Origin of the sequence: Shinella kummerowiae, from assembly GCF_009827055.1 — a bacterium.
In the GTDB taxonomy this organism is placed as follows: domain Bacteria; phylum Pseudomonadota; class Alphaproteobacteria; order Rhizobiales; family Rhizobiaceae; genus Shinella; species Shinella kummerowiae.
In genome coordinates this window covers 1-57,671 of the sequence record NZ_WUMK01000012.1, presented here as the reverse complement: position 1 = coordinate 57,671, position 57,671 = coordinate 1, and the positions used below count along the sequence as shown (strand labels likewise).

Here is a 57,671-nt window from a genome sequence, read left to right as displayed (position 1 = left end):
GGCTTGGTCTTGATCGACGGCACGACCGATGGTTTGGCGACGACCTTCGGGGTGGGCGCCTTCATGCCGAGCATGCTGCGGATGCGGTCGCTGACCAGCGGGCGGAAACGGGTGGCGCGGAAGGGCATGTCCGTGGCGCCGTAGCCTTCCGGACCGTCATCGTTGCCGCGATAGAGTTCCATCAGCTTGATGCCGTAGAAATCGCCGTCGACATAGTGGCGGTATTGACCGGTCCAGCGGACGGTGTAGATCTGTCCCTTGCGGATGCCCTGATCGATCGAGACGTTCTTGAAGCGATCGTTGATGCAAACCACTTTCTGTCCGACCTTGAAGGTGGGCATACGACTTCCCCCGATGCCGCCGGCTCAGCCGGTCTTCTTGCAGTTGACGCCCGGCGCGTTCTCGCCCTTGGTCAGGTCGTAGAGCGTCGCTTCGTCACCCTTGGTCCACCATTCGTAGCGGCCGCCGGTATATTTGGCGCCGGAGGCGGCCATCACGTTCGACGCAATGATCGTCTCTTCCGCGATGCGCAGGACGGCGAGCGAATTGGCGCCGACATTGATGTATTCGACGCTGATGCGCTGATCGGCGTCACACTGATAGTTCAGCGTCTCGCGCGCCACGCTTTGTTCCGGTCCCGGCAGGCGTATGACGATGTCCGTGTTGTTCTTCAGCGCGGCAAGACGGATCGCCGGGGCGCCTTCCTTGCCGGTCAGGTGCAGGATGCCGTTTTCGAGCCGCCAGGAGGTGACGGTTCCGAGCGTATCGAAGAACTTCTGCTCCTGGTCCATGATCGCCGGCGCGCACATCTTGCGCGTCGCGGCGGCCGGGGCAAAGGCGATATTGCCGTTCTGCACCTTCAGCTTGCCGCGATAGGTGTTGCAGCCGCCATTGCCGCCATAGGAGCCGTCCGGCTTGATTTCCAGCGTCGTCTGCAGATCGTCGATCACGCCGTTGCCGCCGATATCCTCGGCAAGCCATGTGCCGCCGAGACCACCCGGAACCGGCTCGTCGGCATAGGCCGGAGCCGCCGCCCAAAGGGCGAGGCAGGCGAGGGTCCATAGTCTCAGGCGTCGGTGCACAGATTTCTCCAATCGCGTCAGGCGGAAGACCGCTTTGCCGGGACGTTATGGCCGACCGGGCGAAAAGGTCAAGTCGCGGGTTCCAGAACACCGGACCTGCCTTCGCTTTACAGCATTTCGATGACTTGTTGCAGGCGTCTTTCGCCTGTAGAGCCATTTGTTGAAAACAAGAAAATCGCGGAAAACATCATGGCTCCGGACGCGCGGCAGAGACGCCGCATCACCATTCTCGGCTCGACAGGTTCCATCGGCACCAGCACGCTCGACGTGGTGCGCCAGCTCGGCGGGCGCGAGCGCTACGAGGTGGTGGCGCTGACGGGAAACGGCAATGTGGAACTGCTCGCTGCACAGGCGCGCGACTGCGGTGCGCGCCTGGTGGTGACGGCGGACGAGAGCCGCTACGCGGATCTGAAGGACGCGCTTTCCGGGAGCGGCATCGCGGCGGCTGCCGGGCGGTCGGCGCTGCTGGACGCGGCGTCCGGCGATGCGGACTGGGTGATGGCGGCGATCGTCGGCACGGCAGGGCTTGCGCCGACGCTTGCCGCAGCCAAGCGTGGAGCGGATATCGCGCTTGCCAACAAGGAATGCCTGGTCTCTGCTGGCGATCTCTTCGTGCAGGCTGTCGCGCAAGGCGGCGGGCGGCTCATTCCGGTCGACAGCGAACACAGCGCGATCTTCCAGGCGTTGGAAGACGACCAGCGGCATGCCGTCGAGCGCATCGTGCTGACAGCCTCCGGTGGCCCGTTCCGCACCTGGAGCCGCGAACAGATGGCAGGCGTCACGGCGGACATCGCACGCGCCCATCCCAACTGGTCGATGGGCCTGAAGATCTCGATCGGCAGCGCCTCGATGTTCAATAAGGCGCTGGAGATGATCGAGGCGAAGCACCTGTTCGATGTGCGTCCGGACCAGATCGAGGTGGTGGTGCATCCGCAGTCGATCATCCATTCGATGGTCGGCTATGTCGACGGCTCGGTGCTCGCGCAGCTCGGTGCGCCCGACATGCGCACGGCGATCGGTTATGCGCTGACCTATCCGACGCGCTCGGCACTCAATGTCGACCGGCTGGATTTCGCCAAACTGTCGCGGCTCGATTTCGAGGCGCCGGACGAGGATCGGTTCCCCGCCCTGCGTCTTGCCCGCACGGCGCTGGAACGTGGCGGGTTGCAGGGCGCGATCATGAATGCGGCGGAGGAAGTTGCCTTCCACGCCTTCGTCGGCGGGCGCCTCGGTTTCCTGTCGATGGCCGATATCGCCGAACAGGTGATGGACAAGCTCACCCACCTGCCGCCAGCGTCCTCGATGGACGATGTCTTCGCCGCAGACGAAGAAGCCCGACGGGTGGCCGCCGGGCTTATCGGATAATCCTCGCTTCGCTTCGCTTAGGCGACGGCACGAGCCAGAGCGCAGCGCGACCAGAGCGAATGCAGCGCGCCGACCAGATGGTCGATATCGGCGTCGGTGTGCAGCGGCGTCGGCGTGATGCGCAGGCGCTCGGTCTTCTTCGGCACGGTCGGATAGTTGATCGGCTGGACGTAGATGCCGAAATTGTCGAGCAGCAGGTCCGAGATCCATTTGCACTTGGCGGCATCGCCCACCATCACCGGCACGATGTGGCTCGGGTTCGGCATGTGCGGGATACCGTTGCGGTCGAGCAGTGAGCGCAGGCGGCGGACACGCTCCTGATGGGCGAAGCGTTCGACCTGGCTTTCCTTGAGGTGGCGGATGGCAGCACACGCACCGGCGGCGATCGCCGGCGGCAGCGAGGTCGTGAAGATGAAGCCGGAGGCAAAGGAGCGGACGAAATCGCAGAGTGCTGCCGAGCCCGCGATATACCCACCCATCACGCCGAAGGCCTTGCCAAGCGTGCCCTCGATGAGGGTGAGGCGGTGCATCAGGCCTTCGCGTTCGGCAATGCCGCCGCCGCGTGGGCCATACATGCCGACGGCATGCACTTCGTCGAGATAGGTCATCGCGCCGTACTTGTCGGCGAGGTCGCAGATCTCCTTGATGGGGGCGATGTCACCATCCATCGAATAGACCGATTCGAAGGCGATCATTTTCGGCGCCTTGGGATCGGCGGCGGCCAACTTGGCTTCGAGGTCCTTCAGGTCATTGTGTTTCCAGATCACCCGCTCGCATTTCGAGTGGCGGATGCCCTCGATCATCGATGCGTGGTTGCCGGCATCGGAGAAACAGATGATGCCGGGGATCTTCGAACAGAGCGTGCCGAGGGCGGCCCAGTTGGAAACATAGCCCGAGGTGAAGAGCAGCGCCGATTCCTTGCCGTGCAGGTCGGCGAGTTCGCGCTCGAGCAGCACATGGTGGTGATTGGTGCCGGAGATGTTGCGGGTGCCGCCGGCACCGGCTCCACACTGGTCGATGGCGAGTTTCATCGCCTCGGTGACCTTCGGGTGCTGGCCCATGCCGAGATAGTCGTTCGAGCACCAGACCGTGACGTCCTTCGGACCGTCCGCCGTGTAGCGGGTCGCCTTCGGGAAGCTGCCCTTCTGGCGTTCCAGGTCGGCGAAAACGCGGTAGCGGCCTTCCTGATGCAGGCCATCCAGCTCGTTCTTGAAGTAGGTCTCGAAGTCCATCCGGAGTCTCCTGTCCGGCGAAAACCCGGACATCATCGTCGTTGGCGGTCGTTCAATCGGCTACACCCGACGCCCTTTCGCTGCAACGGTATCCGCTGCGGCAAATCGGCGCCACCTTTGAACCATTCCAAAGTGTCTTAAGCCCCCAAAGGCCATTTCCTGTTGATGCATGTCAAGTCTGCATGAAAAAAGGACGGCCTCAACCGCCCTTTTAATCGAACCAGTTTCAGCTTTTTCGTGGAAGTCAGGCGGCTGCGACCGCCCGCTTGGCCATGACCTTCACGAGGTTCGCCCGATAGTCCGCGCTGCCGTGGATATCGGAGAGCAGGTTGGAGGCATCGACGTCCACGCCTGCGGTGGCATCGGCCGACCAGTTGGCGGAAAGCGCCTGCTCCAGTCCGGCATGGCGGAACACGCCGTCGGAGCCGGCACCGGTCACCGCCACCCGCGCGCTGCCATCGCTTGCCTTCGCCACGAAGACGCCGGTCATCGCATAGCGCGAGGCCGGGTTCGGGAACTTGGCGTAACCGGCTTTGGCGGGCGCGTCGAAGGTGACCGCCACGACGATCTCGCCATCCTCCAGCGCCGTCTCGAAGAGGCCGGTGAAGAAGTCGTCTGCGAGGATTTCCCGCGCGTTGGTGACGATCGTCGCGCCCAGCGCCAGCATGGCGGAGGGGTAGTCGGCGGCCGGGTCGTTGTTGGCGATCGAGCCGCCGATCGTACCCATATGGCGCACATGCGGGTCGCCGATATGCGAGGCGAGGTGGCAGATCGCCGGGCAGGCGGCTTTCAGCTCGGCCGAGGTGGCGACCTCGGCATGTGTCGTGCCGGCACCGATGCGCACCCGGCTGCCATTGACGGAGATGCCCTTCAATTCGCCGACATGGCGCAGATCGACGAGGTCGGAAGGCGCGGCGAGCCGCTGCTTCATGGTCGGGATCAGCGTCATGCCGCCGGAGACGTATTTTGCTTCGTCCGACGAGGACTGCAGCGTGACGGCGTCGGCGATCGAGGACGCGCGATGGTAATTCGTTGCGTACATGGCTTCCTCCGTCAGTTGGCCGCAGCACGCGCCGCCGCCCAGACCTTCTGGGGCGTTGCGGGCATGGAGAGGTCGTTGTTGCCGATGGCATCGGTGATGGCGTTGATCAGCGCCGGTGGAGAGCCGATGGCGCCGGCCTCGCCGCAGCCCTTGATGCCGAGCGGATTGTTCGGGCAGGGCGTGTTCTGGTGCGAGACATTGAAGGAGGGCAGGTCGTCGGCGCGCGGCATGGTGTAGTCCATGTAGCTTGCCGTCAGGAGCTGGCCCGTTTCCGGATCGTAGTGCACGCCTTCCAGCATCGCCTGGCCGATGCCCTGCGCGATGCCGCCATGCACCTGGCCCTCGACGATCATCGGGTTGATGATGTTGCCGAAGTCGTCGGCGGCGACGAACTGGATGATCTTCGTCTTGCCGGTCTCCGGATCGACCTCGACCTCCGCAATGTAGCAGCCGGCCGGGAAGGTGAAGTTGGCCGGATCGTAGAAGGCTCCTTCTTTGAGGCCCGGCTCCATGCCGGCGGGCAGGTTGTGTGCGGTATAGGCGGCAAGTGCCATCTGGAACCACGGCACGGTCTTGTCTGTGCCGGCAACCTTCAGGGCGCCGTTTTCGATGACGATGTCGCTCTCGTCGGCCTCCATCAGGTGGGCTGCGATCTTCTTCGCCTTGGCCTCCACCTTGTCGAGCGCCTTGACGATGGCCGACATGCCGACGGCGCCGGAGCGCGAGCCGTAGGTGCCCATGCCCATCTGCACCTTGTCGGTGTCACCATGCACGATAGAGACGCTGTCGATCGGCACGCCGAAACGTTCGGCGACGAGCTGGGCAAAGGTCGTCTCATGGCCCTGGCCGTGGCTGTGCGAGCCGGTCAGGACTTCGATCGTGCCGACGGCATTGACGCGCACCTCCGCCGATTCCCAGAGACCGACGCCGGCGCCGAGCGAACCGACCGCCGCCGACGGCGCAATGCCGCAGGCTTCGATGTAGCAGCTCATGCCGATGCCGCGCTTCATGCCGCGGTTTGCGGCTTCCGCCTTGCGGGCCGGGAAACCGTTCCAGTCGGCAGCCTTCATCGCCGCCTCCAGCGAGGCTTCGTAGTCGCCGGCGTCATAGTTCATGATCACCGGTGTCTGATGCGGGAAGGAGCGGATGAAGTTGGAGCGGCGGAGTTCTGCCGGAGAGACGCCGAGTTCGCGTGCTGCCGTCTCCACCGTGCGCTCCACCAGATAGGTCGCTTCCGGTCGCCCGGCGCCGCGATAGGCGTCCACCGTGGCGGTATTGGTATAGACCGCGCGCACATTGGCGTGGATCGCCGGGATGTTGTACTGGCCGGACAGCAGCGTGGCATAGAGATAGGTCGGCACCGAGGAGGAGAAGAGCGACATGTAGGCGCCGAAATTGGCGATCGTGTCGACCTTCAGGGCGGTGATACGGTTGTTGGCGTCGAAGGCCATCTTGACCGTCGAAACGTGATCGCGACCGTGCGCATCGGTCAAAAACGCTTCGGTCCGGTCGCTGGTCCATTTCACCGGAACGCCTGAACGTTTCGAGGCCCAGAGACAGACGATTTCCTCTGGATAGATGAAGATTTTCGAGCCGAAGCCGCCGCCGACATCCGGGGCGATGACGCGCAGCTTGTTTTCCGGCGCCACATTGTAGAATGCGCTCATGACGAGGCGGGCGACATGCGGGTTCTGGCTCGTCGTGTAGCAGGTATAGTGGTCTTCGGCGGAATCGTAGATGCCGAGCGCCGCGCGCGGCTCCATCGGGTTGGGCGCCAGTCGGTTGTTGACGATCGTCATCTCGGTGACATGGGCGGCTGCGGCAATCGCCGCATCGGTCGCGTCGGCATCGCCGATCTGCCAGTCGTAGATCAGGTTGCCGGGTGCCTCGGGATGCAGTTGCGGCTGGCCGGCTTCGAGCGCTTTCACCGCGCTGGTGACGGCGGGCAGCACGTCGTAGTCGACGACGACGGCTTCGGCGGCGTCGCGCGCCTCGCCCAGCGTGTCGGCCACCACCACGGCGACGGCGTCACCGACATAACGCACGGTCTCGTGTGCGATCGGCCGCCAGGCGCCCATCTTCATCGGCGAACCGTCCTTGGAGTGGATCATCCAGCCGCAGATCAGGTTGCCGATGCCGTCGTCCAGCATCTGCTTGCCATTGAGCACGGCGACCACGCCGGGCATATCCTCCGCCGCGGACGTATCGATGCTCTTGATCTTCGCATGGGCGTGCGGCGAGCGCACGAATGCGGCATAGCGCATGCCCGGCACGGACATGTCGTCCGTATACCGGCCCTGGCCCATGAGAAACCGTTTGTCTTCCTTTCGCGCGACGCGCGCGCCGATGCCTTCGACACCCATCTTGATCTCCTCCAGAGAATGGAGGCAGTAGGCGTTCGCCAATAGGAATTAGGGTCATGGCCGCCCTATTGGCTCCTGCCTATTGCCCAATGCCTTATTCTGCAGCCTGCCGGCCCGCCGCACCCATTTCCTGGGCGGCGGCAAGAATGGCTTTCACGATGTTATGGTAGCCGGTGCATCGACAGATATTGCCCTCGAGGTTGTCGCGCACTGTCTTCTCGTCGAGCTCCGCACCATGGCGGTTGATCATATCGATCGCGGTCATCACCATGCCGGGCGTACAGAAGCCGCATTGCAGGCCGTGATGGGCCTTGAAGGCGGCCTGGACGGGGTGAAGCTCGCCGTTCGCAGCCAAGCCTTCTATGGTGAGGATCTCGGACCCCGCGGCCTGGGCCGCGAGGATGGAACAGCTTTTCACGGCTTTGCCATCCATATGCACGACACAGGCCCCGCATTGGGAGGTATCGCAGCCGATATGGGTTCCGGTAAGGCTTAGATTGTCGCGGATGAAGTGGACAAGCAGCGTGCGGTCCTCGCACTCCTTGCTCACCTTCCGGCCATTGACGGTCATTGCCACTTTCGCCATTCGTTCCTCCCTGGCGGTTCATTGCCCGCTGGGGTCGATCGATCCGAAGGTCGTATGCAGCGGGCGCCTTCACGACGCGGGCTGGGGATCAGGCGACACCAGCATTCTCAATTCGCGTGCATTGCATTCCGGCAACGAGTGTTGCGGCGACAGTTCCTCCACCGCCGGCGCAACCTCAACAGTCATATCATTTGACGTTTTGCCACGCCGATCAACCGGTACTTTCAGGCTGGCGCGAAATTTCTCGTGACCGGTATCGGCGGGGTTAAGCAAACGAAACGGAAACGATATTTATTCGGCCAATAAAAAAATAGTTGTATGCCATGGACTTCCCCATTTCCGGCTATATTTTCGATGTCGGACAGACCTGACCGTCGACGACGGCCGCGGTATGTTATCGGAGTAGAAGGGGATAGTGCGGACCCCGGAAAACGCGGCCGCCGCTCAACTTTGGAGAACATCTTCATGAAAAAAGTCATTGCGCTCGTTCTGGTCGGCCTGGCCGTGGCCAGCTGCACGCAGACGGAAAAGGGTGCGGGTATCGGCGCCGTCTCCGGTGCGATCATCGGTGGCGCGGTCACCGGTAACGTTCGTGGCGCGGCTGTGGGTGCTGCCATCGGCGGCGTCTCCGGCGCTGTCATCGGCAGCGTCTCCGAGCAGCCCGGCCAGTGCTACTACCGTGACCGCTACGGCCGTCGCTATATCGACCGTTGCCCGTCGGGTTACTGATACCCGATCCATGCAACCTATGCGAAGCCCCGGATATGATCCGGGGCTTTTGCTTTTGAATGCGGGCAGAAAATCCCGATCAGCGCTTCAAATCTCGTTCCCGGCCGTGTAAAACCGCCGTTAACATTACGGAAAACCTAACACGTTAGGGTCTTTTCCTGCCTGAAAGCTCTGGATGAACCAGGGCGCCTGAAGTCTGTGACGGAAGCTGTTCGGTCCGCCGTGAGCACCGCACCTTACGGAGAAAGGCGACGGATAGCTGCGGATGCGGGATAAAGTGAACCGGCCGGAAAAGAGTTTTGCGTTTCTGAGAGCTGGCACCGCCCTCGCGGTCGCTGCAGCGCTTGCGCTCGGCCCGGTATCCGTGACGTCGGCATCCGCTTTCGAGATCTTCGGCATGAAGTTCTTCGAGAAAGAGGAAGAGACGACCGCTGTCATCGATCCGGTCAATTACACGCTGACGCTCAATCCGGGCACCGATGACGACGACCTCAAGGAGGCGATCGAGAACACCGCGCGACTCAAGCAGGACGAGGGCACACCGGTGTCCGGCGATCTCGGCCTTGTCATCAAGGCGCGCGACGACCGCGACCGCATCCTGGCGGCGCTCTACGAAAACGCGCGTTATGGCGGCGTGGTGAATGTCACCATCGACGGACAGGATCTCGATTCCCTGCCGCCGAGCCCGGAATTCGGGCGGCGCGGTTCGATCCCCGTGTCGATCAGCGTTGAGCCTGGTCCGGTCTTCACCTTTGGCGACGTGGCGTTTTCCGGCGATGCCGAAGGGCGCAACCCGGCGGATTACGGCCTGGTGCCGGGTGCGCGTGCGGATTCCACCCTTATCCTGAAAGCCGGCGAACAGGTCGTCGTGGACCTCAAGGCCGAGGGACGGCCGCTTGCCAAGCTTATCGAACGCAATGCCACGGCGGATCACAAGACGCAGACCGTGGATGTCGTCATTGCCGCCGAAGGCGGGCCGATCGCGCCTGTCGGCGAGGTTGGTGTCACCGGCACCAAGACCGTCGATGCGAATTTCGTGCAACGCTATTCGCGTATCAATGCCGGGCAGCCCTATTCGCCGGAAGCGCTCAACAAGGCGGCGGAGCGGCTGCGTACGCTCGGCGTCTTCTCCAGCGTGACTATCCGCGAGGCCGACAAGCTCGCGCCGGACGGTTCGCTGCCGATGACCATCGAGGTTTCGGAAGGCAAACACCGCTATTTCGGTGTCGGTGCGCAATATTCGAACACGGACGGGATCGGCCTGCAGGGCTATTGGGGCCACCGCAACCTGTTTGGCGAAGCCGAGTCGCTGCGCCTCGAAGGATCGGTCAACCGGATCGGCGAGTCCGATCTGGGCAACCTCGATTATTCGACGGCCATTCTGTTTTCCAAGCCCGGCGCTTTCGGCCCCGCCTCGACGTTCAATGCGAGCCTCAAGGCGTCCATCGTCGATCCCGATGCCTACAAGGCATTCACGACCACGGCTGCCGCGGGCGTCGCCGTCGAACTGTCCGACAGGGATACCGTGAGTGCCGGCGGTGAACTGATGTGGAGCGACGTCGAAGACGCCTTCGGCAAGAACAAGTACCTGACAGCCAGCATCCCGATCGAGTATGTGCGCGATACGCGTGACGACAAGCTCAATCCGACCGAGGGCTACCGCCTGCTGATCAATGCGAAGCCAAGCTACGAGACCTATCGCGGCACCTTCTTCTCCAGCTTCGAAGGGGCCATTACCGGCTATCAAGCGCTGGGTGCGGAAGATCGCGTCGTGCTGGCCGGCAAAGTTGCCGGGGGCACGATCATTGGCGGCGACAAGCTTTCCGACATCCCGGCGACGCGGCGCTTCTTCCTCGGCGGCGGCGGCACGGTCCGCGGCTATGGCTATCAGGAAATTTCGCCGCGCAACGGCAAGGACGAGCTGCTCGGCGGGCGCTCCTATGTGGCGGCCTCGGCCGAAGTGCGCATCGGAGTGACCGAGACGATCGGCGTCGTGCCTTTCATCGACGTCGGTACGGTTTCGACGGACGAAGTGCCTGACTTCAACGACATTCGGGCGGGCGCTGGCGTCGGCCTGCGTTACGCGACGCCGTTCGGCCCGCTCAGGCTCGACGTGGCGGTGCCGCTGAACAAATATCCCGGCGGAACCTCCTTCGGGATCTATGCCGGTATTGGCCAGTCCTTCTGACTGCGGCCGCAATTTTCGTCTAGACTCTTGATCGGCTGCACGATTCGGATTCAAGACGTTGAGGAGCGACTCCCAGCGCTCCCCACACGCGAAATGGATGAAGCATGAACAGGCTGTCCCGAATTCTCCGCGCCACGCTCCGCTATATCGGCTATGGCCTGGCCCTTCTTCTGGTTGTTCTTGTCGCGCTCATCGGTTTTGTCGGTTTTACCGATGCCGGCGCGCGATTTGCCGTGTCCTATGCGGAGAAGATCGCGGCGGCGAGCGGGCAGGTCATTTCGATCAGCGAACCATCCGGGCTGCTGACAGGCAAGCTGCGGGCCGGCACGATTACCGTCGGCGACGACAAGGGCACCTATGCAGAGATCCGCGACCTCGCCGTCGATTGGTCGCCGCTCCAGCTTTTGTTCTTCAGCTTCGACGCCAGCCGTGTTTCTGCCTCGTCCATTTCCCTGTTGCGCCTGCCGGAGCCGAAGGCCGGCGCTGAAAAATCCGATGCGCCCTTCACCCTTCCGGTCGAAGTGCATATCGGCAGGCTGGAAGTGCCCGAACTGTTCGTTTCCGCCGCGGTCGCCAAAAAGGACCAGCGCCTCGTCGTTACAGGCAGCGGGAATGCGACGGCCGACAGCGTCGCGGTCAAACTCTCCGCATCGGAAACGGCGCGGCCGGATGCGCGGGTCGCTGCGGACATCGTGTTCAACCCGGCGGACAATGTGCTGCGGCTCGAAGCCGACGTCGCCGAGCCGAAGGGCGGCCTACTGGCCGCGCTGCTCAAGCTGCCGAACGACCCGGCCGTGGGCATCCGCCTGACGGGGGACGGTCCGCTGTCGCAGTGGACCGGGCGTCTTTCCGCATCGCTCGACGGCACGGAAATGCTGCGGGTCGATGGTCGCCACGATCTTTCGGCCGAGGGCCTGCACACGGTCGCGCTGAACGGCGGCGGGACGTTTGACGCCCTGATGCCGCCGCAGCTGCGCCCGCTGTTTGCCGGCAACACCGGTATCGACGTCGTCGCGGCCTTCGACGGGTCGGACATGCTGCGGATCGAAAAGGGGTCGATTGCGACAGGGGCTCTGACGCTCGGCGCTTCGGGTACGGTCAGCGCCAAGGGCGCGAACGATCTCGACGTCAAGCTTGCCGGCAAGGATGGCCCGATCGATTTTCGCTGGCCGCTTGCCGAGGGCGATGCCCGGGTGCTGATCGAGGGCGCCGATATTTCGCTGAAGGGCGAGGCGACAGCCGCGGCGCTGGAGGCGAACGCGACCGTGGTTTCGGCGGAACTGCCGGCCGGCCGGATTGATAACATCCGGCTTTCGGCAACGAGCGACGCCTTCAATGTGGCAAGCCAGTCAGGCCGCATCGATGCGACGCTGGAAACCGGCACGACGACCTTTGCCAATGCCGATGTCGATCGCATGGTGAAGGGTCCCGTGAAGCTCGTGACCACGCTGAACGTCTCGCCTGGCGAGATCGCCTTCGATCCCGCGACGCTTGAAAGCGCCAGCATCGGCGGCACGCTGTCCGGCCGTTACGGCATCGAGAGCCGCGAGGCGGACGTCAACTTCCGCCTCTTTGCGATGCCCGCCGTGTTGCCGCCGGCGCTGTCCGGCAAGTTCGACACGACGATCGCGATGGAAGGGCGGGTTCAACTGGCGGGCGATGGCGCGGTTGAGGTCTCCGGTCTTCAGGTCAAGTCCGGCACGCTGGAAACGGCAGGCTCCGTGTCGCTCGGCAACGGCAATCTCGACGCGGCCTTGACCGGCAAGGTGCTGAACCTCGGCAAGCTGCTTGCCGATGCCGCAGGCGAAGCGGCCTTCGAACTTTCCGCCACCGGCCCCGTGCAGGGGCTCGACGTTTCGGCCAAGGTCACGTCGAGCGGTGCCACGCTGTCCGGCCGCACCCTGAGTGACCTCGTGGTGACGCTGACCGGCAAGGCTGTCGCGGACAGTCCCTCCGGGGAGTTGACGGCGACGGGCGCGCTCGACGGCCAGCCGATCAATGTGCGTTCCAGCATCACCTCCGAGGGCGGGCGCATTTCCGTGCCTGTTCTTGAGGCGGAGATCGGTCCGAACACGCTGAAGGGCTCTCTGGCGCTTGCGCAGAACTTCATGCCGGACGGAACGATCCGCTTTGACTTCCCCGATCTCGGCCTGCTCGCGGCGATGGCCGGCCAGCAGGCGGCCGGCGATCTTTCCGGTCTGGTGGAGATCGCGACGACGAACGGCAAGACCTCGGCCACCGTACAGGCCGCGGGTTCCGCCATCCGGCGCGATGCGGTGAGCATCACCAAGCCGTCAGTCGACCTTGCGGTCGCCGATCTTGCCACCGCCGCGATCACCGGTTCGGTGCGCGCCGAACGCGTCGCCTCGGGTGAAAATCGAATTGAAGCGCTGCGCCTCGATTTTTCGCGCGAAGGGCAGGCGACCAATTTTGATCTGACCGGCCGGCTCGATGGCGCGCCGCTGGTGACGAAGGGCAAGGTTCTCCAGCGTGACGGTGGCCTTGATATCGCCTTGCAGACGGTCGAGGCCGCACCGCGGCGTATTGCCTTGAAGCTTGCCAAGCCGACGACGATCAAAGTCACCAATGGTGTTGCGGCGCTCGACGCGCTGACCATCCAGGCGGGCCGCGGTTCGGTGGCCATCTCCGGCCGCGCGGGCGAGACACTCGATCTGTCGCTGCGGCTCAATGCTTTGCCGGCGGCCCTCGTCAACAATTTCGCGGCAGGCCTCGGGGCGGACGGTTCGATCGGCGGTACCGTGACGGTCAAGGGCAAGGCAGCGGCACCGGTCGTCAACTATGCGCTGGATTGGGACGGCGCCGTCACCAGCCAGACGCGTGGTGCAGGGATCGGCGCACTCACCATCAATGCCAAGGGCGAATTCGCCAACAACCAGGTGCGGCTCGACACGGTGCTTTCGGGCGGTGGCGGCCTGTCCTTCCGCGGCGGCGGCACGGTCGGCATCGGTGGAGCAACGCCGCTCGGGCTCAAATTCAATGGCACGGTGCCGTTCGGCCTGCTGCAGGGGCAACTGTCCGCGCAGGGGTTCGTTCTGACCGGCAATGCCAATGTCGATGTCTCCATCGGCGGCACGGCGGCAGCGCCTTCCGTCACCGGCAGCATCACGGCGGGCGGTGCCCGTCTCGTCGATGTGCGCCGTAACCTCGCGGTGGAAAACCTGACGATCCGCGTCACCATGGACGGGCGGCAGGCGGTGATCGAAACCGTCTCCGGCAAGCTTGCGAGCGGCGGCCAGCTTTCGGCCAGCGGCCGCGTCGGTATCGATCCGGCAAGCGGCTTCCCGGTCGACGTGGCGATCAAGCTCGGTGACATCACCTATGTCGACGGCACGCTGGTGACGGCGAATGTCGCCGGCGATCTGACGCTGAAGGGACCCGTGGCCGCGCTGGCACTCGGCGGCAAGGTGCGCATCAACAAAGCGAACATCACCATTCCGCAAAAATTGCCGGCCTCGCTCTCCGAGATCGACATCAAGCACCGCAATGCGCCGGTCGACGTCAAGCGCATGACCGCGGACGTCCAGCGCGATCAGGGCGGTGGCGGTGGCGCCTCGCGTGGCATCGCGCTCGATCTGACCATCGACGCGCCGGGGCAGCTCTTCGTGCGCGGCCGCGGCATCAATGCGGAAATGGGCGGGAGCCTGAAGATAACGGGCACATCCTCGTCGCCAGTCGTGTCTGGCGGTTTCGAGCTGGAACGTGGGCGCATGGAGATCCTGACGCGCCGCCTCGATTTCACCACCGCGCATATCGGCTTTGCCGGCGGTCTCGTGCCGACGGTGAACCTCGTTGCGGGCAGTTCTGCCGGCACGACGGAAATCACCGTGACGGTGGCAGGTGTGGCGAGCAACCCGACCGTCACCTTCGCCTCCTCGCCCTCTCTGCCGCAGGACGAAATTCTGGCGCAGCTCATCTTCAACCGGTCGATGTCGAACCTTTCGGCGGTACAGATCGCCCAGCTCGCCTCGGCTGCCAGCCAGCTTGCCGGCGGCAAGTCCACCGGCCTGCTCGACAGCCTGCGCAGCAAGCTCGGCGTCGACGATCTCGACATCACGACCGATGCGGAAGGGCGGGCGGCTGTTTCGGCCGGCAAGTACCTCAACGAGCGGACCTATATCGAGTTGAAGCAGGACCCGGAGACGAACGGCGCGAAGGCGGTGATCAACCTCGATGTCGGCCGCGGCCTCAAGCTGCGCGGCGAAGCCGGCAGCGGCGGCAGTGCCGGTGCGGGTATCTTCTATGAGAAGGAATACTGAGCTTTTCCTGCACGTGCAGGTCGACTCACCCACTGCCACCATCGGCGGAATTGATCCGAGGGTGAGATAAGCTGAGTCGGGGTGTTCGCCTATGTCAGCGCGTTCTTCGTCGTCTTCAGCAAGATATTCGTCTCGGTGACGGTGATGCCATCGATGAGGCGGATGCGGTGCAGCGTCTCGTCGAACGTGCCGAGGTCGCGGTCTTCCAGTTCGGCGATGAAGTCCCAGCGGCCGTTGGTGGAGTGAAGGGCGCGCACCTGCGGCAGGCCACGCAACTGCACGGCCACCCGGTCGGCCATCTTGCCGTGCACTTCGATCATCACGATGGCCCGCACGCCACTGCCCGTCAGTTCCGCGCCCGTCTTGATGGTGAAGGCGGCAATTGTGCCGGAGGCGACCAGCCGGTCGATCCGAGCCGCCACCGTCGCGCGTGAAGCGCCCGTCATCGCGGCGAGTGAGGAGACAGGGGTGCGGGCATTGTGGCGCAGAGCGCCGATCAATGCGTGGTCGAGGTCGTCGAGACTTACCATTGTGTCGCCCAGTGCTTGGCAAATTGCTGAACTCAGCCGCCTATCTGTCAGTTTTTCATCTTTTTGCCAACAAGGAGAACGGCAATAATCGGCCAAAACCGGATAACCGGCGCTCACGCATCTGCGGGGAAACCATGGCTGACAATGACAAGCATATCGCGCTGATCGGCGCACCTCTCGAAGAAGGCTCCGGCCGCCGTGGCGCGGCCATGGGGCCGACGGCGCTGCGCATCGCCGGGATCGATACGACCCTGGCGGACCTCGGCCACACCGTGACGGACGAGGGGGATCTGCGCCCCTTGCCGGCGCGCGATCTTGCCAACCACCCGAAAGCCAACAACCTGCAGGTCGTCGCAGCCTTCACGCGCGCCCTGGATACGGCCGTCTATGATGCGGCCCGGGGTGGCAAATTTCCGCTGGTGCTGGGCGGTGATCATGCGCTTTCGATGGGCTCCGTCTCCGGGATGGCGCGGCATGCGGCCGATCAGGGCCGCCCGCTCTTCGTGCTCTGGCTCGATGCTCATGCGGATTTCAATTCACCGGCCACGTCACCATCCGGAAATATGCATGGCATGCCCGTCGCGTTCTTCTGCGGCGAGGCCGAATTCGCGCCGATCCTCGAAGCCGGTCGCCCGATGGTCGACCCGAAGAACGTCTTCCAGGTCGGCATCCGCTCCGTCGATGCGCGTGAGCGCGAAGAGATCGCCGAGCATGGCGTCAATGTCTACGACATGCGCTCGATCGACGAGATCGGCATGGCGCATATCATGCACGACATCATTGCGCGCATCAAAGCGGCGAACGGCCTGCTACATGTCAGCCTCGACGTCGATTTCCTTGATCCGGAACTGGCGCCCGGCGTCGGCACGACCGTTCCAGGCGGCGCGACGTTCCGCGAGGCTCATCTCATCATGGAGATGCTCTGCGACAGCGGCCTCGTTTCCTCGCTCGACGTGGTCGAGCTGAACCCCTTCCTCGATGACCGCGGCAAGAGCGCCCGCATTCTCGTCGAGCTGACCGCAAGCCTTTTCGGGCGCCGCATTCTTGATCGGCCGACCCGCAGCGCCTGAACCCCGGAGGACTTTATGACGCCGTCGACTGCAAGCCTGATCGAAACCGAATACCGCCTTGGTGCCCATAACTACAAGCCGCTCGACGTGGTGCTGTCGCGTGGCGAGGGCGTCCATGTCTGGGATATCGATGGCAACCGCTATCTGGACTGCCTTTCGGCCTATTCGGCGGTCAACCAGGGGCATTGCCACCCGAAGATCCTTGCGGCGATGGTGGAGCAGGCGCAAAAGCTGACGCTCACCTCGCGTGCCTTCCGCAACGACCAGCTCGCACATTTCTACGAGGAAATCGCGGCGCTGACCGGCTCGCATAAGGTGCTGCCGATGAATTCCGGCGCCGAGGCGGTCGAGACTGCGGTCAAGGCCGTGCGCAAGTGGGGCTATGAGGTGAAGGGCGTGCCGGAAGGCCAGGCCGAGATCATCGTCTGCGCCAACAATTTCCACGGCCGCACCATGGGCATCGTCGGCTTCTCGACGGATCCGGATGCGCGTACCGGCTTCGGTCCCTTCGCGCCGGGCTTCCGCCATGTGCCCTTCGGCGATATCGAGGCTTTCCGCGCAGCGATCAACGAGAACACCGTCGCCTTCCTGATCGAGCCGATCCAGGGCGAGGCGGGCGTGATGATCCCGCCGGCCGGCTATTTCTCGTCGGTACGCGACCTCTGCACCCGACATGGCATCACGCTGATCCTCGATGAGATCCAGACCGGCCTCGGCCGCACGGGAAAGTTGCTTGCCGAAGAACATGAGGGTATTGAGGCCGATGTGACGCTGGTCGGCAAGGCGCTGTCTGGCGGCTTCTACCCGGTCTCGGCGGTGCTTTCGAACAGCGAAGTGCTGGGCGTGCTGAAGCCCGGCCAGCACGGCTCGACCTTCGGCGGCAACCCGCTTGCCTGCGCCATCGCGCGGGCGGCGCTGAAGGTGCTGGTCGAGGAAGACATGATCGGCAACTCGGAGCGTATGGGGAACCGTTTCCAGGATGGCCTTAAGGCCATCCGCTCCAACATCATCACGGACGTGCGCGGGCGTGGCCTGATGCTGGCCGTGGAACTGGATCCGGCCGCCGGCGGCGCACGCAAGTATTGCGAGGCGCTGAAGGAACGCGGAATCCTCGCCAAGGATACCCATGGCGATACGATCCGCATCGCGCCGCCGCTCGTCATCACCGGCGACCAGGTGGATTGGGCACTCGAGCAGTTCGAGGCCGTTCTGCGGACCTGACGGTTTGCAGAGGTTGATTGGGGGGCTCCGCGGTGATGCGGAGCCTTCTTTCGTTCGGGGCGCAACAATCGTTCGGGCGTTTGAGAGATTTTAACCAGGGCGTGCATAGGATCGCATCACGACGTAGACCAACCTGGAAAGATCCCGATGACCTCCATCAACACGGCCAGCTTTGCCGGCGACACGCTCGAAATCATCGCATTCCGTCTGCACGATCAGGAATTCTGCGTGAAGACGACGACGATCCGCGAAATCCGCGGCTGGGCGCCGTCCACGCCGATCCCGCATTCTCCGCCGGACGTCATCGGCGTGATGAACCTGCGCGGCACCGTGATCCCGATCATCGACCTTGCCCATAAGCTCGGCATGAAGAGCACGGAAGCCAACGAGCGCAGCGCCATCGTTGTGGCTGAAGTGCACAGCATGGTCGTCGGCCTCGTCGTCGACCGGGTTTCCGACATTCTCACCATCCGCAGCGAGCAGCTGCAGCCCGTGCCGGAAGTGACGACGTCCTTCGACAAGGCCTATGCGGAGGGCATCATCGCCCATGAGAACGGCATGATCTGCTTCCTCAATCTTTCGCGCATGTTCAAGGAACGCGACGTGGAAGATATGGCGGCCTGATAGTTCTAAGCAATCATCCGCTTCGCCTGAGCAAAGAACCGCCGTGCCTGTGCACGGCGGTTTTTTGTTGCTCGAGGTGAATGCAACTTTTTAGTGAATTAGCCTTCCTATAAGAAGCCATCTTCCTGACGTAACGTTAGCGTCATTCTTTTTGATTCTCTGTAAGCTGTTGTTATGTAATAGATCTAAAACTCGCCTTCCGATTTTCATCAATTTTTAAGGCTGTCACTCCATCTTGGATTGTAGACACGCTTTTCGGCGGCCGGCAATAAACCTCCCGCATGGATTGAATCTCTGAGAGTTAAGACACGGTCCTCACCACGGATCGTGCCCCAACGCATCAACCGATGATCGCCACGCGGTCCGTGGCTGTCACACAAGGGGACAGGTCATGCTTTCAATCGCGAAATCCATGGATGCGGGCCATATTATCGACGCGCTGTCGCGCTCGCAGGCCGTGATCCAGTTCGATCTTACCGGCAACATCCTCACCGCCAACGAAAACTTCTGCCGGGCACTCGGCTACGATCTGAAGGACATCGTCGGCAAACATCACCGCATCTTCTGCGAAGCGACCTATGCGGCGAGCGAGGACTATCGGCAGTTCTGGGCACGCCTCGGGCGCGGTGAATATGACGCCTCCAGCTACAAGCGCCTGCGCAAGGATGGCGGCGAAATCTGGATCCAGGCCTCTTACAATCCGGTCTTTCGTGGCGGCAAGGCCTACAAGGTCGTCAAGTTCGCCACCGACATCACCGAGGCGAAGATGCGGGCGGCGGAGGATGCCAGCAAGCTCGACGCGATCTCGCGGTCGCAGGCCGTGATCGAGTTCACGCCGACCGGCGAAATTCTCCATGCCAACGAAAACTTCTGCGCGGGGCTGGGTTACGATCTCTCGGAAATTCGCGGCAAGCACCACCGCATGTTCTGTGATCCCGCCTATGCGCAGACGCAGGCCTATGCGGATTTCTGGAAGAACCTGGCGGCCGGGCAATTCATCTCCAACGAATTCGTGCGCTACGGCAAGGGCGGTCGCGAAATCTGGATCCAGGCCGCCTATAACCCGATCCGTGACCTCAACGGTCGGGTCTACAAGGTGGTCAAGTTCGCGACGGACGTCACGGAGCGCATGTCGGCGATCAATGCGCTGGGCGGCGCGCTGAAGGCGCTTTCGGAAGGGGACCTCACGCAAAACCTGGCGACGCCCTTCGTGCCCTCGATGGAGGTTGTGCGCAGGGACTTCAACGAAGCGGTCGCCGGCCTGCACGAGACCATGCGGACCGTCGAAACCAACGCCAATGCCATCGCGTCCGGGGCGCAGGAAATCCGCTCGGCGGCGGACGACCTTGCCAGACGCACCGAGCAGCAGGCCGCCTCCGTGGAGGAGACCGCGGCCGCTCTCGACGAGATCACCACGACGGTTGCCGATTCGAGCCGGCGGGCCGACGAGGCCGGATCGCTGGTCACGAAGACCCGGATCGGCGCGGAAAAATCCGGCGAGGTGGTCAAGAGGGCGATCGGCGCGATGGGGCAGATCGAGCAGTCTTCGCGCGAAATCTCCAACATCATCGGCGTGATCGACGATATCGCCTTCCAGACCAATCTGCTGGCGCTCAATGCCGGGGTGGAAGCGGCGCGTGCTGGCGAGGCCGGCAAGGGCTTTGCCGTCGTGGCGCAGGAGGTGCGGGAACTTGCGCAGCGTTCGGCAAGTGCGGCGAAGGACATCAAGGCGTTGATCACCACCTCCGGCGAGCAGGTGAAGAGCGGCGTGGCGCTGGTCGACGAGACGGGACGGGCCTTGCAGGAGATCCTCACGCAGGTGCATGAGGTGCATACCAACGTGGCCGCGATCGTCGAGGCCTCGCGCGAGCAATCCACCGGCCTTCGCGAGATCAACCAGTCGGTCAACTCGATGGATCAGGCGACGCAGCAGAATGCGGCGATGGTCGAGGAAAGCACGGCGGCGAGCCACGCCATGGCGCGTGAGGCGGATGCGCTGCACACGCTCATCCGCCGGTTCAAACTTGCCGGAAATGCGCAGTCGATGCACCGACCCGCAGCGCCTGCACCGGTAACACAGCTTCATGCCGTGGCGCGCAGCATGCGGGCGTCGCGTGGCTCCACGGCGCCGGCAGCGGAGAACTGGGAAGAGTTCTAAGCGCGGATCGCGGCATGAAAAAACGGCCGGCAGCGATGCCGGCCGTTGGTTTTTCAGCGGCAAAGCCTCAATGCGCAGCCGGTGCGCTGTCCGCCAGAGCGGGCGGCACTTCCGCAGGCGGGGGGCGCCGGATCAGCGGCACGGCCTGCAGCACCAGACTGTCGAGGCCTTCGCCGCCATGGTTGTCGACGATATCGAAAAGCTGCCGGCGCATGCGCGGCTCCCAGAACTTGTTGATATGGGTGGCCACACCGTTCGGAGCCTCGTTTGCGGGCTGCGAGTGGAAGAAGGTGGCGATCTGGTTCGCCATCCTGACGAGCTTGTTGCCTTCCGACATGCTGATCTCCTAAGCGTTGCCCATGCGCCGCCCGGCGCCGGACACGATGCGTTCCGCACCGGTGAAAATTTCGAATTCCTCGCCGCGCACCAGCGCAATCAACGTCATGCCGGCCTCTTCGGCCGTGCGGATGGCGAGCGCCGTCGGCGCGGAAATGGCGATGATGAAGGGGCTGCCAATGATGGCCGTCTTCTGCACCATCTCGACGGACACGCGGCTCGTCACGACGACGGCACCCGTGCTGCCGGCATGGCCTGCGCGGCGTGCGGCCCCGACGAGCTTGTCGAGCGCATTGTGGCGGCCGACATCCTCGCGCACCGCAATCAGGCCGGTGCCCGGCACGTAGAAGCCCGCGCCATGCACGGCGCGCGTCACCATGTGCAGCGGTTGCTGGCCATTCAACAGGCGCACCGCCTCGGCCACCTCATCCTCGCTAAGCGTAAGCGTTGACGAACGCACTGAGGGCGTCACGCGTACCGCCTGCTCGATCGATTCGATGCCGCACAGGCCGCAGCCGACAGGCCCGGCCATGTGGCGGCGGCGGGCGGTCAGTGCGTCGTTCTGCACGTCGGCAAGCCGGATCTGCACGTCGATGCCCCTATCCTCCGCCACCACCTCGATGGTTTCGATCTCGCCGGGATCATCGATGATGCCTTCCGTCAGGCTGAAGCCGACGGCGAAGTCCTCGAGATCGGCGGGCGTCGCCATCATCACGGCATGGGTCGAGCCGAGATAGGAGAAGGCGACCGGGGTTTCCTCCGGCACAAAACGCTCGCCATCCGTAAGCCGCCCGTTGCGGCGGGCGATCTCGGCGACCTTGGTCGTGGTGGAGAAGTCCGGCATGCGCGATCCTACTCAGCCGCCTCCAGCTTGCCGGCGATCCGGCGGGACCGGCGCGCCAGCTCGTCATACTCGATCTGCCAGTCGGACGGACCGTTCGACGGCGAGATTTGCACAGCCGTCACCTTATACTCCGGACAGTTCGTCGCCCAGTCGGAGAAATCGGTGGTGATGACGTTTGCCTGCGTCGTCGGGTGGTGGAAGGTCGTATAGACCACGCCGGTCGCCACACGGTCGGTCACCAGCGCACGCAAGGTTGTCTCGCCGGCGCGGCTTGCCAGGCGCACCCAGTCGCCATCGCGGATGCCGCGGTTTTCGGCGTCGTGCGGATGGATTTCCAGCCGGTCTTCCTCATGCCAGACGACGTTTTCCGTCCGGCGTGTCTGCGCACCGACATTGTACTGGCTGAGCACGCGGCCGGTGGTGAGCAGCAGCGGGAAGCGCGGGCCGGTCTTTTCGTCGGTTGCGACATATTCCGTTCGGATGAACTTACCCTTGCCGCGTACGAAGCCGTTGATGTGCATGATCGGCGAGCCTTGCGGGCTCTTCTCGTTGCACGGCCACTGCACGGAGCCCATCTTCTCGAGATAGTCGTACGAGACGAGGGCGAAGCTCGGGGTGGTCGCGGCGATCTCGTCCATGATCTCGGACGGGTGGCGGTAGTTCCAGTTGAGGCCCATCGCCTGGGCGAGATTCTGCGTGACTTCCCAGTCGGCATAGCCGTTCTTCGGCGTCATGACGCGGCGAACGCGGTTGATGCGGCGCTCGGCATTGGTGAAGGTGCCGTCCTTTTCCAGGAAGGTCGAGCCCGGCAGGAAGACATGGGCGTAGTTCGCCGTCTCGTTGAGGAAGAGATCCTGCACGACGACACATTCCATCGCGGCGAGGCCGGCGGAGACGTGCTTGGTGTCCGGATCGGACTGGAGGATGTCCTCGCCCTGGATATAGAGGCCCTTGAACGTGCCCTCGACGGCGGCGTCCAGCATATTTGGGATGCGCAGGCCCGGCTCGTTGTTGAGCTTCACGCCCCAGAGCTTTTCGAAAATCTCGCGGGTCGCGTCGTCGGAGATGTGCCGATAACCCGGCAGCTCGTGCGGGAAGGAGCCCATGTCGCATGAGCCCTGCACGTTGTTCTGGCCGCGCAGCGGGTTCACGCCGACACCCTCGCGGCCGATATTGCCGGTGGCCATGGCGAGGTTGGCGATGGCGATGACCGTCGTCGAGCCCTGGCTGTGTTCGGTGACACCGAGGCCGTAATAGATCGAGCCGTTGCCGCCGGTGGCGAACAGTCGTGCGGCGCCGCGCAGCGTCTCCGGATCGACGCCGGTGAACTGCTCGATCGCCTCGGGGCTGTGCCGGGGCTCGGCGACGAAGGCGGCCCAGTCCTCGAATTCCGACCAGTCGCAGCGCTCGCGGATGAAGCGCTCGTCATAGAGGCCTTCCGTCACGATGACATGGGCAAGGGCTGTGACGACGGCGACATTGGTGCCGGGCTTCAGCGGCAGGTGATAGGACGCCTTGATGTGCGGCGAGGAGACGAGTTCGGTGCGGCGCGGATCGATGACGATGAGCTTTGCGCCCTGGCGCAGGCGCTTCTTGAGGCGCGAGGCGAAGACCGGGTGTCCGTCCGTCGGGTTGGCACCGATGACGATGACGACGTCCGTGTGCTCGACCGAATCGAAATTCTGCGTGCCGGCGGAGGTGCCGAAGGTCTGGCCGAGACCGTAGCCGGTCGGCGAATGACAGACGCGGGCGCAGGTATCGACATTGTTGTTGCCGAAGCCGGCGCGGATCAGCTTCTGGACGAGATAGGTTTCTTCGTTCGTACAGCGCGACGAGGTGATGCCGCCGATCGAATCGCGGCCATACTGATATTGGATGCGGCGGAACTCGGCGGCGACATGGGCATAGGCCTCGTCCCAGGTGACTTCGCGCCACGGATCCGAGATTTTCTCGCGGATCATCGGGTTGAGGATGCGGTCCTTGTGGGTCGAATAGCCATAGGCGAAGCGGCCCTTGACGCAGGAATGGCCGCGATTGGCCTGGCCGTCCTTCCACGGCACCATGCGGACCAGCTCCTCGCCGCGCATTTCCGCTTTGAAGGAGCAGCCGACGCCGCAATAGGCACAGGTGGTGACCACGGAATGTTCCGGCTGGCCGATGTCGATGACGGATTTTTCGGTCAGCGTCGCCGTCGGACAGGCCTGCACACAGGCGCCGCAGGAGACGCATTCGGAATCGACGAAATGCTCGTGCATGCCGGGCGAGACGCGGCTGCCGAAGCCGCGTCCTTCGATGGTCAGCGCGAATGTGCCCTGCACCTCTTCGCAGGCGCGCACGCAGCGCGAACAGACGATGCATTTCGACGGATCATAGGTGAAATAGGGGTTCGATTCGTCCTTCGGCATCCACTTGGCGTTGATTTCGCCGCTGTTGCGGGCCTTGACGTGGTTGTCGCCCTCATAGCCATAGCGCACGTCGCGCAGGCCGACCGCACCGGCCATGTCCTGCAATTCGCAGTCGCCATTGGCCGCACAGGTCAGACAGTCGAGTGGATGGTCGGAGATATAGAGCTCCATCACGCCCTTGCGGATGTCCTTCAACCGGCCGGTCTGGGTGTGGACGACAAGGCCGGGCGCCACCGGCGTCGTGCAGGAGGCGGGCGTGCCGTTGCGGCCTTCGATCTCGACGAGACAGAGGCGGCAGGAGCCGAAGGCGTCCACCATGTCCGTGGCGCAGAGTTTTGGAACCTTGATGCCGGCCTCCATCGAGGCGCGCATGATGGAGGTGCCTTCCGGAACGGTGATCTCGTTCCCGTCGATGGTGAGCGTCACCATCTTTTCCGCGCGGGAGGCGGGCGTGCCGTAGTCGATTTCGGGGACGAGGGACATGGGAACCTCCGGTCTATTCTGCGCCGCGACATGGGGTCGGGCGACTTGGGTTGTTTCTACGACGTCTTCTCGGCGAGTGTCGCCGCTACCAGCGCATTGGCATGGCCATGGCCGAGACCGTGTGCTTCCTTGAGAAGCGCCACGATCTGCATATGCGCCTTGCCGTCCTGCGCGCGAACGATCGCTTTCCAGTGCTCGATCGGCTGGCCGTATTTCTTCTCGATGGCCGGGAAGTAGGAGGCCGGGCCTTTGACCTTTTCCGTCTCGCTCATTCCGCAGCCTCCACCAGAGGAGCCGGCGAAAAGTCTTCCGGGAAATGGGTCATGGCGCTCATGACAGGATAGGGCGTGAAGCCGCCCAGCGCGCAGAGCGAGCCGAATTTCATCGTGTTGCAGAGATCGGCGAGCAGGGCGCGGTTCTTCTCCGGCTCGACGCCTCTCGCGATCTTGTCGGCGGTCTCGACGCCGCGCGTCGAGCCGATACGACAGGGCGTGCACTTGCCGCAACTCTCGACGGCGCAGAACTCCATGGCGAAGCGCGCCTGCTTCAGCATGTCGACGGTGTCGTCGAAGACGGTGATGCCGGCATGGCCGATCAGGCCGTCCTTGGCCGCGAAGGCCTCGTAGTCGAAGGGCGTGTCGAACAGCGCGCGCGGGAAATAGGCGCCGAGCGGGCCACCCACCTGCACGGCGCGAACCGGGCGGCCGGAGGCCGTGCCGCCACCGATCGTATCGACGATCTCGCCGAGCGTCAGGCCGAAGGCGGTCTCGTAGAGGCCGCCATGTTTGACGTTGCCGGCGATCTGGAGCGGGATCGTGCCGCGCGAGCGGCCCATGCCGAAGTCGCGGTAATAGGCGGCACCCTTGTCCATGATGACGGGCACGGAGGCGAGCGAGATGACGTTGTTGACGACCGTCGGACGGCCCATGAAGCCCTGCAACGCCGGGAGCGGCGGCTTGGCACGCACGATGCCGCGCTTGCCTTCGAGGCTGTTGAGCAGGGCGGTTTCCTCGCCGCAGACATAGGCGCCTGCGCCGACGCGGATTTCCATGTCGAAGGCTCTTCCCGAGCCAAGCACCGAAGGTCCGAGCACGCCGGCGGTGCGCGCGACGGTGACCGCTTCGTTCATCACAGCGATGGCGTGCGGATATTCCGAGCGGGTGTAGACGTAGCCCTTGGTGGCGCCGGTTGCGAGGCCGGCGATCGCCATGCCCTCGATCAGCACGAAGGGATCACCCTCCATGATCATGCGGTCGGCAAAGGTGCCGCTGTCGCCCTCGTCGGCATTGCAGACGATGTATTTTCTGTCGCCGGGTGCGTCGAGCACGGTCTTCCACTTGATGCCCGTCGGGAAGCCGGCACCGCCGCGACCGCGCAGGCCGCTATCGGTGACTTCCTTGACGACCTCGACCGGGGCCATGGTGATGGCTTTTTCCAGGCCCTTCAGGCCGCCATGAGCCTTGTAGTCGTCCAGCGAAACCGGATCGATGACGCCGCAGCGGGCGAAGGTGAGGCGGGTCTGGTTTTTCAGGAACGGAATGTCTTCCGTTCCGCCAAGACAGAGCGCATGGGCTTTGCCTTCAAGGAGGCCGGCATCGAGCAGGGAGGCGACATCGGACGGCTTCACCGGCCCGTAGGCGATGCGGCCTTCGGCGGTCTCGACCTCGACCAGCGGCTCCAGCCAATGCATGCCGCGTGAACCGTTGCGCACGATTTTGATGTCGAGCTTGCGGGCATCCGCCTCACCGGCCAACGCCTTGGCGACGCGGTCGGCGCCGAGCGCAAGGGCGGCGGCATCGCGGGGAATGTAGATGCGAACGGTCATCGGCGTGCCTCCGCAACAAGTTCCCTGGCAAGGTCTGCATCGACCCGTCCATGCACCTCGCCGTCGAGCATCGCGGCGGGTGCGCACGAACAGAGCCCGAGACAGTAGATCGGTTCGAGCGTCACGGCGCCATCCAGCGTCGTCTGGTGGAAATCGATGCCGAGCAGCGATTTGACGCGCTCGGCGATTTCGTCCCCGCCCATCGACTGACAGGCCTCGGCGCGACAGAGCTTCAGGACATGGCGTCCGGCCGGGTGGTCGCGATAGTCATGATAGAAGGTGACGACGCCATGCACTTCGGCGCGGGACAGGTTCAGTTCGGCCGCGATGACCGGCAGACATTCCTGCGGCACATAGCCGAACTCGGCCTGGATTTCATGCAGGATGGGAAGAAGCGGCCCTTCGAGCCCCTTCAGGTCGCTGACAATTGCCAGCGTCCTCGCTCCGATATCGCCGGTCACGTGCACATTCATGGTCAGGCCTCCCAACCGACACGAATGAACCGCAAGGATTATACGGGTTCTGGCGCGCCGATGCCATTGAAACTGCTCGGCGAAGACCGGAACCCTGTCGATCCACGCGGACTATCCGGACAGCTTCTCAGTCCGGAGGCGGCGGGTCAATAAAGCAAAGCCGTTGGCTGATAGGAAAATCCTATCAATCGATCCCTTTTTCCGCCAGCACACGGGCTTCGTGCAGCAAGGCGGAGACGAGCGGGGTGAAAGGCTCGCGGTGGGTGGCGACGAGACCGACAGTGTGATGCGGTTCAGGGTCGACAAGGGAAACTATACTTATTTCGTCAGGAAATCCAAATGATTTTGCGACATTTCTCGGCATGATGCTGGACCAGCGTCCGGTGCGCACATGCGAGAACAGCACGATCATCGAGTTCGCTTCGAGCGACGGCTCGACTGTAACGCCCGCTTCGGCGAAGTGGCGGTTGATGATGCGGCGGTTCTGCATGTCGGCAGTTAATAGGCAAAGCCTAATATTGCCGGCCTCCTGCCAGGTCACGGTTTCGCGATCAGCGAAGGCGTTGCCCTTGGCGGTGACGAGGCAATAGTGCTCATGCAGCAGCGGCACGCTGGTGACGCGGCCGAGCGGCTCGTTTTCCAGATAGGTGAGGCCGGCGTCGATCTCGAGGTTTTCGAGCAGGCCGAGGATCTTGATCGAGGTCGTGGAGAGGATCGAGAAGGTGACGTCGGGGTGCTTTTCCTGAAACGGCGCGGTGATGTGCGGCACCATGGCAAGCGTCGTCGGGATGGCGGCAAGACGGATATGGCCGGACAGGCCCTTGCGCGCGGCGCGCATTTCCTCGCGCATGGTGCGGGTGTCGCCGACGATGCGGCGCGCCCATTCCAGCACACGCTGGCCCTCGGGCGTCAGGCCCTGGAAGCGGGAACCACGCACGACCAGCATCACGCCGAGCTGCTCCTCAAGCTGGCGGATCGCCGCTGAAAGCGTCGGCTGCGAAATGCCGAGTTCTTCCGCGGCCCGGGCGAAATGTCGTTCGCGGGCAAGGGCAATGAAATATTCGAGCTTGTCTATCATGGGCGAACCGCACCTCCCTGCTCTTGATACAAAAGAACAGTGGCGACACCAATGCCCCGCGCCCTATATCTGGGTAAGCGACAGGATCACGAGGGGGACGCCATGACGTTTCAAGCATTGCTGGTCGAGAAGGGGGCGGATGGTGCGGTCTCTGCCGCGATCCAGGACCTCGACGATTCGCGGCTTCCCGATGGCGATGTCACCGTCGCGGTGGAATATTCCACACTCAACTACAAGGACGGGCTCTGCATCAACGGCAAGGGCGGGCTCGTTCGCAGCTTCCCGCATGTACCGGGTGTCGATTTCGCCGGCACCGTGGAGGCCTCGGACGACCCGCGCTATCGTGCCGGTGACCGGGTGGTGCTGACGGGCTGGCGTGTCGGTGAGGTCTGGTGGGGTGGTTATGCAACGCGCGCCAAGGTCAAGGCCGACTGGCTGGTGCCGCTGCCGGACACGCTTTCGACGCGCCAGGCCATGGCAATCGGCACGGCCGGTCTCACCTCCATGCTGTCGGTCATCGCGCTGGAAGAGGCAGGGCTTTCGCCGTTGAAAGGCGAGGTGCTGGTGACGGGGGCTGCCGGCGGCGTCGGCTCGGTGGCCGTGGCGCTGCTGGCAAGGCTTGGTTATTCGGTCGCCGCCATCACTGGCCGACCGGAAGCGGCGGACTATCTCAAGAGCCTCGGCGCCGAGACGATCGTCGGCCGCGACGAACTGTCGGAAGCCAACAGCAAACCGCTCGAATCCGAGCGCTGGGCGGGGGCGATCGACGCGGTTGGCGGCGAGATGCTGGGGCGCGTGCTGAAGCAGATGAAGTATGGTGGGGCCGTCGCCTCGGTCGGTCTTGCGGCGGGTGCGGCCGTGCCGTCCTTCACGGTCATTCCGTTCCTGCTGCGCGGGGTCAGCCTTCTCGGCATCGATTCGGTGATGCGGCCCTATGACCAGCGCGTCGACGCCTGGAACCGGATTGCCTCCGACCTGCCGATGGACAAGCTGGAATCGATGGTCGTCGAGCATCGGCTCTCGGATTTGCCGGAGCTGGCCAATGCCATTCTCGACGGCAAGGTCAAGGGACGCGTCGTCGTCGATGTTCGCGCTTAGGGCAATTTCAGTTTAAACCTGCACCGGCCGCGTTTCCTGGTCCATCACGCCGAAGACGCGCCGGTAGCGTTCGATCTCGGCCGGGTCCCCGGTCGCTTTGGCGGGATTGTCGGAGAGCTTGACCGCCGGCCGGCCATTGGCGCTCGTCACCTTGCAGACCAGCGATATCGGGTCGAGGCCATTGCCGCCGTCCGGGTCGCAGCCGCGAAAATCATTGGTCAGGTTGGTGCCCCAGCCGAAACTCATGCGGACGCGGCCGTGAAAATGCCGGTAGGTTTCCTCGATCGTGTCGATGTCCATGCCGTCGGAAAAGATCAGCAGTTTTTCGCGTGGATCACGGCCCTTCTCCTTCCACCAGCGGATGATCTGTTCGCCGCCGGAAATCGGCGGTGCGCTGTCCGGGCGAAAACCGGTCCAGTCCGCAACCCAGTCCGGCGCGTTGGCGAGGAAGGCGGTCGTGCCGTAGGCGTCGGGCAAGGCGATCAGCAGATTGCCGTTATAGTGCTGCTGCCACGCTTCCAACACCTGGTAGGGCGCCTGGGCCAGCGCTGCATCGCCATCGGCGAGTGCTGCGGCGACCATCGGCAGTTCGTGCGCATTCGTGCCGATCGCTTCCAGATCGGCGTCCATGGCAAGCAGGACGTTGGACGTGCCGATGAAACGATCGTCCAAACCTTCCTTGAGGGCTTCCACGCACCAGCGTTGCCAAAGAAAACCATGCCGCCGCCGTGTGCCGAAATCCGAGATGACGAGATCCGGCAGCTGGCGCAGTCGCTCGACCTTTTCCCAGAGCCGGGCCTTGGCGCGGGCATAGAGCACATCGAGCGTGAAGCGGCCCCTGTCGCGCATCGCGGCGCGCGACTTCAGTTCGTTGATGATTGCCAGCGCGGGGATTTCCCACATCGTGGTGTGGGTCCAGGGGCCATCGAAATGCAATTCGTACTGCCCGTCGATCTTGCGCAGCTCGTAGTCCGGCAGGCGGAATGCCGCCAGCCAGGCGATGAAATCCGGGCCGAACATGCGGGCCTTGCCGTAAAAACTATTGCCCGCCAGCCAGATCAGTTCCTTTTTGGTGAAACGCACGCTGCGCGCGTGATCGAGCTGGGCGCGCAGTTCCCCCTCGTCGATAATGTCGGCCAGCCGCACGCTCTTCGTGCGGTTGATCAGCGAGAAGGTCGCGTCCACGTCCGGATGCAACTGCCGGATCATCTGGAGCATCAGCAGTTTGTAGAAATCCGTATCGAGCAGGCTGCGGACGATAGGGTCGAGCCGAAAATTGTGATCATGGGTCCGGGTCGCGATATCGGTGACAGCCATGCCGCATAGTCCTCATCATTGATGACGTGAAATATGCGCATCGAAACGCTGGCGGCAAGTCAAAGTGCGCGACCGGAGTCACGCCATGGCGGTTTCCGGAAGCAGCGCGTCTCCCCGGGTATAGGTGTCCTCGAAACGATCGAACCCATGGGTGCCGCCGTTGACCGCCTTGCGCGCGGCCTTCAGGTCCCCACTCGAAAGTGCTGCGCGAATGATATCCTGCTTGTTGAGCAGGAACTGCGCCAGGATGAGGCCGGCCAGCGTGGAATCATTGGCCAATGTCGGCGTCACAATCAGATTGGCGCTGATCTGGGCCCCGATCCGATTGTAGTTGTAGCGGCCCGTCAACTGCACGAAGCCGCGGCCGCGAAAACGTGCGCCGTCGCCGGGCTGGGTGTTTCCCAAATTCTTGCCGACGCTCGTGCCGGGTTCGTATTTATCGAACGGAACCGTGCTGGTGTTGTATTTGCTGACGAATTCGTTGATGGGCACGAAGCCTTCGGTCTCCGCGCGGATGGTCGCCAGCGCCATCAGCACCATCTCCCGGTCGAGAAGGCCCTTGTCGCGCAGGCCGGCAAGCACGGACGGCAGGTGCGTCTTGATATTGGCGAGCGGTGTCGCCGGGTTGAAAATGCTCTTGACCAGGGTCGGGCTGATGAGATCGGTGCTGTCGTCATCTGCGGCGGCGGCACCCGTTCCCACCGCCGGAGCGGTTATCATCGATGTGATCGAACCGAGCTTGGTCTTGATGTCGGCCAGGTCGAGTTTGAAGGCGGCCTCCGTGACCGCATCGGTTGTAAGCACTTCGGCAGCGGGCGTTTGGCCGGCGACGTTCACGACAACGGTCGATGGCGGCTTTGTCGGCGTAGTGCCCGCTGCCACGCCTTCACCGCCTCCCGGAGAGCCGCCACCGGCCGGCGTCGGCAGGCGGGCGACGAAGGCCTCGATGATGTCCGTGCCGGCATAGCCGGCTGCCGCCAGGCCGAGCAAGAGGTCGATGTCGTTGACTGTGATGGCGGCAAGCTTGCCCAGGTCGAGCAGCAGCGCGGCTGCCACGCCCGCAATGAAGCCGATGAACAGGCTGACGACCAGCCTGCTGGCAATGAAGCTATCCTGCTCGTTGGGACCCTTCGCGGCATTTTCGTCGTGAAGTTTCTTGAGGCCGATGACTGTTCGCGCACCCTGGCCGATCAACCCCATGACGCCGCCCAGGAAGACTGCGCCGAGAACCTCTGCAACTGCCATGACCCACCTCCCAACATTAGGAGAGAGTTAACCAGCAATCGTGAAAAAATGCAACCTTTGACTGTGGTTTTGCTGCCTCTGGCGACAATGCATGCGCGAAAGGAAGCGCGAGCAGATTCGCATGGTCATCGTTGCGCGCCGGGGTGTGGCGCGCGGTGGGCCGCAACAAGGCGGCACCCTCTGCGGATCTATGGGAAAGGCGGCCCTCAGGCCGCCTTCTTGTTGCCGTTGAACGGGATTTCGATATCGACGGCGAGCGTCGAGACCTGGGCCCCGCGTTCCATCTTGATGCTGACCTTTTCGTCGTCGATCTGCATGTGCTTGGAAATGGCCTTGAGGATTTCGTCGCGCAGCTTGTTGACGAGGTCGGAATCGCCGGTGGCGGCGCGCTCGTGGGCGAGCAGCACCTGCAGCCGCTCACGGGCAGCCGGGGCCGACTGGCCACGGGAGAAGAAACGGAACAGGTTCATGCCGCTTTCCTTCCGAAGATCTTGCCAAGGAAGCTGCGCTTGTCACCAGGGATCGTGACCGGCAGGGTTTCTCCCTTGAGACGGCGTGTCGCCTCGAAATAGGCGAGCGACGGGGCGCAGCGGCCGTCGGCGAGTGTGACGGGCGCGCCGACATTCGACGCGCGCAGCACGTCCATGCTTTCCGGGATGATGCCAAGCAGTGGGATCGACAGGATCTCGAGCACGTCATCGACCTTCAGCATGTCGCCGCGCTCGGCGCGGGCGGCGTCGTAGCGGGTCAGCAGCAGGTGCTTTTCGACGCGCTCGCCGTTCTCCGCCTTCAGCGTCTTGGAATCGAGCAGGCCGATGATGCGGTCGGAATCGCGTACGGAAGAGACTTCCGGATTGGTGACGACGATCGCGACGTCGGCGTGGCGCATGGCAAGCGTGGCGCCACGTTCGATGCCGGCCGGGCTGTCGCAGATGACCCAGTCGAACGCGTTCTTCAGGGCGGTGATGACCTGCTCGACGCCTTCCGGCGTCAGATTGTCCTTGTCGCGGGTCTGCGAGGCCGGCAACAGGTAGAGCGTCTCGACGCGCTTGTCGCGGATCAGTGCCTGCGTCAGCTTAGCCTCGCCCTGGATGACGTTGACGAGGTCATAGACGACGCGGCGTTCGGCACCCATGACGAGGTCGAGATTGCGCAGGCCGACGTCGAAATCGACGACCACGACCCGCTCGCCATTTTGTGCCAGCGCAGCGCCGAGTGCGGCAGACGACGTCGTCTTGCCGACGCCGCCTTTGCCCGATGTGACCACGATTACCTTGCCCATGGACCTCTCCAGTTCTGTGAATGTGTTTCGGTTCAGCCGAGTGTCGCTGCCTTGATTGTTTCGCCATCGAGCCAGATCTGCACGGGTTTGCCACGCAGGTCCGGTTCCAGGTCGTCGGCGGTCTTGTAAAACCCGTCGATGGCGATGAGTTCCGCTTCAAGCTTGCGGCAGAAGATGCGCGCCGACGCGTTGCCCGTCGTGCCCGCCATCGCCCGGCCGCGCAGCGGGCCGTAGACATGGATCGAGCCGCCGGCGACGATTTCCGCGCCCGATGCGACCGAGCCGACAATGGTGACGTCGCCTTCCGGGAAGATGATGGACTGCCCCGAGCGCACCGGCCGGTTGACGACCATCGACGGCATCGGCGAAGCCTGTGGTGCCGGCGCTTGCGTTTGCGTCGGCTGCGGGCTGGCGGGTGCCGCGGCTTCGACGTGCAGGTTGCGGCCTGCGTCTGCCTGCTCGCTGACGGGCGCTTCGATATCCGCGGCCGGCCGGCCATCGGTCATGGCTGGCGGCAGGTCTGCACCAAGCAGCGCGGAGCGTGCACCCTCAAGGCCCATGACGCGCACGTTGCGGGCGCTGAGTTCGCTTACCAGATCGCGCAATTGCTGGCGGTCGATATCCAGTCCCTCGACGTCCAGGATCACCGGCCGACGCAGGAAAAAACCGGCGGAGCGCCGGGCCAGATCGTCAAGCCGCGCCAGCCAATCCTCGAAGGGAAGCTCCGGGGTCAGGGACAGTGCGAGGAAGGATCGCCCCTTGAGGCGGATGGGCCGTGGCTGTGTTAACACGTCGGTCATCTTGGTTAATTTTCGGTTGCTTCGGTGTATCGAAGAAATGGTTAACAAAAGGTTAATTGCAGGCCTGGCTGGCGCGAGGCATGCCGTCCCAAAATGGAGGGCGAACATGCGGCAAAGGACTGAGTTTGCGGGAGAAGGCAGCGCGGCGCGATCGGTTAATTTTGCATCGGGAAATCGTGTGCGTCCGCCGATTTCAGGCGCGGTTAAAGCTGTGTGACGCAAGCGCGCAACACGTCGGGACGGGGATGCAGTCGGTGCCGCGCTTTTTGGGCGCGAATCGACCTGGAGGTGCGGAGTGAACCGCTCAGCAGATGAGCTGGCCGCCGTTGACCTCCAGCACCTGGCCGGTGATGTAACCGGACAGCGCCGCGGAGGCGAGGAAGAGATAGGCGGGCGCGCAGTCCTCCGCCGTGCCGAGGCGCTGCAGGGGGATTGTCTTGCGCGTCGCCTCCAGCTTGTCCGCAGATGAATAGCGCGCATGGAAATCGGTGGTGATGGTGCCTGGCGAGACGCAGTTGACGCGGATGCCATCCGGTGCCAGTTCGCGGGCGAGGCCCTTCGAATAGGTGGAAACGAAGGCCTTGGTGGCGGAGTAGATCGCCGAACCGGGGCTGCCGCCGGTGAGCGCCGAAATCGACACCGTGTTGACGATTGCGGCATGCGGCGCCCGGCGCAGCGACGGCAGCAGGGCGCGCGTCACCTCGACGACGGACGTCTGGTTGAGGCGCACGACGGTGTCGTACTGCTCGTCGGTCAGGTCCGCCGCCGGGAAGCGGCCGACCATCGTGCCGGCATTGTTGATGAGCACGTCGACATGCGGGAAGAGGCTGTCCACCCGCTGCAGGATCGCGCCGATGCCGCCTTCGACGAGAAAATCCGAATAGACGATATGGGCGCGGGCTTCCGCAATCGCGCTGTCGAGGAAATCGGGCAGGGCGCCGGCGGCGGCACGGCCGCCATGCAGCAACACATGGGCACCGCAATCGAGGAACTGCCGGGCGATCTCCAGGCCGATGCCGCGTCCCGCGCCGGTGACGACGACATTGGCGCCCTTGAACAAGGCTGGATGAAACATGTGTCGTCCTCCCGGGGCTTGCTGCGGCCAGTTATCCAGCGGCCAGTATCACAAAAATAGGCGCACACTCCAAGAAGGCAGGGCGGATCAATTGATGTGCTTTCGTTTTTGCATATTATGAAACCAAACGAAAGCAATGGGAGGAGCCAATGTTTCTGACAGGTCGCCAGGCGGAGATCCTCGATCTCGCGAAGATCGAGGGGCGCGTGCTCGTCGAGGACCTTGCGGCGCGCTTCTCCGTGACGCCGCAGACCATTCGCAAGGACTTGAACGATCTTTGCGACAGCAAGGCATTGACGCGCATCCATGGCGGCGCGTTGTTTCCGAGCGGCAACGAGAATGTGAAATACGAGGCGCGTCGTTCGATTGCGGCGCCCGAAAAGCAGGCGATCGGCCGCGCCGCCGCCGCCATGATCCCGGACAATTCCTCGCTTTTCATCAATATCGGCACGACGACGGAGGCCGTCGGCGAGGCTTTGCTCGACCATAAGGAATTGATGGTCATCACCAACAATATCAATGTCGCCAATCGCTTGCGGGTCTACCCCTCGATTGAGGTGGTGATTGCCGGGGGCGTGGTGCGTGGCGCGGATGGCGGCATCGTCGGGGAAGCGGCGGTGGATTTCATCCGGCAGTTCAAGGTGGACTACGCAGTGATCGGCGTGTCGGCGATCGATGAGGACGGCGCGCTTCTCGACTTCGACTATCGTGAGGTGAAGGTGGCGCAGGCAATCATTGCGAATGCGCGTCACGTCATCCTGGTTTCGGATTCGACCAAATTCGAAAGGACAGCGCCGGTGCGCATCGGCCACCTGTCGCAGGTGCATACTTTCATCACCGATACCTGTCCGTTCGAGGGCATTCGCGGCATTTGCCAGGAGCATGACGTGCGCCTGATCGAGACGTCTTCCGCGCCGTGAAAGCACAAAAACAGCATTAGTCCTACATTCGTTTGACATTCGAAATGTTTTCGTTTTAACTCTTCGTGCTTTCGCAACTGCGCAAAATTGTGCAATGCGAAATGGGAGGGGAACTTGGACGGCAACGTGATCCGCGATATTTTTGTTATCGGTGGCGGCATCAATGGCTGCGGCATTGCGCGCGATGCGGCGGGCCGTGGCTATTCGGTCGTGCTTGCCGAGATGAAGGACTTTGCGTCCGGCACGTCATCCGCCTCCACCAAGCTCATTCATGGCGGCCTGCGCTATCTCGAACATTACGAATTCCGCCTGGTGCGTGAAGCGCTGATGGAGCGCGAAGTGTTGTGGGCCATGGCGCCCAATGTCATTTGGCCGATGCGTTTCGTGCTGCCCTTCCAGAAGGGCGGGCCACGTCCGGCCTGGCTTATCCGCCTCGGCCTGTTCCTCTATGACTATATCGGCGGCCGCAAGCTTCTGCCGGCGACCCGCACGGTCGACCTGACGAAGGATCCGGCCGGCGGCCCCTTGAAGAAGCTGTTTCACAAGGCTTTTGAATATTCCGACGGCTGGGTCGATGATGCGCGCCTTGTCGTGCTGAACGCGCGGGATGCCGCCGACCGGGGCGCTGATATTCGTACCGGCACCAAGGTCGTCACCGCGCGGCGCGAAAACGGCCACTGGAATGTCGAGACCGAGCATGTCGAGACCGGCGAACGCGAGACGTTTCGCGCCCGCATGCTGGTGAATGCCGCGGGTCCCTGGGTCGACAAGGTCCTGTCCTCCGCCTTCGGTCGCAACGACGTGCACAATGTCCGCCTTGTGCAGGGCAGCCATATCGTCGTGAAGAAGAAATTCTCCGATCCGCGCGCCTACTTCTTCCAGAACCCCGACGGGCGTATCATGTTCGCCATCCCGTACCAGGAGGAGTTCACGCTGATCGGCACGACGGACCGGGACTATCAGGGTGATCCCCGGGATGTTCGCATCAGCGACGAGGAAATCGGTTATCTTTGCGCCTCGGCGAGTGAATATTTCGCCGAGCCGGTGACGCGGGACGATATCGTCTGGACCTATTCCGGCGTGCGCCCGCTTTTCGATGACGGCGCCAGCAAGGCGCAGGAAGCGACACGCGACTACGTGCTGAAGGTCGAGGGTGGCGATGGCCAGGCGCCATTGCTCAACATCTTTGGCGGCAAGCTCACCACCTACCGGCGTCTCGCCGAATCGGCGCTGGAGAAGATTTCGGAATCGATCGGCGCGAAGGGCGATCGCTGGACGGCGCAGTCCCGCCTGCCCGGCGGTGATTTCAAGGTCGATGGCTTCGACGCCGAGGTGAAGGCGCTATCATCGCGCTTTGCCTTTCTGGCGCCGGCCCATGCCCGCCGGCTCGTCCGGCTCTACGGCACACGGGCCGCGGTCATGCTGGACGGCGCGAAGACGATCGACGATCTTGGGCGGCATTTCGGCAGCGACCTGTACGAATGTGAGGTGCGCTGGCTGATGAAGGAAGAATGGGCCCGGCATGCCGAGGACGTGCTGTGGCGGCGGACCAAACGCGGATTGCACCTGACGGCCGCTGAGGCGGCTGCGCTGGAAGACTACATGGCGGCCGCACAGGCGGCCCCCCACTAGCACACCCTGATCCGGTGGCTGGGAGGAACGACGGAGATAGGAATGCTTGAACTTAGAAACATCGCGAAGGTGGCGGGGGCGGAAACGCATATCCACCCGACCAACCTCGTGCTCGAGCGCGGCGCGCTCAATGTGCTGCTCGGCCCGACGCTGTCGGGCAAGACATCGCTGATGCGGCTGATGGCCGGCCTCGACAAGCCGACCGCCGGCTCCGTCTGGTTCGACGGCAAGGACGTCACCGGCGTGCGCGTGCAGGAGCGCGGCGTCGCCATGGTCTACCAGCAGTTCATCAATTATCCGGCTTTGACCGTCTACGAGAACATCGCCTCGCCGATGCGCATCAAGGGGGCGGACAAAGCGACGATCGATCGCGAAGTGCGCAAGGCAGCTGAGCTGCTGAAGCTGACGCCCTATCTCGACCGCACGCCGCTCAATCTTTCCGGCGGCCAGCAGCAGCGCACGGCGCTTGCCCGCGCCATCGTCAAGAATGCCAGCCTCGTGCTGCTCGACGAACCGCTCGCCAACCTCGATTACAAGCTGCGCGAGGAGCTGCGCCTCGAACTGCCGAAGATCTTTGCCGCGTCCGGCGCGATCTTCGTCTATGCGACGACCGAACCGTCTGAAGCCCTGCTTCTCGGCGGCAATACGGCGACGCTGTCGCAAGGCCGCATCACCCAGTTCGGCCGCACCATTGACGTCTATCGTCATCCGAGCGATCTCGTCACGGCGCGCACCTTTGCAGACCCGCCGCTGAACACCATGCAGGTGTTGAAGAACGGCGCACATTTCGAGGTCGGCGGCAAACCGGTGCTGCCGGTGCCGGCGCATCTTGCGACCCTGCCGGACGGTCCCTGCACCATCGCCTTCCATCCGCATCATTTGGCGTTGACGAGCCGGCATCCGACCTCGGCAAGCCTTCAGGTGCGCACCGCGATCTCGGAAATCGCCGGTTCGGAAAGCTTTATCTACATCGAATTCGAGGGCAGCCGTTGGGTCATGCTCTCGCCGGGCATCCACGACATCGAGCCGGACGCGATCATCACTGTCCATGTCGACACGCGCCACCTGATGGCGTTCGGCACGGATGGCAGGACGATCGCCGAACCGGCCGCCGCGGCGGCCTGAGGAGGAGACCATGGCACGTATCACCCTCGACCACATCCGCCACGCCTACGGCGAAAAGCCGAAGTCGGAAGCGGACTATTCGCTCAAGGAAGTCCACCACGAGTGGAACGACGGCGGCGCCTATGCACTGCTCGGGCCCTCGGGCTGCGGCAAGACTACGCTGCTCAACATCATTTCCGGCCTGCTGCAGCCGTCCGAAGGGCGCATCCTGTTTGACGGCAAGGACGTCACCTACCTGTCGACGCAGCAGCGCAACATTGCCCAGGTCTTCCAGTTCCCGGTCATCTACGACACGATGACGGTCTACGACAATCTGGCCTTTCCCCTGCGCAACCGTGGTGTTGCGGAACCGGAAGTCGACCGCCGGGTGCGCGAAATCCTGGAGATGATCGATCTTTCGAGCTGGGCGAAGAAGACCGCGCGCGGGCTTACCGCCGACCAGAAGCAGAAGATCTCGCTCGGCCGCGGCCTCGTGCGCAACGACGTCAATGCCATCCTGTTCGACGAGCCGCTGACCGTCATCGACCCGCATATGAAATGGGTGCTGCGCTCGCAGTTGAAGAAGCTGCACCGCCAGTTCGGCTTCACCATGGTCTATGTCACGCACGACCAGACCGAGGCGCTCACCTTCGCCGACAAGGTCGTCGTCATGTATGACGGCCAGATCGTGCAGATCGGCACGCCGGCCGAGCTCTTCGAGAAGCCGAAGCACACATTCGTCGGCTATTTCATCGGTTCGCCGGGCATGAATGTGCTGCCGGCCTCCATCGATGGCAGCAGCATCAGGATTGGCGAGCAGACGCTCGACCTTGATTACAAGCCGCAGGTCGCCGTCGGTGCCAAGACCGAACTCGGCATCCGCCCGGAGTTCATCTCGCTTTCGCGTGACGGCATGCCGGTCTCGATCAGCAAGGTCGAAGATATCGGCCGCCAGAAGATCGTGCGCGCCGAATTTGCCGGCAAGCCGATCGCCATCGTCGTACCGGAGGATGGCGAAATCCCCGCCGATCCGCGTGTGACCTTCGATCCGGCCGCCATCAACATCTACGCCGATAGCTGGCGTGTCGGCAGGGAGGGCTGATGATGAACAAGACCTGGAACAACAAGGCCTGGTTTATGGTCCTGCCGGTCCTGCTGCTCGTCGCCTTCTCGGCGGTGATCCCGCTGATGACGGTGGTGAACTATTCGGTGCAGGACACGTTCGGCAACAACCAGTTCTTCTGGAACGGCGTCGGCTGGTTCTCCGACGTTCTGGAATCCGATCGCTTCTGGCAGGCGCTCGGCCGCAACCTGCTGTTCTCCGGTATCATCCTTGCCATCGAGATCCCGCTTGGCATCCTGATCGCGCTCAACATGCCGAAGAAGGGCCTCGGCGTGCCGTTCTGCCTCGTCCTGATGGCGCTGCCGCTGCTCATTCCGTGGAACGTCGTCGGCACGATCTGGCAGGTGTTTGGCCGCGTCGATATCGGTCTGCTCGGTCGCACGCTCGATGCGCTCGGCATCAGCTACAACTACGTCAACAATGTCTTCGATGCCTGGATGACGCTGATCGTCATGGACGTCTGGCACTGGACGAGCCTTGTCGTGCTCTTGTGCTACGCCGGCCTCGTCTCGATCCCGGAGGCCTATTACCAGGCTGCGAAGATCGACGGTGCCTCGCGGTGGGCCGTGTTCCGCTACATCCAGCTGCCGAAGATGAAGCGCGTGCTGCTCATCGCCTTCCTGTTGCGCTTCATGGACAGTTTCATGATCTATACCGAGCCCTTCGTCATCACCGGCGGCGGCCCCGGCAACTCGACAACCTTCCTGTCGATCGACCTCGTCAAGATGGCGATCGGCCAGTTCGACCTCGGCCCCGCCGCGGCAATGTCCATCATCTACTTCCTGATCATCCTGCTGCTGTCGTGGATCTTCTACACGGTCATGACCAGCAGCGACGAACAGGCGTGAGGGAGGAAACCATGACCTCACAGGCAACCACTGCAAACACGCTCCAGACGAGCGCCGCAAGCACCGTCGACACAAGGGCCGGAGCCAACAGCAAGCGCAGCTTCTCCTGGCTGGTGCCGACGCTCTACATCCTCTTCTTGATGTTGCCGATCTACTGGCTCGTCAACATGAGCTTCAAGACGAATGCGGAGATCACCGGGGCCTTCTCGCTCTGGCCGGTCAATCCGACGCTCAGGAACTACACCGTGATCTTCACCGATCCGGCCTGGTATTCGGGTTACATCAACTCGATCATCTACGTGGTGCTGAACACGCTGATTTCGGTTTCGGTGGCGCTGCCGGCGGCCTATGCCTTCTCGCGCTATCGGTTCCTCGGCGACAAGCACCTGTTCTTCTGGCTGCTCACCAACCGCATGGCGCCGCCGGCCGTCTTCGCGCTGCCGTTCTTCCAACTCTATTCGGCTTTCGGCCTGATCGACACGCATATCGCGGTTGCCATCGCGCACTGCCTGTTCAACGTGCCGCTCGCCGTGTGGATCCTTGAAGGCTTCATGTCGGGCGTGCCGAAGGAGATCGACGAGACCGCCTATATCGACGGCTACTCGTTCCCGAAGTTCTTCGCCAAGATCTTCGTGCCGCTGATCGCCTCGGGCATCGGTGTCGCCGCCTTCTTCTGCTTCATGTTCTCCTGGGTCGAACTCCTGATCGCCCGCACGCTGACGACGACGGATGCCAAGCCGATCGCCGCGACGATGACGCGCACGGTCTCGGCCTCCGGCATGGACTGGGGTGTGCTCGCCGCCGCCGGCGTGCTCACCATCATTCCCGGCGCGCTCGTGATCTATTTCGTCCGCAATTACATCGCCAAGGGCTTTGCCCTGGGGAGGGTCTGATGGCCGCTGTCGCAAACAACAACAATCGCTGGCCCGCCGCGCTCGTTGCCGTGCTCCTCGTCTATGTCGTCGTCGCCGGCGCCCTGTTCCTGGGGCTTCCGGTCAAGGACGGCGAGCGCGACTTCTTCGCGCCGCTTATCGCAGGCGGCTGGATGGCCTGGTCGTTCCCGACGGCGATGTTCTTCCTGACCATCTTCACGCTGATCGCGCTGATGGGCGTCTGGGAATATGCCCGGCCGGGCGGAAGCCCGCGTGTTGGCATCCTGCGCTTCGAGACGACCCGCGGCGACCGGCTGTTCGTGTCGCTGCTCGGCTCGGCGTTCATTCATCTCGCATGGTTGGGCCTTGTCGGCGCCAATCTGTGGTGGGCTCTTGCCTTGTCCGTGGTCTACGCCATTGGCGTTTTCCGCTTCGTCTAGGCAAAGGAAATGGAGGCCCGGGGAGATTAGGGCCTTCGCGCATGCAATCGCAAAACCCCAAGGGAGGATCAAAATGCGAAAGCAACTTCTGACGACGACGGCAGTGATGCTGCTGGCGTTTACCGGCTCCGCATTGGCGGACATGGATGCTGCCAAGAAGTTCCTGGACGCGGAAATCGGCGACATGTCCTCGCTCGACCGCACCGCCCAGGAAGCGGAAATGCAGTGGTTCGTCGATGCCGCCAAGCCGTTCGCCGGCATGGAGATCAAGGTCGTTTCCGAAACGATCACCACGCATGAATACGAATCGAAGGTTCTCGCACCGGCCTTTACCGCGATCACCGGCATCAAGATCACCCACGACCTGATCGGCGAAGGTGATGTCGTCGAAAAGCTGCAGACACAGATGCAGTCGGGCGAAAACGTCTATGACGCCTATGTCAACGATTCCGACCTGATCGGCACGCACTGGCGCTACCAGCAGGCCCGTTCGCTTACCAAGTGGATGGCCAACGAAGGCAAGGACGTCACCAACCCGAACCTCGACCTCGAGGACTTCATCGGCCTGAAGTTCACGACCGCTCCGGACGGCGACCTCTACCAACTGCCCGACCAGCAGTTCGCGAACCTCTACTGGTTCCGCTACGACTGGTTCAACGACGAGAAGAACAAGGCCGACTTTAAGGCGAAGTACGGCTACGACCTCGGCGTTCCGGTCAACTGGTCCGCTTACGAGGACATTGCAGAGTTCTTCACCGGCCGCGAGATCGACGGCAAGAAGGTCTATGGCCACATGGACTACGGCAAGAAGGACCCGTCGCTGGGCTGGCGCTTCACCGACGCCTGGCTGTCGATGGCCGGCAACGGCGACAAGGGCCTGCCGAACGGTCTTCCGGTCGACGAATGGGGCATCAAAGTCGACGAGAAGTCGCGTCCTGTCGGCTCGTGCGTCGCACGCGGCGGCGACACCAACGGCCCGGCCTCGGTCTACGCCATCCAGAAGTACCTCGACTGGCTGAAGGCCTATGCACCGGCGTCCGCCCAGGGCATGACCTTCTCGGAATCCGGCCCGGTCCCGTCGCAGGGCGAGATCGCTCAGCAGATGTTCACCTATACGGCGTTCACCGCCGACTTCGTGAAGGACGGTCTGCCGGTCGTCAACGCGGACGGTACGCCGAAGTGGCGTTTCGCCCCCAGCCCGCACGGCGTCTACTGGAAGGACGGCATGAAGCTCGGTTACCAGGACGTGGGTTCCTGGACGCTTCTGAAGTCCACGCCGGACGACCGCGCCAAGGCCGCCTGGCTCTATGCGCAGTTCGTCGTCTCCAAGACGGTTGACGTCAAGAAGAGCCATACCGGCCTGACGCTCATCCGCGAATCCTCGATCGCTCATCCGTCGTTTACGGAACGCGCACCGAAGCTCGGTGGTCTGATCGAGTTCTACCGTTCGCCGGCCCGCGTGCAGTGGTCGCCGACCGGTACGAACATCCCTGACTATCCGAAGCTCGCCCAGCTGTGGTGGCAGGCGATCGGCGATGCCTCGTCGGGTGCAAAGACCGCACAGGAAGCGATGGACTCGCTGTGCGCCGAGCAGGAAAAGGTGCTGGAACGCCTCGAGCGCGCCGGCGTCCAGGGCGATATTGGCCCGAAGCTCGCCGAAGAGCACGATCTTGAATACTGGAACAAGGATGCCGTCGAAAAGGGCAACATTGCGCCGCAGCTCAAGATCGAGAACGAGAAGGAAAAGCCGCTGACCGTCAACTATGACGAACTCGTCAAGAGCTGGCAGAAGTAAGGCAAAACGGGACGCGGGCGCCTGGCGCCCGCAACCACCATCATCCGATCCCCTTGCCCGCGTGCCGAAAGGTGCGCGGGCCTTTTCGTCTCAGCCGAGCTTCTTGACCCAGAGCGTGTCGATGATGGTCGGGAACAGGCTGTCCAGCATCTCATCGTCGCTGCCGCAGTCGGCAATGCGGGCGAGCTTCTTGTCGAGCGTCAGGTGGGCAAATCCGTGCGCCGTCGACCAGATGCCGATCAGCATGGCCTCGCCCTCCGCGTCGAGTTCGGCACCGTCCGACTGCCCGCGAATGGCCAGTACGGTCTTTTCCAGCGCATCCCACGCCCGCCCGGTCGCCTGCTCCAGCGAGGGCTGGTCCCTCAGGAGGAGGTCGTGGCGAAACATCAGGTGGAAGCGGCCCGGGAAATCCACGGCAAACCGGACATAAGCGACGCCCTGCGCCTTGAGGCGGTCGGCGGCCGTCCCTGTTTCGCCGGCGAGTGTCAGGCGATTGGCGAGCTCCTGATAGCCGAGTGCGGCGATTTCCGTCAGCAGGCCCGCCGTGCCGCCGAAATGATGGGAGGGGGCGGCTGGCGAGACGCCGGCGCGGCGCGCCGTTTCGCGCAGCGTAAACCCCTCCAGGCCGCGTTCGGCCAGAAGCGCATCGGCGGCTTTGATCAGCGTGTCGCGCAGGTCACCGTGGTGATAGCCGCGTTGGGCGGTCTTTTTTTCGTTCATCGTCGGTCTCACGCAATTGTTATCTTTACAGTGTAAAGATTCTGCGCTAGCAAAATGTAAACACTGTTCAGATTTGTCCGGGGTATCATAATGCGCACAAACGGCATGGCAACCACGGACGATGCGGCCGGCACGAAACCGTGGACGCTTTCCGACATGCCGGACCAGTCCGGCAGGTTTGCTGTCGTTACCGGGGCAAATAGCGGCCTCGGCTTCCTGACGGTGCGCGAACTGGCGAGGAAGGGCGCACAGGTGGTGATGACCGCGCGGGACGCGGGCAGGGGGGAACGGGCACTGGCCCGCATCCGTGCCGAGTTGCCTGATGCTGCGGTCGAGCTTCGGCGGCTCGATCTTGCCGATCTCGACGATGTTTCCGCCTTCGCCGACAGGCTCCGCGCCGACGGCCGTCCGATCGATCTCCTGATCAACAATGCCGGCGTCATGATGCCGCCGCGCGGGCTGACGTCGCAGGGCCACGAGACCCAGTTCGGCGTCAACCACCTCGCGCATTTTGCCCTGACCTTGCGGCTGCTGCCGCTGCTTTCCGCATCGAGCAACGCGCGGGTGGTGACCGTGAGTTCGGAGCTGCATCGCCGGGGGCGCATCCATTTCGAGGACTTAAAAGGTGAGCGCAGCTATGGCCGCATGGCCTTCTATGCCCAGTCGAAATTCGCCAATGTGCTGTTTGCGCTGGAACTCGATCGCCGCCTGAAGGCGGTCGGGCTGCCAATCCTCAGCCTCCTCGCCCATCCGGGCTATTCGGATACCAACCTCCAGACCAATGCGACCTCCGGCGTGCTGCGTCTTTTCATGTCTATCGGCAACCGCTTCCTCGCGCAGAATGCCGAGCAGGGTGTGCTCAATCAGCTTTATGCGGCGACCGCCGAAGGTCTTCGCGGCGGCGCCTTCATTGGCCCGGATGGTTTTCGCGAGATGCGCGGTTCGCCGTCCCTGGTGCATCCGCTGCCCGCGGCGACCGATCCCGACCTTGCCGCACGGTTTTGGCGGCTTTCCGAAGACCTGACCCATCTGACTTTCCCCTCGACCGCGGAGCGCATGCAATGAACGAACTGACCATGGATGGCTGCCAATTCTTCCGGGCATGGATCCGTGATCCCCTGCGGGTCGCCTCGATCACACCCTCCGGAAAGGCCTTGGCAGACCTCATCGTGCGCGAGATCGGCCCCGAGACCGGACGTGTCATCGAGCTTGGCCCGGGCACCGGGGTTTTCACGCGCGCATTGCTGCGGCGCGGGGTCGCGGAGGAGAATATCCTGCTCGTCGAGAAGGGGGCAGAGTTTGCAGCGCTCCTCCAGCAGCGCTTCCCCAAGGCAAAGATCGCCTGCATCGATGCGACGGACATCGCCCGGTTCTGCCCGGAGTCCGCCGGTGCGGCCATCAGCGGCCTGCCGCTGCTGTCGATGCGGTCGCCGACGGTTCATGCCATCCTCGGGGGCACCTTTGCCCGGCTTGGCGAGGGCGCGGCGCTCTACCAGTTCACCTATGGCCTTCGTTGCCCGGTGCCGCGCGCGGTGCTTGACAATCTCGGATTGTCCGCGGCGCGGGTCGGCGGCACGCTGCGCAATGTTCCGCCTGCCTTCGTCTACCGCATCAGCCGTAAACCCTAACCGTACCGTTTGCCGGATTCCATGCATTGCGCACCGCGGGGTCTTCCGCTAAGAGACCCCGCGGTTTTCTCCCGCGCGCTCGCGCGTACATCTGGAATAGCGGTATACACTCATGGCACGCATCGTGATGAAATTCGGCGGAACGTCCGTCGCTGACCTCGACCGTATCCACAATGTCGCCCGCCATGTGAAACGTGAGGTCGATGCCGGCCACGAGGTCGCCGTCGTCGTTTCCGCCATGTCCGGCAAGACGAACGAACTCGTCGGCTGGGTGCAGGGCATGCCGAAGGTCACCGGCGCCAACTCGCCCTTCTACGATGCGCGCGAATACGATGCCATCGTTGCCTCCGGCGAACTGGTGACGGCCGGACTTCTCGCCATCGCGCTCCAGTCGATGGGCATCGACGCCCGCTCCTGGCAGGGCTGGCAGATTCCGATCAAGACCGACAATGCGCATGGCGCAGCCCGGATTCTCGACATCGAAGGTTCGGAGATGATTCGCCGCATGGGGACTGGCCAGGTGGCCGTCGTCGCCGGCTTCCAGGGGCTTGGCCCGGACAACCGCGTCGCCACGCTCGGCCGCGGCGGCTCGGACACCTCTGCCGTCGCCATCGCCGCCGCCGTCAAGGCGGACCGCTGCGACATCTATACCGACGTCGATGGCGTCTACACGACCGACCCGCGCATCGAGCCGAAGGCCCGCCGCCTGAAGAAGATCGCCTTCGAGGAAATGCTCGAAATGGCGTCTCTTGGCGCCAAGGTCCTGCAGGTGCGCTCGGTCGAGCTTGCCATGGTGCACAAGGTGCGCACCTTCGTTCGCTCCTCTTTCGAGGACCCCGATGCGCCGGGCATGGGCGATCTTCTGAACCCGCCCGGTACGCTGATTTGTGATGAGGATGAGATCGTGGAACAGGAAGTCGTAACCGGCATCGCCTATGCCAAGGATGAAGCGCAGATCTCGCTCCGCCGCGTCGCCGACCGGCCGGGCGTTTCGGCCGCGATCTTCGGCCCGCTCGCCGAGGCGCATATCAATGTCGACATGATCGTCCAGAACATTTCCGAGGACGGTTCCAAGACCGACATGACTTTCACGGTGCCCTCGGGCGACATGGAGAAGGCGCTCAGGGTCCTCGATGGCGCCAAGGAGCAGGTCGGTTTCGACGTGATCCAGCACGAGACGGGCCTGGTGAAGGTTTCGGTCATCGGCATCGGCATGCGCAGCCATGCGGGTGTTGCGGCCTCGGCCTTCCGGGCGCTTGCCGACAAGGGCATCAACATCAAGGCGATCACCACCTCCGAGATCAAGATTTCCATCCTGATCGACGGTGCCTATGCCGAACTCGCTGTTCGGACTTTGCATTCCGTCTACGGTCTCGATAAGAAGTAATGACCGGCCGAGTCGGCGCCGATCCTGTGATCGCCAGCGCGGGCAAGCGCTGGTGAGGTAACGTCATTTTCGGGAGACGCCACGCGATGAGAGATCTCTCCGCGGGTCCGCGCGTTCTTCTCAAGCGGCTGCGCGAATTGATGGCGGAGCCGCTCGAGCCACAGGAGCGCCTTGACCAGATCGTGCGCCAGATCGCGCAGAACATGGTCGCGGAAGTGTGCTCGGTCTACGTGCTGCGTTCCGATGGCGTTCTCGAACTCTATGCCACCGAAGGCCTCAATCCCGGTGCCGTTCACCTGGCTCAGCTCAAGATGGGCCAGGGTCTCGTCGGCACGATCGCCGCGTCCGCGCGGCCGTTGAACCTCTCCGACGCGCAGTCCCATCCTGCTTTCACCTATCTGCCGGAAACGGGCGAGGAGATCTACCACTCCTTCCTCGGCGTTCCTATCTTGCGCACCGGCAGGGCGCTCGGCGTGCTTGTCGTGCAGAACAAGGCGAGCCGCACCTATCGCGAAGACGAGGTAGAGGCGCTCGAAACGACAGCGATGGTGATTGCGGAAATGGTGGCGACAGGCGAGCTGAAGAAGCTCACCAAGCCCGGCCTCGAGCTGGACCTGTCGCGCCCCGTGTCGATCGAGGGTTCGAGTTTTGGCGAGGGCATCGGCCTTGGCTATGTCGTGCTGCACGAGCCGCGCATCGTCGTCACCAATCTGCTCAACGAGGATTCCGAACACGAACTCGGCCGTCTGGCGGAAGCCCTCGGGTCGCTGCGCATCTCGATCGACGACATGCTGTCGCGCCGCGAGATTTCGATGGAAGGCGAGCATCGCGAGGTGCTGGAAACCTACCGCATGTTCGCGCATGACCGCGGCTGGGTCCGGAAGCTCGAAGAGGCGATCCGCAACGGCCTGACGGCGGAGGCGGCGGTCGAGCGGGTGCAGAGCGAGACCAAGGCGCGCATGATCCGCCTGACGGATCCCTATCTGCGCGAGCGCATGCACGATTTCGACGATCTGGCGAACCGGCTGTTGCGTCAGTTGACCGGCTATGGCGCAAAACTCTCTGCCAGCAACTTTCCGAACGATGCGATCGTCGTCGCGCGCGCCATGGGCGCTGCGGAACTGCTCGACTATCCGCGCGAGAATGTGCGCGGCCTCGTGCTGGAGGATGGCGCCGTCACTAGCCATGTGGTGATCGTCGCGCGCGCCATGGGCATCCCGGTGGTTGGCCAGGCGGCAGGCGCGGTGGCGCTGGCCGAAAATGGCGATCCGATCATCGTCGACGGGGAAGACGCGCGGATCCATTTGCGGCCGCTGCAGGATCTCCAGCGTTCCTATGAGGAGAAGGTCCGTTTCCGGGCCCGCCGGCAGGAGCAATATCGTGCACTGCGCGCCGTCGAGCCGGTGACGCGGGACGGCCAGGCCATCAATCTGCAGATGAATGCCGGACTGCTGGTCGACCTGCCGCATCTCAACGAATCGGGTGCTTCCGGCATCGGTCTTTTCCGCACCGAGCTGCAGTTCATGATCGCCTCCACCATGCCCAAGGCGGAGGAGCAGGAGGCGTTCTACCGCAACGTCCTGAAACAGGCGGGCGGGCGTCCGGTGACGTTCCGCACGCTGGATATTGGCGGCGACAAGGTCGTTCCTTATTTCCGCGCGGCGGAGGAAGAAAACCCCGCGCTCGGCTGGCGCGCCATCCGCTTGTCGCTCGATCGCCCGGGCCTTCTGCGCACCCAGCTTCGCGCCATGCTGCGTGCCGCCGCCGGCGCAGATCTGCGCCTGATGCTACCGATGGTCACCGAGGTTTCCGAGCTGAAGGAGGTTCGCGACCTTCTCCAGAAGGAAATCCAGCGACAGTCGAAGATCGGCGACCAGCTGCCGAAGAAGCTGCAATTCGGCGCAATGCTGGAAGTGCCGGCCCTGCTGTGGCAGCTCGACGAGCTGATGGCCGAGGTCGATTTCGTCTCCGTCGGCTCGAACGACCTCTTCCAGTTCGCAATGGCGGTCGACCGTGGCAATGCCCGCGTTTCCGATCGTTTCGATTCGCTCGGTCGTCCGTTCCTGCGCATCCTGCGCGATATCGTACGTGCCGGCGTGCGCAATGACACGACCGTGACGCTGTGCGGCGAGATGGCGAGCAAGCCAATCTCTGCCATGGCATTGCTTGGCATCGGCTTCCGCTCCGTCTCCATGTCGCCGGCGGCGATTGGCCCGGTGAAATCGATGCTGTTGTCGCTTGATGCCGCCAAACTGGAAGCGATGCTGATGCCCGCGCTGGACGATCTGAAGCCGACCGCTTCGATCCGCCAGATCCTCACTGACTTCGCGGCCGAAAACGGCGTTCCGCTTTGAAATTGACTGGAGTTTGAACGGTGGCGAAGCTTCCCGTTGAAAAGATGCGCGAACTCGAACGCCGTTTCGGCGAGATCGAGGCCCGCATGTCGGCGGGGCCGGATTCGGAAACCTATGTGCGCCTCGCCTCTGAATATTCCGAGCTTCAGCCGGTCGTGACGAAGATCCGTGAATACGAGAAGGTCAATGGCGAGATCGCCGACCTCGATGTGCTGCTCAATGACAAGGCGACCGACCGCGAGATGCGCGATCTCGCCGAAATGGAGCTGCCAGACCTGAGGGAACGTCTGGAGGCGCTGGAAAAGGAGATGCAGATCCTGCTTCTCCCGAAAGATGCCGCCGACGAGAAGAGCGCGATCCTCGAAATCCGCGCCGGCACGGGCGGCTCGGAGGCCGCGCTTTTCGCAGGCGACCTTTTCCGCATGTACGAACGTTATGCTGCGGCTCATGGCTGGAAGGTCGAGGTTCTGTCGTCGAGCGAGGGCGAAGCCGGCGGCTTCAAGGAAATCATCGCGACGATCACCGGCCGCGGCGTCTTTGCCAAGCTGAAGTTCGAATCGGGCGTGCACCGCGTTCAGCGCGTTCCGGAAACCGAGGCGAGCGGGCGTATCCATACCTCCGCCGCGACGGTTGCCGTGCTGCCGGAAGCCGAAGAGATCGACATCGAAATCCGGCCGGAAGACATCCGCATCGATACGATGCGCTCGTCCGGCGCCGGTGGCCAGCATGTCAACACGACGGACTCGGCCGTGCGCATCACGCACCTGCCAACGGGCCTTATCGTGACGAGCTCGGAAAAATCGCAACACCAGAACCGGGCCAAGGCCATGCAGGTTCTGCGCTCGCGACTCTATGACATCGAGCGCCAGCGCGCAGACAGCGAACGCTCCGCCGATCGCAAGAGCCAGGTGGGTTCGGGCGATCGTTCGGAGCGCATCCGCACCTACAATTTCCCGCAGGGACGTGTGACCGACCATCGCATCAACCTGACGCTCTATAAGCTCGACCGCATGATGGTCGGCGAGATCGATGAAATCGTCGATGCGCTGGTCGCCGACTACCAGGCCGGCCAGTTGGCGCAGTTGGGCGAACTGGGCCGATGAGCGGCACCAGCCTCGCCGATGCACTGTCCGTCGCGCGGCGCCGGCTTTCAGAGGCGGGCATTGCGGATGCGGCCGGTGATGCGCGCGCCTTGCTCAAGGGCCTGCTGGCATTGACGCCAACGTCTTTCCTGACGGACAGCAACCGCATCCTTGCTCCGGCGGAACAGCAGGCGGTCGATGATGCGATCGACCGGCGCATCCGGCGCGAGCCGGTGCATCGCATCCTCGGTCACCGGGCCTTCTCGCGGCTGGATCTTGCGCTCTCTCCTGAAACGCTGGAACCGAGACCGGATACCGAAATTCTCGTCGATACGCTCGTGCCGCACGCGGAGCGCATCCTTGCCGAGACGGGCCGCTGCCGGATCCTCGATCTCGGCACGGGAACGGGGGCGATCTGCCTTGCGCTGCTCGACCTGGTGCCCGGCGCCGCGGGCGTCGGGGCCGATCTTTCGGCAGGCGCCCTTGAAACGGCGAAGCGCAATGCCGAGATAAATGGGGTCGCCGACCGCTTTGAAGCGGTGGAGAGCGACTGGTTTGCAGCCGTGGCCGGCGCGTTCGACATCATTGTGTCAAATCCGCCCTATATCGTCCGCTCCGTGGTCGGAACGCTGGACGACGAAGTCCGGCTCTACGATCCGGTCCTGGCGTTGGATGGCGGAGAAGACGGGCTTGATGCCTATCGCGCCATTGCCGTCGGGGCGGGCGATCACCTTCGGGAAAACGGCCTGGTGGCTTACGAAATCGGTTACGACCAGAAGGATCAGGTCACCGCGATCATGCGCGAAAAGGGTTTTGCGCGGATTGATGCGGTCCAGGATTTCGGTGGCAACGATCGCGTCCTCGTCTTTTCGAAAGCGGCTATAGTGTAAGTTTGCTGCGCCAGAGCAGCAAATTCCGCAGCCGCAAAGAAAAGGCTTGGAATTGTCCAGGAAGCGGGCTAGGTTGCGGGCACGCACTGGGCAAGAGGTCATGGCACAGAGATTCGTTGCTGCATGACCCGATCTCGAGGGTTTCTCTCTCTGAAGAGTTGCTAGGATTGAAGACTGCCCTGTGCGGGTACCTGTTAATTTGACGTCTTACGGCGACAGGACCACCGACCGGCGTGGTTTGCCCGCGGGTAAGGATGCTTGATCTGGCGTGTCCCGATCAAGCGTGCAGACACATGATCATCAAGACACGATACGTTAGGTGAGTGACATATGAGGCCAGGACAGCAAAACAAGCGCGGCCGCGGGCGTAATAACAATAACAACAATAACAACAGCACAAGCAGCAACCACAACAATCAGCGCAAGGGCGGAAACCCTCTGACGCGGACCTATGACAGCTCGGGTCCGGATGTGAAGATCAGGGGCACCGCCCAGCACATCGCTGAAAAGTACTCGACGCTTGCCCGGGATGCCCAGAGCGCTGGCGACCGTGTCATCGCGGAGAACTATCTCCAGCACGCCGAGCACTATAACCGCATCATCGCCGCCGCACAGGCGCAGATGCAGGAGCGCTTCCCGCGCGATGAGCGCCCCGACAACAACGACCGCAATGATTTCAATGATCGGGACGGATACGACCGCGATCAGGACGAAGTCGATTCGACGGCTGTTGATGCGCCGGCGCCCGTTGCCGTCGTTGCTCCGGTGGCCACCCCTGTCGAACAGCCCGTCGTCGATGGTTCCGGCCCGCAGCCGGTAATCGAGGGCACGCCGGCAGAAGTCTCGCTCGAAGAGGAAGCTGCCGCACCCGCCGGCCGTGCACCGCGCCGTCGCACTGCGGCCCGCCCGCGCCGTCCGCGCCGTGGCGAAGCCGCGGCCGAAGGCGGCGATGCGCAGCCCGCCGGTGAAGCGGCTCCGGCTCTCGAAGCGTCGGAATAACATCCTCTGCCATGCATCGAAGAACCCGGCCTTGTGCCGGGTTCTTGCGTTTTGGAAGGTGCTGCCCACGAAAATTCTCCGCTGGGATTGCGACACTCCCTTTAATTCGGAAAACCCCTCCACCATATTCCTCACAGGCGGTTGACCGGTCTTAAGGCCGGGGAACCGCAGGTATGAAAGGTTCGCCTTGATGGGGGCCTTATCCTAAACGTCGACCGGTGCCTCGAAGGGCCGGCCGAGTACTGGAGGTAGATGATGAATATTGAAAAATACTCCGAGCGCGTCCGCGGATTCCTGCAATCCGCTCAGACAAAGGCGCTGGCGGACGGCCATCCGCAATTCACGCCGGAGCACGTTTTGAAAGTGCTGCTCGATGACGAGCAGGGCATGGCCGCATCCTTGATCGAACGGGCCGGAGGCAGCGCGCGCGATGCGCGGACCGCCAATGACGCCGCCCTTGCCAAGCTGCCGAAAACCACCGGCGGTAACGGTCAGGTCTATCTTTCGCAGCCGCTTGCAAAGGTCTTCTCGACGGCCGAAGACGCCGCCAAGAAGGCCGGCGACAGTTTCGTCACCGTCGAGCGCCTGCTCTTGGCCCTGGCGATCGAGAAATCCGCGGCGACGTCCGAGATCCTGGCCAAGGCCGGCATCACGCCGACCAAGCTCAACCAGGTAATCAACGATATCCGCAAGGGCCGCACCGCCGATACGGCAAGCGCCGAGCAGGGTTTCGATTCGCTGAAGAAATTTGCCCGTGACCTGACGGCCGATGCGCGCGAAGGCCGCCTCGACCCGGTGATCGGCCGCGACGACGAAATCCGCCGCACGATCCAGGTGCTGTCGCGCCGCACCAAGAACAACCCGGTCCTGATCGGTGAACCCGGCGTCGGCAAGACGGCGATCGCCGAGGGCCTTGCGCTGCGCATCGTCAACGGCGACGTGCCGGAAAGCCTGAAGGACAAGACGTTGATGGCGCTCGACATGGGCGCGCTGATCGCGGGTGCGAAATATCGTGGTGAATTCGAGGAACGCCTCAAGGCCGTGCTGACGGAAGTGCAGGCGGAAGACGGCGAGATCATCCTGTTCATCGACGAGATGCACACGCTGGTCGGTGCCGGCAAGGCGGAAGGGGCAATGGACGCCTCCAACTTGCTGAAGCCTGCGCTCGCCCGCGGCGAACTGCACTGCGTCGGCGCCACCACGCTCGACGAGTACCGCAAACATGTCGAGAAGGATGCGGCCCTTGCCCGCCGGTTCCAGCCCGTCATGGTGGAAGAACCGACTGTCGAGGATACGATCTCCATCCTGCGCGGCCTCAAGGAGAAGTACGAGCAGCACCACAAGGTTCGCATCGCCGATGCGGCGATCGTTGCTGCCGCGACCCTCTCCAACCGCTACATCACCGATCGCTTCCTGCCGGACAAGGCCATCGACCTGATGGATGAAGCCGCCGCGCGGTTGCGCATGCAGGTGGATTCCAAGCCGGAAGAGCTCGACGAATTCGATCGCCGTATCATCCAGCTGAAGATCGAGCGCGAGGCCTTGAAGAAGGAAACCGACCGCTCGTCGCAGGACCGGCTCGAAAAGCTCGAGCTCGACCTTGCCTCGCTCGAAGAGCAGGCCGGTGCGCTGACCGCGCGCTGGCAGGCGGAAAAGTCGAAGCTCGGCCGTGCCGCCGACCTGAAGCGTCAGCTTGACGAGTTGCGCAACGAATTGGCCATTGCCCAGCGCAAGGGCGAGTTCCAGCGCGCCGGTGAGCTTGCCTATGGCATCATTCCGAAGCTCGAAAAGGAGCTGGAAGATGCGGAAGGCCGCGATGCCGGCGATGTCGATCCGATGGTGCAGGAAGTCGTGACCGCCGACAATATCGCCCATGTGGTCTCCCGGTGGACGGGCATTCCCGTGGACAAGATGCTGGAAGGCGAACGCGACAAGCTGTTGCGCATGGAAGACGAGCTCGCCAAATGGGTTGTCGGCCAGGGTGACGCCGTGCAGGCGGTTTCCCGTGCCGTCCGCCGCGCGCGCGCCGGCCTTCAGGATCCGAACCGGCCGATCGGTTCGTTCATCTTCCTGGGCCCGACCGGTGTGGGCAAGACGGAACTGACCAAGGCGCTCGCCCGCTTCCTGTTCGACGACGAGACGGCGATCCAGCGCATGGACATGTCGGAATACATGGAGAAACACTCCGTGGCCCGGCTGATCGGTGCGCCTCCGGGCTATGTCGGTTACGAGGAGGGTGGCGCGCTGACCGAATCCGTCCGCCGCAGGCCCTACCAGGTCGTGCTGTTCGACGAGATCGAGAAGGCGCATCCGGATGTCTTCAACGTGCTCTTGCAGGTTCTCGATGACGGCCGCCTGACCGATGGTCAGGGCCGCACCGTGGATTTCCGCAACACGATGATCATCATGACCTCCAACCTCGGCGCCGAATATCTGACGGCGCTCGGCGAGAACGAGGACAGCGACACGGTGCGCGACCAGGTGATGGATGTCGTCAAGATGGCGTTCCGGCCCGAGTTCCTGAACCGTGTCGACGAGATCATCCTGTTCCACCGCCTCAAGCGGTCGGAGATGGGGGCGATCGTGGCCATCCAGATGGAGCGTCTGCGCAAGCTGCTCACTGATCGCAAGATCGTTCTCGATCTCGATGAGGACGCCGTGCACTGGCTGGCCGAAAAGGGCTACGATCCGGTTTATGGTGCGCGTCCGCTCAAGCGGGCGATCCAGAAGCACCTTCAGGATCCGCTGGCGGAAAAGATCCTCGCCGGCGAGATTCCGGACGGCTCGACCGTCAAGGTGACCGCCGGGTCCGACCGGCTGCTCTTCTCGCCGCGCAATGCGACGGTGAGCAAGGCCGCCTGAGATCGGTCATCGATTGGATAAAAACGAAGCGCGGGTCTCGGCCCGCGCTTTTTTGTTTCCGCCAATGTGATGGAAAGCGGGTCAGTGCGTCTCGGCGACTTCCGTCGTTCCTTCGCCACGGCCCAAGAGGTCGTCGATGCGCTTGCGCTCGATTTCGAACTGCGCAAGAGCCTTGCCTTCCAGCGACTTACCACCGGGCAGGCGGATTTTCAGCGCGTCCACCTTGTTGCCGTTGACGATCAACTCGTAATGCAGGTGCGGGCCGGTCGAAAGACCGGTCGTGCCGACGAAGCCGATGACCTGGCCCTGGCGCACTTTCGCGCCCGGCTTGACGCCTTTGGCGATGGCGCTCTGGTGATTGTAGGACGAGACATAGCCATTGGCATGGCGGATAAGCGTCTGGTTGCCGTAGCCGCCGGAATCCCAGCCGGCCTTTTCGACCACGCCGTTGCCGGCGGCGATGATCGGCGTGCCGCGGGGTGCGGACCAGTCGACGCCGGTATGCATGCGCGAGAAACCGAGGATCGGATGGCGCCGCATGCCGAAGCCGGAGCGGAACGTGCCGTTCGGGACCGGATTGCGCAGCAGGAACTGCCGGATGCTTTTGCCGTCCTGGTCGTAATAGTCGACCGCGCCATCATCTGCATTCTGGAATCGGTAGACGCGGGTTTCCGTGTCGCCGAACTTCGCGTCGAGGAAGAGTATTTCCGAGTCTTCCGTCGCCGTGCCGTTCTCCCCGGTGACGGAGAAGAAGGCTTCCAGCGTGTCGTTCGGGCGAAGCTGCGCCTGGAAATCGACATTGCTGGCGAGGATGCGAATGACCTCTGCCGTCATGTCCCTGCCCATGCCGTAGGACAGCGCCGCACGATAGATGCCGTCATAGACACGCGGCAGGTCGCGTCCGGCGATGATCGCGGGACGGCCATCGTCGTCGAAGGCCGTCGCCACGGCGTCGAGGACCGGTGGTTCGGCGCCGCTGACGAAGCGGCCGCTGTCGTCGAGTGCCGCCGTCATCACATGGTGACCGCGCGAATAGACGCTGGCCCGGACGATGCTCGCTTCCTTGCCCTTCTGTGAAATGCAGATGCGCAGCACATCGCCTTCGGCGAGTTCCTTGCTGCCGAGTTGACCTTCGAGATAGGCGGACAGGTCGTCGGCCTGGGCTTTGGTGTAGCCGGCAGCCGTCATGAGCTCGCCGATTTCGGCGGCGCGGCGCACGGGGATCACGTCGTCGGCATATTCCGTGTCGTCAGGGGTCAGCGTGTCGAAGGTCGACACGCTCATGTTCTCCTCGACGACGCGGGCCGTCAGCCCCTGCAACAGGTCGAGTTCGGACGATTCGGAAGCGAAGCGTTGCGGGTCGACATAGGAAAGTGAAGCCACCTGCGTGTCGCCGTCCGTCAGCACCGAGCCGTTGGTGCGGACATTCTCCTCGACTTCCTCGATCGACATCTGGTCGGCATAGTCGAGTGCCGAGCCGTCCGTCGGGAAAGCATCGGTTTGCAGCGCGACTTCCGATTCCACGTCGGAACCATAGATCGTGCCCATGCGCGAGGCGGGCGCGGCATCCTTGCCATTGGTGGAGAAGATCGCGAGCGGATCAAAACGCGGATAGTCATCACCGGTCGTGTGGTTTGCGGCAAGCGCCATCTTCACATGGGCGAAGGGCTGGCGGCGCACCACTTCCTTCTCGCCGTCATGGATCATGGTGGAGATTTCCATGATCTTCTTGTCGGCGGGTTTCGCGACGATCGAGGTTTCGATGACGCGTTCGCCGCGCTTCGCGCTCTCGCCCGTCTTGTTCGGGGAGGCGAGTGCTGCAAAGGCTTCGGCCGGAATGGCGAGCTGCTGGCGCCCGTCGAGCGCTGCGAAGAGGGCGACCCCCATAAGGATGGAAGAGGTGATGCCGGTCAGGAACGTGCCGGACAGCCAACGCAGGGAAATTTCGCGACGGTCGGGCGCCTTGCGCCCATCGGCGAGGATCGGCGGTTCGTTGCCGAGGGATCGGGTCATGTTCCGGTCGGTGGTCATGCCGATTGTGCTTCGCCCTGTATCACTGGTTTTTGTTGTTAGCGCGGGACCATGCACGCACGAGGGCATGCGAGTCAAATCACGCGGGTTGCTGACATCCCTCTAGACGTGCGGAATGTGAAAATCTGAGGGCAATCACGGCTATTTACCGTTCCCGCCCTATGAAAGTCCCGGAAATCCGGGGGAAATGAAAATGCGGACTGCTTTTCCGAAGAAATTTTCAAAAAAATGTCACATGGCCTGTTGACGTACGGCG

General features: G+C 63.3%; 47 protein-coding genes (1 of these 47 running past the window's edge). 25 read left to right on the top strand and 22 right to left on the bottom strand.

The features are described 5' to 3' along the window. Together GR138_RS26525 and GR138_RS30710 are read right to left on the bottom strand one after the other, a co-directional pair. A protein-coding gene (locus GR138_RS26525) for a CAP-Gly domain protein (RefSeq protein WP_160862274.1) crosses the window boundary here: on the bottom strand, positions 1 to 341 show its 5' portion. Its footprint begins 40 nt before the window's first position; only the first 341 of its 381 coding nucleotides appear in the window; its start codon is at positions 339 to 341; its stop codon lies off the left edge, out of view. 24 nt (positions 342 to 365) lie between these two features. Further along, positions 366 to 1,082, bottom strand: a complete 717-nt coding sequence (locus GR138_RS30710; protein WP_160862273.1) for an META domain-containing protein — start codon at positions 1,080 to 1,082, stop codon at positions 366 to 368. A 189-nt stretch (positions 1,083 to 1,271) separates the two neighbouring features. Here GR138_RS30710 and dxr point away from each other — a divergent pair, with 189 nt between their 5' ends. Next, positions 1,272 to 2,447, top strand: coding sequence for a 1-deoxy-D-xylulose-5-phosphate reductoisomerase (gene dxr, locus GR138_RS26515; RefSeq protein ID WP_160862272.1), 1,176 nt, complete (start codon positions 1,272 to 1,274; stop codon positions 2,445 to 2,447). Between the two features lie 17 nt (positions 2,448 to 2,464). Here dxr and hemA read toward each other — a convergent pair whose 3' ends face one another. From hemA to GR138_RS26495, 4 genes are all read right to left on the bottom strand, one after another. Further along, positions 2,465 to 3,679 carry a 5-aminolevulinate synthase gene (hemA, locus tag GR138_RS26510; protein WP_160862271.1) on the bottom strand — a complete coding sequence of 405 codons (1,215 nt, stop codon included), beginning with the start codon at positions 3,677 to 3,679 and terminating at the stop codon, positions 2,465 to 2,467. 244 nt (positions 3,680 to 3,923) lie between these two features. Beyond that, a complete protein-coding gene (locus GR138_RS26505) occupies positions 3,924 to 4,721 on the bottom strand; it encodes an FAD binding domain-containing protein (RefSeq protein WP_160862270.1) in 798 nt (265 codons plus the stop codon). An 11-nt stretch (positions 4,722 to 4,732) separates the two neighbouring features. Beyond that, positions 4,733 to 7,084, bottom strand: a complete 2,352-nt coding sequence (locus tag GR138_RS26500) for a xanthine dehydrogenase family protein molybdopterin-binding subunit (protein ID WP_160862269.1) — start codon at positions 7,082 to 7,084, stop codon at positions 4,733 to 4,735. A gap of 94 nt (positions 7,085 to 7,178) precedes the next feature. Continuing rightward, the gene (locus GR138_RS26495) at positions 7,179 to 7,670 is read right to left on the bottom strand and encodes a (2Fe-2S)-binding protein (protein ID WP_160862268.1); all 492 of its coding nucleotides are present in this window, start codon (positions 7,668 to 7,670) and stop codon (positions 7,179 to 7,181) included. A gap of 465 nt (positions 7,671 to 8,135) precedes the next feature. Between GR138_RS26495 and GR138_RS26490 the strand changes: the two genes are divergently transcribed. The 3 genes from GR138_RS26490 (at position 8,136) to GR138_RS26480 (ending at position 14,864) form a co-directional block, all read left to right on the top strand. Next, on the top strand, positions 8,136 to 8,399 hold the full coding sequence (locus GR138_RS26490; protein ID WP_064331830.1) for a YMGG-like glycine zipper-containing protein: 264 nt from the start codon (positions 8,136 to 8,138) through the stop codon (positions 8,397 to 8,399). A 265-nt stretch (positions 8,400 to 8,664) separates the two neighbouring features. Beyond that, positions 8,665 to 10,587 (top strand): autotransporter assembly complex protein TamA, encoded by a 1,923-nt coding sequence (locus GR138_RS26485; RefSeq protein ID WP_160862267.1) that lies wholly within the window; start codon positions 8,665 to 8,667, stop codon positions 10,585 to 10,587. Positions 10,588 to 10,691: 104 nt separating this feature from the next. Continuing rightward, entirely contained in the window at positions 10,692 to 14,864 is a 4,173-nt protein-coding gene (locus tag GR138_RS26480) for a translocation/assembly module TamB domain-containing protein (protein ID WP_160862266.1), read from the top strand. Positions 14,865 to 14,953: 89 nt separating this feature from the next. On the opposite strand, the gene GR138_RS26475 is transcribed toward GR138_RS26480, so the two are convergent. Beyond that, complete coding sequence (locus GR138_RS26475; protein WP_160862265.1) at positions 14,954 to 15,394, bottom strand: Lrp/AsnC family transcriptional regulator; 441 nt, start codon at positions 15,392 to 15,394, stop codon at positions 14,954 to 14,956. A 134-nt stretch (positions 15,395 to 15,528) separates the two neighbouring features. Between GR138_RS26475 and rocF the strand changes: the two genes are divergently transcribed. The 4 genes from rocF to GR138_RS26455 all read left to right on the top strand — a co-directional run bounded on the left by rocF (position 15,529) and on the right by GR138_RS26455 (position 20,467). Continuing rightward, positions 15,529 to 16,464, top strand: a complete 936-nt coding sequence (rocF, locus tag GR138_RS26470; protein ID WP_160862264.1) for an arginase — start codon at positions 15,529 to 15,531, stop codon at positions 16,462 to 16,464. Positions 16,465 to 16,479: 15 nt separating this feature from the next. After that, positions 16,480 to 17,685, top strand: a complete 1,206-nt coding sequence (gene rocD, locus GR138_RS26465) for an ornithine--oxo-acid transaminase (protein WP_160862263.1) — start codon at positions 16,480 to 16,482, stop codon at positions 17,683 to 17,685. 147 nt (positions 17,686 to 17,832) lie between these two features. After that, positions 17,833 to 18,309 (top strand): chemotaxis protein CheW, encoded by a 477-nt coding sequence (locus GR138_RS26460; RefSeq protein ID WP_160862262.1) that lies wholly within the window; start codon positions 17,833 to 17,835, stop codon positions 18,307 to 18,309. Between the two features lie 391 nt (positions 18,310 to 18,700). Beyond that, complete coding sequence (locus GR138_RS26455) at positions 18,701 to 20,467, top strand: methyl-accepting chemotaxis protein (RefSeq protein ID WP_160862261.1); 1,767 nt, start codon at positions 18,701 to 18,703, stop codon at positions 20,465 to 20,467. 67 nt (positions 20,468 to 20,534) lie between these two features. Here the strand turns inward: GR138_RS26455 and GR138_RS26450 are convergent, their stop codons facing one another. From GR138_RS26450 to GR138_RS26420, 7 genes are all read right to left on the bottom strand, one after another. After that, positions 20,535 to 20,804, bottom strand: a complete 270-nt coding sequence (locus GR138_RS26450) for a formate dehydrogenase subunit delta (protein WP_160862260.1) — start codon at positions 20,802 to 20,804, stop codon at positions 20,535 to 20,537. A gap of 9 nt (positions 20,805 to 20,813) precedes the next feature. Continuing rightward, positions 20,814 to 21,647 carry a formate dehydrogenase accessory sulfurtransferase FdhD gene (fdhD, locus tag GR138_RS26445; RefSeq protein ID WP_160862259.1) on the bottom strand — a complete coding sequence of 278 codons (834 nt, stop codon included), beginning with the start codon at positions 21,645 to 21,647 and terminating at the stop codon, positions 20,814 to 20,816. A gap of 8 nt (positions 21,648 to 21,655) precedes the next feature. Beyond that, positions 21,656 to 24,535, bottom strand: a complete 2,880-nt coding sequence (fdhF, locus tag GR138_RS26440) for a formate dehydrogenase subunit alpha (RefSeq protein ID WP_160862258.1) — start codon at positions 24,533 to 24,535, stop codon at positions 21,656 to 21,658. A gap of 56 nt (positions 24,536 to 24,591) precedes the next feature. Next, complete coding sequence (locus GR138_RS26435) at positions 24,592 to 24,807, bottom strand: DUF4287 domain-containing protein (RefSeq protein WP_160862257.1); 216 nt, start codon at positions 24,805 to 24,807, stop codon at positions 24,592 to 24,594. After that, entirely contained in the window at positions 24,804 to 26,360 is a 1,557-nt protein-coding gene (locus GR138_RS26430; RefSeq protein WP_160862256.1) for a formate dehydrogenase beta subunit, read from the bottom strand. The genes GR138_RS26435 and GR138_RS26430 overlap by 4 nt, the downstream gene beginning before the upstream one ends. Next, the gene (locus GR138_RS26425) at positions 26,357 to 26,833 is read right to left on the bottom strand and encodes a formate dehydrogenase subunit gamma (protein WP_160862255.1); all 477 of its coding nucleotides are present in this window, start codon (positions 26,831 to 26,833) and stop codon (positions 26,357 to 26,359) included. Before GR138_RS26425 ends, GR138_RS26430 begins: the two co-directional genes overlap by 4 nt. Before the next feature lie 184 nt (positions 26,834 to 27,017). Then, complete coding sequence (locus GR138_RS26420; RefSeq protein WP_069060883.1) at positions 27,018 to 27,911, bottom strand: LysR family transcriptional regulator; 894 nt, start codon at positions 27,909 to 27,911, stop codon at positions 27,018 to 27,020. A gap of 102 nt (positions 27,912 to 28,013) precedes the next feature. Between GR138_RS26420 and acuI the strand changes: the two genes are divergently transcribed. Beyond that, the gene (gene acuI, locus GR138_RS26415; protein WP_160862254.1) at positions 28,014 to 29,009 is read left to right on the top strand and encodes an acrylyl-CoA reductase (NADPH); all 996 of its coding nucleotides are present in this window, start codon (positions 28,014 to 28,016) and stop codon (positions 29,007 to 29,009) included. A gap of 12 nt (positions 29,010 to 29,021) precedes the next feature. Here acuI and pncB read toward each other — a convergent pair whose 3' ends face one another. The 6 genes from pncB to GR138_RS26385 form a co-directional block, all read right to left on the bottom strand. Further along, entirely contained in the window at positions 29,022 to 30,326 is a 1,305-nt protein-coding gene (gene pncB, locus GR138_RS26410) for a nicotinate phosphoribosyltransferase (RefSeq protein ID WP_160862253.1), read from the bottom strand. A gap of 78 nt (positions 30,327 to 30,404) precedes the next feature. Further along, positions 30,405 to 31,571 (bottom strand): glycoside hydrolase family 19 protein, encoded by a 1,167-nt coding sequence (locus GR138_RS26405; protein ID WP_160862252.1) that lies wholly within the window; start codon positions 31,569 to 31,571, stop codon positions 30,405 to 30,407. 206 nt (positions 31,572 to 31,777) lie between these two features. Next, positions 31,778 to 32,041 (bottom strand): cell division topological specificity factor MinE, encoded by a 264-nt coding sequence (minE, locus tag GR138_RS26400; protein WP_160862251.1) that lies wholly within the window; start codon positions 32,039 to 32,041, stop codon positions 31,778 to 31,780. Beyond that, a complete protein-coding gene (gene minD, locus GR138_RS26395) occupies positions 32,038 to 32,853 on the bottom strand; it encodes a septum site-determining protein MinD (RefSeq protein ID WP_160862250.1) in 816 nt (271 codons plus the stop codon). The genes minE and minD overlap by 4 nt, the downstream gene beginning before the upstream one ends. A gap of 32 nt (positions 32,854 to 32,885) precedes the next feature. Further along, a complete protein-coding gene (minC, locus tag GR138_RS26390; RefSeq protein WP_160862249.1) occupies positions 32,886 to 33,653 on the bottom strand; it encodes a septum site-determining protein MinC in 768 nt (255 codons plus the stop codon). Between the two features lie 304 nt (positions 33,654 to 33,957). Next, positions 33,958 to 34,728 carry an SDR family NAD(P)-dependent oxidoreductase gene (locus GR138_RS26385; protein ID WP_160862248.1) on the bottom strand — a complete coding sequence of 257 codons (771 nt, stop codon included), beginning with the start codon at positions 34,726 to 34,728 and terminating at the stop codon, positions 33,958 to 33,960. Positions 34,729 to 34,877: 149 nt separating this feature from the next. On the opposite strand from GR138_RS26385, the gene GR138_RS26380 reads away from it, so the two are divergent. From GR138_RS26380 to GR138_RS26345, 8 genes are all read left to right on the top strand, one after another. Further along, complete coding sequence (locus tag GR138_RS26380; protein WP_160862247.1) at positions 34,878 to 35,648, top strand: DeoR/GlpR family DNA-binding transcription regulator; 771 nt, start codon at positions 34,878 to 34,880, stop codon at positions 35,646 to 35,648. A 114-nt stretch (positions 35,649 to 35,762) separates the two neighbouring features. After that, the gene (glpD, locus tag GR138_RS26375; RefSeq protein ID WP_160862246.1) at positions 35,763 to 37,280 is read left to right on the top strand and encodes a glycerol-3-phosphate dehydrogenase; all 1,518 of its coding nucleotides are present in this window, start codon (positions 35,763 to 35,765) and stop codon (positions 37,278 to 37,280) included. Between the two features lie 42 nt (positions 37,281 to 37,322). Further along, positions 37,323 to 38,405 (top strand): ABC transporter ATP-binding protein, encoded by a 1,083-nt coding sequence (locus GR138_RS26370; RefSeq protein WP_160862245.1) that lies wholly within the window; start codon positions 37,323 to 37,325, stop codon positions 38,403 to 38,405. Between the two features lie 10 nt (positions 38,406 to 38,415). Continuing rightward, complete coding sequence (locus tag GR138_RS26365; protein WP_160862244.1) at positions 38,416 to 39,486, top strand: ABC transporter ATP-binding protein; 1,071 nt, start codon at positions 38,416 to 38,418, stop codon at positions 39,484 to 39,486. Between the two features lie 2 nt (positions 39,487 to 39,488). Beyond that, positions 39,489 to 40,355: a carbohydrate ABC transporter permease gene (locus GR138_RS26360; RefSeq protein ID WP_160862351.1), complete on the top strand. Its 867-nt coding sequence runs from the start codon at positions 39,489 to 39,491 to the stop codon at positions 40,353 to 40,355. An 11-nt stretch (positions 40,356 to 40,366) separates the two neighbouring features. Next, positions 40,367 to 41,248 carry a carbohydrate ABC transporter permease gene (locus tag GR138_RS26355; protein WP_246200744.1) on the top strand — a complete coding sequence of 294 codons (882 nt, stop codon included), beginning with the start codon at positions 40,367 to 40,369 and terminating at the stop codon, positions 41,246 to 41,248. Then, positions 41,248 to 41,667 carry a DUF2160 domain-containing protein gene (locus tag GR138_RS26350; RefSeq protein WP_202402869.1) on the top strand — a complete coding sequence of 140 codons (420 nt, stop codon included), beginning with the start codon at positions 41,248 to 41,250 and terminating at the stop codon, positions 41,665 to 41,667. The genes GR138_RS26355 and GR138_RS26350 overlap by 1 nt, the downstream gene beginning before the upstream one ends. A 73-nt stretch (positions 41,668 to 41,740) precedes the next feature. After that, positions 41,741 to 43,462 (top strand): ABC transporter substrate-binding protein, encoded by a 1,722-nt coding sequence (locus tag GR138_RS26345; RefSeq protein ID WP_160862243.1) that lies wholly within the window; start codon positions 41,741 to 41,743, stop codon positions 43,460 to 43,462. 90 nt (positions 43,463 to 43,552) lie between these two features. Here the strand turns inward: GR138_RS26345 and GR138_RS26340 are convergent, their stop codons facing one another. Further along, entirely contained in the window at positions 43,553 to 44,182 is a 630-nt protein-coding gene (locus GR138_RS26340) for a TetR/AcrR family transcriptional regulator (protein ID WP_160862242.1), read from the bottom strand. Between the two features lie 105 nt (positions 44,183 to 44,287). Here GR138_RS26340 and GR138_RS26335 point away from each other — a divergent pair, with 105 nt between their 5' ends. The 8 genes from GR138_RS26335 (at position 44,288) to clpB (ending at position 55,384) form a co-directional block, all read left to right on the top strand. Further along, entirely contained in the window at positions 44,288 to 45,247 is a 960-nt protein-coding gene (locus GR138_RS26335; protein WP_160862241.1) for an oxidoreductase, read from the top strand. Then, complete coding sequence (locus GR138_RS26330) at positions 45,244 to 45,810, top strand: class I SAM-dependent methyltransferase (RefSeq protein ID WP_246200742.1); 567 nt, start codon at positions 45,244 to 45,246, stop codon at positions 45,808 to 45,810. Before GR138_RS26335 ends, GR138_RS26330 begins: the two co-directional genes overlap by 4 nt. Positions 45,811 to 45,922: 112 nt before the next feature. Beyond that, entirely contained in the window at positions 45,923 to 47,197 is a 1,275-nt protein-coding gene (locus GR138_RS26325; protein WP_160862240.1) for an aspartate kinase, read from the top strand. Positions 47,198 to 47,283: 86 nt separating this feature from the next. Then, positions 47,284 to 49,551: a phosphoenolpyruvate--protein phosphotransferase gene (gene ptsP, locus GR138_RS26320; protein WP_160862239.1), complete on the top strand. Its 2,268-nt coding sequence runs from the start codon at positions 47,284 to 47,286 to the stop codon at positions 49,549 to 49,551. A 20-nt stretch (positions 49,552 to 49,571) separates the two neighbouring features. Continuing rightward, positions 49,572 to 50,654, top strand: coding sequence for a peptide chain release factor 1 (prfA, locus tag GR138_RS26315; RefSeq protein ID WP_160862238.1), 1,083 nt, complete (start codon positions 49,572 to 49,574; stop codon positions 50,652 to 50,654). Further along, positions 50,651 to 51,523, top strand: a complete 873-nt coding sequence (gene prmC / locus GR138_RS26310) for a peptide chain release factor N(5)-glutamine methyltransferase (protein ID WP_160862237.1) — start codon at positions 50,651 to 50,653, stop codon at positions 51,521 to 51,523. The genes prfA and prmC overlap by 4 nt, the downstream gene beginning before the upstream one ends. A gap of 330 nt (positions 51,524 to 51,853) precedes the next feature. Further along, the gene (locus tag GR138_RS26305) at positions 51,854 to 52,522 is read left to right on the top strand and encodes a DUF4167 domain-containing protein (protein ID WP_160862236.1); all 669 of its coding nucleotides are present in this window, start codon (positions 51,854 to 51,856) and stop codon (positions 52,520 to 52,522) included. 255 nt (positions 52,523 to 52,777) lie between these two features. Further along, positions 52,778 to 55,384, top strand: a complete 2,607-nt coding sequence (clpB, locus tag GR138_RS26300; RefSeq protein WP_160862235.1) for an ATP-dependent chaperone ClpB — start codon at positions 52,778 to 52,780, stop codon at positions 55,382 to 55,384. Between the two features lie 81 nt (positions 55,385 to 55,465). On the opposite strand, the gene GR138_RS26295 is transcribed toward clpB, so the two are convergent. Further along, the gene (locus GR138_RS26295) at positions 55,466 to 57,415 is read right to left on the bottom strand and encodes a M23 family metallopeptidase (RefSeq protein WP_160862234.1); all 1,950 of its coding nucleotides are present in this window, start codon (positions 57,413 to 57,415) and stop codon (positions 55,466 to 55,468) included. Between the last annotated feature and the right edge of the window lie 256 nt (positions 57,416 to 57,671).

Coding starts and splice junctions, on each gene's coding strand:
- dxr (WP_160862272.1), top strand. CDS start 1,272: ATGGCTCCGGACGCGCGGCAGAGACGCCGCATCACCATTCTCGGCTCG.
- hemA (WP_160862271.1), bottom strand. CDS start 3,679: ATGGACTTCGAGACCTACTTCAAGAACGAGCTGGATGGCCTGCATCAG.
- GR138_RS26505 (WP_160862270.1), bottom strand. CDS start 4,721: ATGTACGCAACGAATTACCATCGCGCGTCCTCGATCGCCGACGCCGTC.
- GR138_RS26500 (WP_160862269.1), bottom strand. CDS start 7,084: ATGGGTGTCGAAGGCATCGGCGCGCGCGTCGCGCGAAAGGAAGACAAA.
- GR138_RS26495 (WP_160862268.1), bottom strand. CDS start 7,670: ATGGCGAAAGTGGCAATGACCGTCAATGGCCGGAAGGTGAGCAAGGAG.
- GR138_RS26490 (WP_064331830.1), top strand. CDS start 8,136: ATGAAAAAAGTCATTGCGCTCGTTCTGGTCGGCCTGGCCGTGGCCAGC.
- GR138_RS26485 (WP_160862267.1), top strand. CDS start 8,665: ATGCGGGATAAAGTGAACCGGCCGGAAAAGAGTTTTGCGTTTCTGAGA.
- GR138_RS26480 (WP_160862266.1), top strand. CDS start 10,692: ATGAACAGGCTGTCCCGAATTCTCCGCGCCACGCTCCGCTATATCGGC.
- GR138_RS26475 (WP_160862265.1), bottom strand. CDS start 15,394: ATGGTAAGTCTCGACGACCTCGACCACGCATTGATCGGCGCTCTGCGC.
- rocF (WP_160862264.1), top strand. CDS start 15,529: ATGGCTGACAATGACAAGCATATCGCGCTGATCGGCGCACCTCTCGAA.
- rocD (WP_160862263.1), top strand. CDS start 16,480: ATGACGCCGTCGACTGCAAGCCTGATCGAAACCGAATACCGCCTTGGT.
- GR138_RS26460 (WP_160862262.1), top strand. CDS start 17,833: ATGACCTCCATCAACACGGCCAGCTTTGCCGGCGACACGCTCGAAATC.
- GR138_RS26455 (WP_160862261.1), top strand. CDS start 18,701: ATGCTTTCAATCGCGAAATCCATGGATGCGGGCCATATTATCGACGCG.
- GR138_RS26450 (WP_160862260.1), bottom strand. CDS start 20,804: ATGTCGGAAGGCAACAAGCTCGTCAGGATGGCGAACCAGATCGCCACC.
- fdhD (WP_160862259.1), bottom strand. CDS start 21,647: ATGCCGGACTTCTCCACCACGACCAAGGTCGCCGAGATCGCCCGCCGC.
- fdhF (WP_160862258.1), bottom strand. CDS start 24,535: ATGTCCCTCGTCCCCGAAATCGACTACGGCACGCCCGCCTCCCGCGCG.
- GR138_RS26435 (WP_160862257.1), bottom strand. CDS start 24,807: ATGAGCGAGACGGAAAAGGTCAAAGGCCCGGCCTCCTACTTCCCGGCC.
- GR138_RS26430 (WP_160862256.1), bottom strand. CDS start 26,360: ATGACCGTTCGCATCTACATTCCCCGCGATGCCGCCGCCCTTGCGCTC.
- GR138_RS26425 (WP_160862255.1), bottom strand. CDS start 26,833: ATGAATGTGCACGTGACCGGCGATATCGGAGCGAGGACGCTGGCAATT.
- GR138_RS26420 (WP_069060883.1), bottom strand. CDS start 27,911: ATGATAGACAAGCTCGAATATTTCATTGCCCTTGCCCGCGAACGACAT.
- acuI (WP_160862254.1), top strand. CDS start 28,014: ATGACGTTTCAAGCATTGCTGGTCGAGAAGGGGGCGGATGGTGCGGTC.
- pncB (WP_160862253.1), bottom strand. CDS start 30,326: ATGGCTGTCACCGATATCGCGACCCGGACCCATGATCACAATTTTCGG.
- GR138_RS26405 (WP_160862252.1), bottom strand. CDS start 31,571: ATGGCAGTTGCAGAGGTTCTCGGCGCAGTCTTCCTGGGCGGCGTCATG.
- minE (WP_160862251.1), bottom strand. CDS start 32,041: ATGAACCTGTTCCGTTTCTTCTCCCGTGGCCAGTCGGCCCCGGCTGCC.
- minD (WP_160862250.1), bottom strand. CDS start 32,853: ATGGGCAAGGTAATCGTGGTCACATCGGGCAAAGGCGGCGTCGGCAAG.
- minC (WP_160862249.1), bottom strand. CDS start 33,653: ATGACCGACGTGTTAACACAGCCACGGCCCATCCGCCTCAAGGGGCGA.
- GR138_RS26385 (WP_160862248.1), bottom strand. CDS start 34,728: ATGTTTCATCCAGCCTTGTTCAAGGGCGCCAATGTCGTCGTCACCGGC.
- GR138_RS26380 (WP_160862247.1), top strand. CDS start 34,878: ATGTTTCTGACAGGTCGCCAGGCGGAGATCCTCGATCTCGCGAAGATC.
- GR138_RS26370 (WP_160862245.1), top strand. CDS start 37,323: ATGCTTGAACTTAGAAACATCGCGAAGGTGGCGGGGGCGGAAACGCAT.
- GR138_RS26365 (WP_160862244.1), top strand. CDS start 38,416: ATGGCACGTATCACCCTCGACCACATCCGCCACGCCTACGGCGAAAAG.
- GR138_RS26360 (WP_160862351.1), top strand. CDS start 39,489: ATGAACAAGACCTGGAACAACAAGGCCTGGTTTATGGTCCTGCCGGTC.
- GR138_RS26355 (WP_246200744.1), top strand. CDS start 40,367: ATGACCTCACAGGCAACCACTGCAAACACGCTCCAGACGAGCGCCGCA.
- GR138_RS26350 (WP_202402869.1), top strand. CDS start 41,248: ATGGCCGCTGTCGCAAACAACAACAATCGCTGGCCCGCCGCGCTCGTT.
- GR138_RS26345 (WP_160862243.1), top strand. CDS start 41,741: ATGCGAAAGCAACTTCTGACGACGACGGCAGTGATGCTGCTGGCGTTT.
- GR138_RS26340 (WP_160862242.1), bottom strand. CDS start 44,182: ATGAACGAAAAAAAGACCGCCCAACGCGGCTATCACCACGGTGACCTG.
- GR138_RS26335 (WP_160862241.1), top strand. CDS start 44,288: ATGGCAACCACGGACGATGCGGCCGGCACGAAACCGTGGACGCTTTCC.
- GR138_RS26330 (WP_246200742.1), top strand. CDS start 45,244: ATGAACGAACTGACCATGGATGGCTGCCAATTCTTCCGGGCATGGATC.
- GR138_RS26325 (WP_160862240.1), top strand. CDS start 45,923: ATGGCACGCATCGTGATGAAATTCGGCGGAACGTCCGTCGCTGACCTC.
- ptsP (WP_160862239.1), top strand. CDS start 47,284: ATGAGAGATCTCTCCGCGGGTCCGCGCGTTCTTCTCAAGCGGCTGCGC.
- prmC (WP_160862237.1), top strand. CDS start 50,651: ATGAGCGGCACCAGCCTCGCCGATGCACTGTCCGTCGCGCGGCGCCGG.
- GR138_RS26305 (WP_160862236.1), top strand. CDS start 51,854: ATGAGGCCAGGACAGCAAAACAAGCGCGGCCGCGGGCGTAATAACAAT.
- clpB (WP_160862235.1), top strand. CDS start 52,778: ATGAATATTGAAAAATACTCCGAGCGCGTCCGCGGATTCCTGCAATCC.
- GR138_RS26295 (WP_160862234.1), bottom strand. CDS start 57,415: ATGACCACCGACCGGAACATGACCCGATCCCTCGGCAACGAACCGCCG.